Source organism: Ideonella lacteola (assembly GCF_038066555.1).
GTDB classification, from domain to species: Bacteria; Pseudomonadota; Gammaproteobacteria; order Burkholderiales; family Burkholderiaceae_C; genus Ideonella; species Ideonella lacteola.
Genome location: NZ_JBBUTG010000009.1, coordinates 113696 through 170692 on the forward strand (window position 1 = coordinate 113696; position 56997 = coordinate 170692).

Genomic DNA, 56997 nt, shown 5'->3' on the forward strand with positions numbered 1-56997 from the left:
CAGCGTTCACACGACGCCAGGCGATCGTGTGCCGCGGCGCGAAGACGCCGTAACCCAAGCTGCGAGCCATGGGAAGTACCCCTGCCTTTGGGCGGGGCTTCGGGTTCGTCCTGATCTGGCGAACCCTAGGTGTTTGCCACGACGGCGCAAGGCACATTGATTGCCGTGTGCGTGAGGTTTACGGCAGGCGCACCAGGCTGTTGAGGCCCCACCCGTCTCAGATTGCTGCAAATTGATTCAAAGCCGGCCTCAGACTGTGCGGTTTTTCGCAGAAATGTCATCTGCGTGCTGCTCAGACTTGGGGTTGTGCCGCTTGAGGGTGGGGCATCTAATTCCGGCGCCGGGCCTCATCTGGCAACGGAATCTCAGGGTCCAAGACAAGGGGAAATTCCCAATGATGATGAAGCGAGTCGTTTGGGCAGTTGCGGCAGCCACGTCGCTGCTGGTGGGTGTGTCAGCGCAAGCTGCCTTGGTGCAGTTCCGCATGAACGGGGTGGTCACCGAGAGTGGTGTCTTCGACGACGGCACCATGCTGGCCGAGGGCACCCCGGTCGCCATCAACTACAGCTACGAGACCACCCAGAACTCGTCGTTCATGCAGCGCAACGAGGATGGCTCGGGGATGGCCGCCTACGATTTCGTCCGGCCGTACCACTTCCGGCTGCGCGCCGAAGGCCATCGCGTCCGTGTGGACGGCTTCAAGGTCACGCTGAACAACGACCTGTACCAGCCCTTTGGCGATACCTACGACCTGGAATCGGTGGGCGGTGTGTACATTGACCGGGTGCATCAGCCGGAAGGCAAGTTCACGCTTTCGCTGCTGAGCCAGTGGGGCAACACCACCGCACTGCGTTCGCTGCGCTTGCCGCGCCACCTGAACGAATGGTCCTTCGACGCCTTCCGTGTCGCTCGCGTGGCCACAGCCGGTGATCGCACACTGCTGATGGTGCGTATCGACAACATTCGCTCCACCGTCTGCGAGCACACCATCCCGGGCACCGACGACTGCGCGCCTGAGTAAACAGGCGCCCGATCTCCTCGGGCCGAGAGAGGCACCCAGCAGTCCCCCCGGGCAATGCCCAGTCCGCCCCCAGGGGGGCATGAGAAGTCTGGCGGAGCCGGTTCCTCTCATGAGGCTGAGAAGCCAAAGCATCATGGACGCGCGTGTGCGCACTGCCTCATGGGGCAGTCGCCACGCGCGTTTCGCTTTGGAGCAGGTCGGCCCGGCGAACAGGGTCGGGGTCGGGGTCGGCACACACCTCGGGTTGGCCCCAGCTTTGTCATGCCGTAATTACAGCATTACGATGCCGCATGATCTGGCAGGAATCCCCTTCCAACTCGCATCCGGTGCGTGGCACCTCGCTGCACGATGAGGTGGCCGCCCGTCTGCGCTCCATGGTGTTCGAGCGCCAGTTGGCCCCCGGCGAGTGGATCGACGAAAAGGCCCTGGCTGCCGGCTGGCAGATCAGCCGCACGCCACTGCGTGAAGCCCTGAAGGTGCTGGCCGCCGAAGGCCTGATGGAACTGGTGCCGCAGCGGGGCTGCCGGGTGGTCGAGTTGAGCGACGACGACGCCGAGCAGCTGTTTCCGGTGATGGCGCTGCTCGAGGGGCGCTGCGCCTTCGAGGCCACCCGCAATGCCACGCCCGCCGACCGCGCCAGCCTGCGCCACTGGCACGACCAACTCGAACTCCACGCCGCCGCGCAGGACCGCGATGGCTACTACCGCGCCAACCACGAGTTCCACACGCTGGTGCAGCGCCTCGCACGCAACCGCTGGCTCGACCGCGCCACCGCCGACCTGCGCCAGTTCCTGCGGCTGATGCGCGGGCGGCAACTGAACCTGCCTGGCCGAATCGACGCCTCCATCAACGAGCATCGGGTGCTGATCGACGCGATGCTCAGCGGCGACGCTGCACGCGCCGAACGAACGATGCACGATCACCTGATGGCGCAATTGGCCGCATTGAAAGCGGTGAGGCAACAAGAACGTGCCATCGCCCCCCACAACGATCCGCACGTGAGCGCCCCGCTCACGAAGGGGAATGCCGATGCTGGTTGAAAACCTGCGCGCCGCCGCACGCCGAATGGGCGTCGACCACGGCCTTCGGGCCCTGGCCGCCGACTGCGAACGCCTGCTCTCGCAACGCGGCGAGGCCAGCAGCACCCAGATCGCACGGCAGATCGTCGAGCGTCTGCAAGAGCTGCTGGGCGAGCCCGGCCGCAAGGACAGCACCCGCGGCGCGGCGCTGGACCGCTTCTTCGAGCACCTGGCCCTGCACTACAGCCCAGAGCCCGACGCGGTCCTCCAATGTGCGCAGGCGTACGCCGCCCAACCCGACGCCGCCCACCTGATCGCGCTGATCGAGCGGGCCGAGCCGCCACGCCAGGAGCTCTTTCGTCGCATCAACAGAGCGCCCGGCGGCACCTCGGTGCTGATCGGGCTGCGCCGCGCCCTGCTGGAGCGCCTGCCGCGCAAACCCGAGTGGCGAGCCCTCGAAGCCGATCTGCTGCACCTGCTGTCGAGCTGGTTCAACCCGGGCTTTCTGGAGATGCGGCAGGTCAGCTGGCGATCCCCCGCCCAGTTGCTGGAACAAATCATCCGGCATGAGGCGGTGCATGAAATCGATGGTTGGGATGACCTGCGCCGGCGGCTGCTGCCGGACCGCCGCTGTTTCGCCTTCTTCCATCCGCAGTTGCCGGAAGAGCCGCTGATCTTCGTCGAGGTGGCGCTGCTGCCCGACATGGCGGCCGCCATTCCGCCGCTGATCGACAAGCGAGCCGAGGCCCTGCCGCCCGACTCGTTCAAGGTGGCGGTGTTTTACAGCATCAGCAATTGCCAGCCGGGCCTGCGCGGCGTGTCGCTCGGCAACTTCCTGATCAAGCGGGTGGCCGAGGAGCTCAAGGCCGAGTTGCCCCAGCTGAAGACGTTCTGCACGCTGTCTCCCATCCCCGGCTTCATGGGCTGGCTGGCATCAGCGGCCGACTTCGCCAGCCTGCCGGGGGTGAAACCGGCCCTCGCCAGCCGCATGACCCACGCCCGCGACAGCCTGCTCGCCGCTTGCGGGGGCGACTGGTCGGCCCTCACCCACCAAGCCCACCACGCGACCGCCAGCAAGGAATCGCAGCTGGCGTTGCTGCAACTGGCCGCGCTGTACCTGGTGCACCACTCGCCTCACCCCAGCGGTGACCCTGTCGCTCGCTTCCACCTCGACAACGGCGCACGGCTCGAACGATTGAACCTGCTGGCCAACCCTTCTGCCAAAGGGCTCAAGCAATCGGCGGGCGTGATGGTGAACTACCTTTACGACCTCGGCCGCATCGACGCTTTCCATCATCGCTTTGTGCACGGCGAAGTGGCCCATTCACGGGCCGTTGCCCGCCTGCTGTGACCGACCACACCCCACTACCGAATGACGGACTACCGAATGACGGAGACCACCCCATGACCGCCCGACCTTCTCACCCACGCCGCGCCGCGCTGCTCACCATCGCCGCGCTGCTCGCGGCCCCGGCCTCCTGGGCGCAGACGAGCCCCTGGCCTTCGAAGCCGGTCACCATCGTCGTGCCCTTCGCCGCGGGCGGTGGCACCGACGCGTTCGCCCGGCCCCTGAGCGCGGCCCTCACCAAACAGACCGGCAAGCAGTTCATCATCGACAACAAGGGTGGCGCGGGGGGCACCGTCGGTGCCACGATCGCCTCGAAGGCGGCCGGCGACGGCTACACCTTCTTCATGGGCGCGGTGCATCACGCCATTGCGCCATCGATGTACCCCAAGCTCGACTACCACCTCGACACCGACTTCATTCCGGTGGGGCTGATCTCGAATGTGCCGCAGGTCATTGTGGTGAACCCACAGCGCGTGCCGGTCAACGACCTGAAGGGCCTGCTCGACTTCCTCCGCGCGCACCCTGGCAAGCTGAACTATGGCTCGGCGGGCAACGGCACCTCGCACCATCTGGCGGGCGAGCTGTTCAAGCTGCAGACCAAGACCTTCATCACCCACATCCCCTATCGAGGTGCCGGGCCGGCGCTGCAAGACCTGATTGCCGGCCAGGTTGACCTGATGTTCGACGGCCTGGGCTCTTCGGCGCAGCACATCAAGGGTGGCCGCATCAAGGCCCTGGCGGTGGCCTCGGACAAGCGTGCGCCCGGTTTCCCCGATCTGCCGACGTCGGTCGAAGGGGGCGTTCCGAGCTACCAGGTCTCCACCTGGTATGGACTGTGGGCGCCCAAGGGCACACCCAAGGAAATCGTTGCGGCCATGCAGGCCGAAATGAAGAAGGCCTTCGCCGCCGACGACATCAAAGCCACCTGGACAGGCCTGGGCGCCGTGATGCCCAACCTCTGGGGCGACGACTTCGGCAAGTTCGTCGCCGCCGAGACCAAGCGCTGGGCCGAGGTGGTGAAATCATCCGGGGCCAAGCTCGATTGAGCCGCATGGCCGCCGCGCCGAGACGCGGCACGGCAAGATGACCGACATGACAGGACATGTACACCTGCACGCCCCGGACGCCCATAGCGTCTCGGTGCTGCAGTTTTCCAACCCCGGCAAACTCAACGCGCTCACGGTACAGATGTGGCGCGACCTGCGCACGCTGATGGAGGCGGTGAACCACTCTGACCCCTGCGCGGGGCCCCACGTCATCGTGGTGCAGGGCGATGGCGGCAGCTTTGTGGCCGGGGCCGACATCGAAGAGTTCCCGGACTTCCGCTTCGACGCGCAGACCCTCGGCCACTACCACGAAGAGGTGGTGGCCCCGGCGCTGAATGCGCTGCTCGATTGCGAACGCCCCTTGGTGGCGCAGATCGAAGGGGCTTGTGTCGGCGGCGGCCTGGAGATCGCCGCCTGCTGCGACATCCGCATCTGCGGCGAAAGCAGCCGTTTCGGTGTGCCGATCGCCAAGCTCGGCTTCCCGATGGCGCCACTGGAGATCGAGATCGTGGCGCGTGTGATCGGCGAGACCACGCTGCGGGAGCTGCTGCTGGAGGCGCGTGTCCTGGGCGCCGAGGAAGCCCGGCAGCGCGGCCTGGTGACGCGCATCGTGGCCGACGCCCAGGTGGGCCCCGAAGCGCGCCGCAGCGCCGAGCACATGGCGCGCCTGTCGCCTCAGGCCCTTCGGCTGAACAAACGCGCGTTGCGCCAGTTCGGCCGCGCCCATGGCAGCAGTCGCGACGAGCGCGAACCCCACTACGCCTACGCCCCGTCCCCCGAGCATCGAGAAGGCCTCGCGGCCTTCAATGAAAAGCGCCCCGCACGATTCGGCCACGCCCTGACGCCGCCCACCGACGAGCCCTCACGATGAACCTGTTCTCTGCGCTCCGCCAAGCCTTTCCCGCCGATCTGGATGCCTGTGCCATCGAGCCGGCAGACGGCGGCACCGACGGCCGCTTCTATTCCTGGCGTGACCTCGACCAGGCCAGCGCCCGCATCGCCAACCTGCTGGACTCGCTGGCGCTGCCGCCGGCCAGCCGGATCGCCGTGCAGGTGGAAAAGAGCGTCGAAGCCCTGCTGCTGTACCTGGGCGTGCTGCGCGCAGGCCACGTCTTCCTGCCGTTGAACACCGCCTACCAGGCCGCGGAGATCGAGTACTTCATCGGCAACGCCGAGCCGGCGGTGATGGTGTGCTCGGGCAAGAACTTCACCTGGATCAGCCGACTGGCGTTCAAGGCAGGCACCACGCATGTCTTCACGCTCAACGAAGATCGCACCGGCACGCTGCTCGATCGGGCGGCTTTCCATGCCGACGAGCATCAGCCCGCGGTCAAGAGCGGCGACGACCTGGCGGCCATCCTCTACACCAGCGGCACCACCGGCCGCAGCAAGGGCGCGATGCTGTCCCACGGCAACCTGCTGTCGAACGCGGAGGTGCTGAAAGACTATTGGGGCTGGCAGACTGGCGATGTACTCATCCACGCCCTGCCCATCTTCCATGTGCATGGCCTGTTTGTGGCCTCACACGGCGCGCTGCTCAACGGCAGCAAGATGCTGTGGTTCTCGCGCTTCGATCCGCGCGCGGTGATCGCCCGCCTGCCTGAAGCCACCGTCTTCATGGGTGTGCCCACGCTGTATGTGCGCCTGCTGGGCGAGGCTGGCTTCAACCGAGAAGCCTGCCGCCACATGCGCCTGTTCATCAGCGGCTCGGCGCCGCTGCTGATCGAAACCTTCAACGAATTCCGCGAGCGCTCGGGCCACACCATCCTCGAGCGCTACGGGATGAGCGAAACGGTGATGCTCACGTCGAACCCCTACCGACCGGAGGACGGCGAGCGGCGCGGTGGCACGGTGGGCTTCGCCCTGCCGGGCGTCTCGCTGCGGGTGCGCGACGACCAGGGCCACGAGCTGCCGGCCGGCGAAGTGGGCGGTATCGAGGTCCGGGGCCCGAACGTCTTCAGTGGTTACTGGCGCATGCCCGAGAAGACCCGCGAAGAGTTCACCCCGGATGGCTGGTTCAAGACCGGTGATGTCGGCAAGGTCAGCGCCGATGGCTATGTGACGATCGTCGGCCGCAGCAAAGACCTGATCATCACCGGTGGCTACAACGTCTACCCGGCCGAAGTGGAAGGCTTCTTGAACGAGCTGCCGGGCGTCGCCGAGAGTGCGGTGATCGGCGCACCTCATCCCGACTTCGGCGAAGGCGTGCTCGCAGTGGTGGTGCCCCGGCCGGGCGCCTCGGTCGATCCGGCCGGGCTGATCGCCGCGTTGAAAGGCCGGATCGCCGGCTTCAAGGTGCCCAAGCAGGTCTTCGTGGTGGCCGAGTTGCCCCGCAACACCATGGGCAAGGTGCAGAAGAACCTGCTGCGCGAGCGACACCAGGGCGCGTTCCACGCTTGACGAATGTTGACGAGCGGCGGGTGGCGAGCCACGGGGGCGCGCCACACAATCGCCCGCTCCAACACGGTGCATGCGCATGCGCCGTCTTCACAACGTCAAGGAGCCCCCGTGAAGCGATTTCCTCTCGCCGCCGCCTTGTCGGTCGCTTTCGCTGGCGCCGGCTTGGCCACCGGCATGCCGGCCCAGGCCCACACCCCGGCCGCCACCGCATCGGCGCACGACACCGTCGAAATGGATCAACTGCTCGGCCAGGAGCAACGCGTCGACAACTTCTACCGCGCCTACTTTCCGGATCTGGATACCGGCCACAAGGCTGCGATCACCTTCCACGAGCAGTTGCTCGAATCGAACTGGAAAGGTGGCTACCTGGTGCTGCAACTCGGCGATGACGATATCGCCAAGCTGAAGGCCTTCAAGTTCCGCGTCGAGAAGGACGAAGCCTTCATCGCCAAGCACCACGCGATGGTCCAGCGCCTGCGCGCTGCGGGCTCGCCCAACATCCTGGGCGGATCGGGCGCCCAACTGGCCGCACGCGCAGCCGAGAGCGGCGAATCGATCCCCAGCTACCCCTGCTACGAAACGGTCGAAGAAACCTTCGCCGCGGCCGAAGGCTTCACCACCACCTACCCCCAGCTCGCCAGCTGGAAGGCCGTGGGTCAAAGCTGGGAGAAGAGCCAGGGCACCGGCGGCTACGACATGTTCGTGTTGAAGCTGACCAACAAGGACACCACCGGTCCCAACGGTGAGGCCAAGCCCAAGCTGTTCATCAACGCAGGCATGCATGCCCGCGAGTACGCCACCGCCCCGCTGGTGCTGGCCTTCGCCAAGCAGCTGTTGACGGGCTATGGCACCGACGCGGATGCCACCTGGATCCTCGATCACCACGAGATCCACATGATGCTGCAGACCAACCCCGACGGCCGCAAAAAGGCCGAAGGCGGTCTCATGTGGCGCAAGAACACCAACCGCAACTACTGCGGCGCCAACAGCAACAGCCGCGGCGCAGACCTGAACCGCAACTTCAGCTTCACCTGGAACATCACCAAAGGCCAGGGCTCGAGCGGCAACGCCTGCTCGGAGACCTACCGTGGCCCCTCGGCCGCGTCGGAGCCCGAAACCCAGTCGGTCGAAGACTACGCGCGCAGCCTCTGGCCGGATCGTCGCGGCCCGAACCAGAACGACCCCGCGCCCGCCGACACCAGCGGCATGCACCTGGATGTGCACAGCTACAGCGAGCTCGTGCTGTGGCCCTGGGGTCATGTGAAGCAGGCGGCACCGAACGGCACCGCGATGCAGACGCTGGGCCGCAAGCTCGCCTACTTCAACGGCTACACGCCCGAACAGTCGATCGGCCTGTACCCCACCGATGGCACGTCGGATGACATCCCCTACGGTGAGCTGGGCGTGCCGGCGATGACCTTCGAGATCGGCACCTCGTTCTTCCAGAGCTGCAGCAGCTTCGAGAGCAACATCAAGCCGAAGAACCTGCCAGCCCTGATGTACGCCGCGAAGGTGCTGCGCACGCCCTATCTGACGCCGGCGGGCCCGGATGTCACCAAGCTCAAGCTGAGCGCCAGCGGCGTGACGGCGGGCACCCCGGTGACGTTGACGGCCACCGTCACCGACACCCGATTCAACAACTCGAAGGGCGCCGAGCCGACGCAGAACATTGCCGCGGTCGAGGCCTACATCGACGTGCCGCCTTGGATGCCGGGCTCGCAGGCCGTGGCCTTGAGCGCGAAGGACGGCGCCTTCGATGCGAAGACGGAAGTCGCCTCCACGTCGCTGTCGACGTCGGGCCTGAAGAAGGGCAAGCACCTGGTGTTCGTCCGCGGCAAGGACGCCGAGGGCAACCTGGGCGCCTTCAGCGCCGTGTTCCTGAAGATCAAGTGAACCTCGGGGCCGGCCGCCCGGTGGGCGACCGGCCTTGCGATCCGTCGCCCGCCGGTGACGAAAGTTGAAGAATTTGACCCCCTAGAACCGAAGGGGGCACCGGTGGCGGCTAGGGAGGGAGCCCCACACAATCGTTTGCCCGGCGAGCGCCATGCTGGTGTTCGCCGCCCACAAAGCCACAGGAGACCCCCGTGAAGCGATTCCCCCTTGCCGCCGCCTTGTCGGTGGCCTTCGCGACCGCCGGCCTGGCCACCAGCGCGCTGGCCCAGCAGGCTTCGAGCGCCCATGACGCCGTCGAGATGGACCAACTGCTGCAGCAGGAGCAGGTCCTCGACAATTTCTACCGCGCCTACTTCCCCGATGCCGCCACAGGCCGCAAGGCCGCGATCACCTTCCACGAGCAGTTGCTCGAGTCGAACTGGAAGGGTGGCTACCTTGTGCTGCAGCTGGACGCCGAAGACATCGCCAAGCTGGAGGCGTTCAAGTTCCGCGTCGTCAAGGACAAGGCCTTCGCAGACCGCCACGCCGAGATGATCAAGCGCCTGCGCGCAGCCGGCTCGCCGAACCTCTTCGGCGCCTCGGGCCAGCGTCTGTCCGCCGAGCGCCTGGAGAGTGGCGAGTCCATTCCCAACTACCCCTGCTACGAGACGGTCGAAGAAACCTACGCTGCCGCGCAGGGCTTCACCACCACCTACCCGAAGCTGGCCAGCTGGACGGACGTGGGTGACAGCTGGGAGAAGACCCAGGGCACCGGCGGCTACGACATGGGCGTGCTGAAGCTGACCAACAAGGACACCACCGGCCCGAACGGTGAAGCCAAGCCGAAGCTGTTCGTGAACTCGGCGATCCACGCGCGCGAGTACGTCACCGCGCCGCTGATGCTGGCCTTCGCCAACAAGCTGTTGACCGGCTACGGCAAAGACGCCGACGCTACCTGGATCCTCGACCACCACGAAGTCCACCTGCTGCTGCAAACCAATCCGGATGGCCGCAAGAAGGCCGAGGGTGGCCTGCTGTGGCGCAAGAACACCAACCGCAACTACTGCGGCGCCAACAGCAACAGCCGCGGCGCAGATCTGAACCGCAACTTCAGCTTCACCTGGAACGTGACCAACGGCCAGGGTTCCAGCGGCAGCGCCTGCGCCGAGACCTACCGCGGCCCGTCCGCTGGCTCGGAACCCGAGACCCAAACGGTGGAAGGCTATGTGCGCAGCCTCTGGGCTGACCGCCGCGGCCCGAACAACGACGACGCCGCACCGGCCGACACCAGCGGCATCCACCTGGACATCCACAGCTACAGCCAGCTCGTGCTGTGGCCGTACGGCTTCCGCACCAAGGCGGCACCGAACGGCACCGCGCTGCAGACGCTGGGCCGCAAGTTCGCCTATTTCAACGGCTACACGCCGGAACAGTCGATCGGCCTGTACCCGACCGACGGCACGTCGGATGCGGTCAGCTATGGCGAGCTCGGCGTGGCGGCGTTCACCTTCGAACTGGGGACGTCGTTCTTCCAGAGCTGCTCCACCTACGAAAGCACGATCAAGCCCGACAACCTGAACGCGCTGATGTACGCCGCGAAGGTCGTGCGCACGCCGTACCAGACCCCGGCCGGCCCGGACGCGCTGAAGGTCAAGCTGAGCGCGAACGGGATTCCGGCGGGCACGCCGGTGACCTTGACCGCCACGCTGGACGACACGCGCTTCAACAACAGCAATGGCGCTGAGCCGACGCAGAACATCGCCGGCGCCGAGGTCTTTGTCGACACGCCGCCGTGGATGCCCGGCGCCTCGCCGAAGAACATGAGCGCGGCCGACGGCGCGTTCGACGCCAAGACCGAGAAGGCGACCCTGTCGCTGTCGACCACCGGCCTGTCCAAAGGCAAGCACCTGGTCTACGTGCGTGGCGTCGACGCCTCAGGCAACAAGGGGCCGGTCAGCGCGGTTTTCCTGAAGATCAAGTAAACCGGCGCGGCTGCACCACAATGCAGGCATGAGGGCCTGCAAGCAGCCGAATGGCATGGTGAAGGCGGCGAGGCTCGTCTGCGGGCCCGCCGCCTTTTTCATGGGCGCCACGCTGGCGCCAGCGTCAGCGTGCGCCGTGGGGCTGGAGACGATCCAGCAATGCGGCTCGGACACGGCCTGCCTCGGCCGACTGGAGACAGCAGCCCTCCGGGAAAGCTCGGGGGCCGCCAAGCGCGAGGGCGCGCAGTTGACGCTGCAGTTCGGCCTTCACCCGGCCTCGCGCTTCGTCGATCAGCCGCCGCAAACCCATGTGTACCTCGGCCGGCTCGATGGTGTGTTGCTGCACATCGTCCGGGTCGCTGCGCCATCCCACCCGCCGGCGTATTGGCTGGTGGGGGAAAGCGGGCAGCCGCCGCTGCGGGTGGACGCGCTGCCCTCGGGCGGCCCAGGTGGCCGTCACTTCGTGGTGGCCAGCGGCCATGTGCTGGCGCTGTACCAGCGATCTGGGCCGCGCTTGTCGCTTCAGTACCGGTTTGAAGCGGCCACGGGGCTGAGCTGGGCCGTCAAGAGCTGGCGCGAAGACGGCGCGGCCGTGCGCCTGGAGTGGATCTGGCCGGAGGCGGCGGCGGCCTGCCCGGGGCAACCCTCGCAGGGCAGCCTGCAGCTGCGCGATGGCCCCTACGGGTGGGATTTCGTACCGCAGCCGCCGCGGCGCTGCACGCCCTGATCAGCCGCCGGGCCGTCAGTCTTCTTCGCTGTCTTCGTCTTCCTGATCCGGCGGCGCGTTGCGTTGCATCGGCTGGGCGGACGGCGCCGCCTGATGGGGAATGGGCACCTGCCCGGGCACGCCCTGCGGCATCATCGGCACCGGCCGCGACAGCTGGTGAACACCCGCGTGAGCGGGTGCCGAGATCGGGGTCGGCTCCGGCAGGCTCAGCTCGGTCGTGGCGGGCCCGCCGCGCGGCCCTAGCTGGACGGAACGTTGATTGACGGCGAGCAAGACCGTGTCACCATCGACCACGCTGCCCGTGCGCCAGGCCTTCGGCGGCTCGTCACCGACAGCGATCAAGGCGACGCCTTGCGGCGATTGCCCGGCACCACGCGGCGCCACGACTCCCAACAGGTGGAAGCGGTCGCTGGTCGAGGCGACATCGTCGTCGTCGTCCTCCACCTTTTCCGACGTGCCGAGCAGTTTGCGGAACTCACCGCCCTTGGCGAGCGTCGGAGCAGACAGTTGCGTGTCCGGGGGAAGCCCGGTTTGCGACGCGAAGACCCTCAGCGCCCAAAACATGGCGCTGGCCAGAACCAGTGCCCACACGGCCAGTGTTAACAATCGCGATGCCATGCGACGATTATGATTCATGCCACTTATTACACAGAAGGCCTTTGCCGCCGTCTCCCTATCATGAGCGTTCCGCACCGCATTGCCACCACCGCCCGCCGCGGCGCCCAAGCCGGCTTCACGCTGATCGAAATCATGGTCGTGGTCGTGATCATCGGCGTGCTGGGCGCGCTGATCGTGCCGGGCGTGCTTGAAAACGCCGAAAAGGCCAAAGTCACCGCGGCACGGGCCGACGTTGGCAACATCATGCAGGCCCTCAAGCTGTACAAGCTCGACAACAACCGCTTCCCGACGGCTGAGCAGGGCCTAATGGCGCTGGTGCAAAAGCCGACGGTTGGCACGATCCCGCCGAACTGGCGCGTGTACATCGAGAGGCTGCCTAACGACCCCTGGGGGAATGCCTACCAGTACGCCAACCCCGGCGTGAAGGGCGATGTGGACGTCTTCAGCTACGGTGCCGACAGCCAGCCGGGCGGTGAAGGCAACAACGCCGACGTCGGCTCCTGGCAGTAAGCCGGCCGCCTCGATGTGGCAAAGCCCGAAGCGCGCGCGCTCGCGCGGCTTCACCCTGCTCGAACTGCTGGTGGTCGTGATGATCATCGGCATCGCCGCGGGCATGACGACGCTGGCGTTGCGTGATGCCGATGCCAGCCGCCTGGAAGAAGAAGGCGCCCGCCTGGCAGCGCTGTTCGAGAGCGCCCGCGCGCGCTCGCGGGCCGAGGGCATCGAGGTGCTCTGGCAGCCCAAACGCGAACAAGGCAACGGCTTCACCTTCACCGGCCTGTCTCAGTCGGCCGGCTTGCCGAACCAGTGGCTGGACGAGCGCACCCGTGGCGAGGTCATCGGCGCACCGGTGATTCGCCTGGGACCTGAGCCCGTGATCGGTGCTCAACGCGTGGCGCTGCGCATCGAAGAGCGGCAGTTGGTGCTCGCCACCGATGGCCTGGGGCCTTTTGTCGTGGTGGCGCCGGAGCAGTCCCCATGACGAGCCACGCGCGCGGATTCACGCTGGTGGAAGTGCTGGTCGCTGTCGCCATCGTCGCGATTGCCCTGGCCGCGGGCAGCCGCGCCGCCGGTACGCTGCTGGACAACTCGCAGCGCCTGTCGGATGTGACCCTGGCGCAGTGGTGCGCCGAGAACCGGCTCACGGGCATGAAGCTGGCGAAGCAGTTCCCTGACGTGGGCACCAACAGCTTCGAGTGCGTCGAGTTGGGGCAGACCTACACGGTCACGCTGATCGTGCGGCCCTCGTTCAACCCGAATTTCCGCATGGTCGACACCAACGTGCAAGACAGCCGCGGCCAACCCTTGACGCACCTGTCGGTGCTGATGCCGAGGTACTGATGCCGCGTCACCCCCGCCCATCGCCGCGCGCCTCGGCGCCGCGACGCCACCGCGGCTTCACGCTGGTGGAAGTGATGGTCGCGCTGTTGATCATGGCGGTGTTGACGACCATGGCCTGGCAAGGCATTGACGGCCTGATGCGTGCACGTGAAGGCGCCGAGCGCAGCGGCGAGGTCGCCTTGCGGCTGGGCACGGTGATGGCGCAGTGGGAGCAAGACCTCACCCAGATCCAGCAGAGCAACGCCGCGCCCGGCTTGAAGTTCGATGGTGCCTCCCTGCGCATGACGCGGCGAGGCCCGGGCGGCATCCAGCTGGTGGTGTGGACACTGCAGGAAGGCACGTGGTACCGCTGGGCGGCGCCGCCGGTGACCCGCATTCAGGATCTGCAGGAGTGGTGGATCCGCAGCCAGCAGTGGGCCGCGATCCGCGGGGACGCGCTGAAAATGCTGGAGCAGGTGGAGACCCAGCAGGTCTACTTCTTCCGAGGCAACGCCTGGAGCAACGCCCAATCCACCGGCGACGTCGAGCAACCGCCATCGCCCCCGCCCGATGGCGGAGGTGGAACCCAAATCGGCGGCGAGAACGAAGCCTTGCCCACGGGCGTCCGCCTGGTGCTGAAGCTGCCCACGGGGCTGTTGACGCGCGACCTGCTCGTGAGGCCTTCGCAATGAGCCGGCTCATGATTCAACGCCCGGCGGTTCGCCGGGCCCAGCGGGGCGCGGCCATTCTGCTGGCGATGCTGATCGTCACGCTGGTGGCCACCTTGGCCACCGGCATGGTATGGCAGCAATGGAAGGGCATCGAGGTCGAGTCGGCCGAACGCGCCCGCTCGCAGGCGACCTGGTTGATCGAAGGGGCGACCGACTGGGCCCGCATCATCCTGCGCACCGATGCCCAAGACCGGGAGCGGGGCCAGGTCGACAGCCTGAACGAGCCCTGGAACACCCCGATCAAAGACGTGAAGCTGTCGGATTTCCTGGCCACCGACAAGAACAACACCGAAGACACCGGCCTCGAAGCCTTTCTCTCAGGCCAGATCACCGATGCGCAGTCACGCTACAACCTGAAGAACTTGATCGTCGATGATGATGCCGAGGCGGCCAAGGAGCTGGCCAAACTGAAGCGCCTGTGCGAGGTGCTCGGCCTGCCGCCAGAGACGGCCATTCGCATCGCCGATGGCATGAAGGGCGCCGACCTCGCTGAGGACCAACTCGACGACGAAGAGCAAGTGGCGCCGGGTGCGCCGCTGCCCCCTCAGCGCGTGCAGCAACTGACCTGGTTCGGGCTCGATGCCGATGCGGTGCGCCGACTGTCACCCTACGTGATCATCCTCCCCGGGGAAACCCCGGTGAACCTGCTGACGGCGCCGCCCGAGGTGCTGGTGGCGGTGCTCGACGGACTCGACCGTGGCAGCGCCGAGCGCTTCGCTCAGAAGCGCCTGTCGGTCGACGTGCGCGGGCTCGATGACATCAAGCCCTTGCTGCCCGACAAAGTGGCTACCCAGCTGTCGGACGCAGGGAACGTGGGCGTCAGCTCGAACAATTTTGAGATTCTGGGCGAGCTGCGCTACGAAAACTTCATGCTGCGTGAGCTGACGTTGGTCACCAGACGCAACCTTGAGGTGGTCGTCATCCGCCGAGAACGGCTCCCCCATGAATGACAATCGCCAGCCCAGGGAGGCCCCTGCGCACCACGCCACAATAGCGCCCCGTGCGCAGCGGCCCCTTCCGCTGCATCGAGTGAACCGGTTCTGCTGAACACGCATCCATGTCGACCTTGATCGTTGCCCTGCCCGTGCCGCCCCGGCTGTCGTCCCACGGGGCTGCGGGCGCTGCACTCGCGCCGGCCGAGTACGACTACGTGTACAGCGCCGACAGCGGCTCGCGTTTGCAGGCCGGGCGAGGCGCGCCGGCGCAGCTGCCCAAAGCCCAAGAGGTGGTCGCGGTGATCCCGCCGCACGGCGTGGCCTGGCACCGAGTGACGCTGCCCAAGGCGCCAGCTGCGAAGCTGCGTGCCGCCCTGGCGGGCGTGTTGGAAGACGTGCTGTTGGAAGATGACAGCGAGCTCCACCTGGCCCTGGCACCTCAGGCCAAGGCCGGCGACTCGGTGTGGGTCGCGGCCTTGAGCAGATCGTGGCTGAAGGCACAGCTGCAGTCGCTCGAAGCCGATGGCATGACGGTCGACCGCGTGGTGCCTGCCTGGGCACCCGATGACGCCCCCGCCGGCCACTTCTTCCGCAGCGAGGCCCTGCCCGATGGCAGCGACCCTGGCACCCAGATCGCCTGGCGCGACAGCCAGGGCCCGCTGTGCCTGCCCGCCGAGAGTGACGCGACCCGCATCTTTCTTTCGCGCCTGGGCGGCGACATCCCGGTGCGCTGGACCTCCGAGCCCGAGTGCGCAACCGATGCGGTGCGACTGGCCGGCGGCAACGTGGCCGCCCTGTCGAACACCGAGTTCCTGTTCAACGCCTCGCGTGGCGACTGGAACCTGCGCCAGTTCGATCTGGTGCCGCAACGCCGCGGCAGCCGGGCCGCCAAAGAGCTGCTGCAGCAACTGTGGACATCCCCCACCTGGCGGCCCGCCCGTTTCGGCGTGGCAGCGCTGCTGGTGCTGAACCTGGTGGGCGCCAATGTGTGGGCCTGGCAACAGCGCCAGGCACTCAGCCGGCAGAAGGCGGCCATGACGTCTTTGCTGCAGACGACCTTCCCGCAGGTGCGCGCCATCGTCGATCCGCCCGCACAGATGCAGAAAGAGATCGATCTGTTGCGGGCCTCCGCCGGCAAGCCGGGAGAAGCCGACCTGGAGCCGCTGATGTATGCCGCCGAAGCCGCCTGGCCGGCCTCACGCGCACCGGCAGACAGTGTGAAGTTCGAACCGGGTCAGCTCATCATCAGCAGCCCGGGTTGGAGCCCACAGGAAGTGGAGGCCTTCCGCGGCCGCCTGCGCCCGCTGGGCTACGACGCCGAATCGGTGCCGGGCCGCCTCACGCTGACGCGCGCCAAGATCACCGAGCCAGGCCCCGGGCCGATGCTGGCGCCTTCGCGCGGCGGGCCTGGTGTGCCGCCGAACGGCGCGGGTCCGGCGCCCGGCGGCGCCCCCGTCACCCCGCCACCGGCCCGGATGGCGCCGCCCGGGACCGGTGCACAAGCTGTGCCGCAGGGCATGCCGCCCGCGGGCGCGCTGGGGCCGCAGGGCAGCATGCCGCCGCGCCCCGGTGCCGCGCCCGTGCAGCCGCAACGCATGCCCGGCCGCTCGCCGACCGGCGTGGAAAACAGCGTCGAGAGGTAAGGCGCGATGAAACGACAACAAGAACTCCAACAGCGCTGGGCGCGCCTGCAGCCTCGCGAGCGCATGCTCGTCTCGGTGGGGGCATCGGCCATCGGCGTGCTGCTGCTCTGGTACGTGGGCCTGTATTCGGCTTGGAACACGTGGAAGACCGTTCCCTCTCAACAACGCGCACTGGAGATCGACCTGCTGCAGATGCGCCGACTGGCCGGCGAAGCGCGTGACCTGAAGGCCCAGCCTCCGGTCAATGCCGCGCAAGCCGCCGAAGCGTTGAAATCGGCCACGGACAGGCTGGGGACGACCGGCAAACTCAGCCAGGCCGGCGACCGGGCGACGCTCATCCTCACCGGCGCCTCGCCCGAAGCGTTGCGCACCTGGCTGTCGGATGTCCGCAGCGGCGCCCGGGCGCGCCCCGTGGACATGACCATCAACCGGGCCAATGGCGGGTTGACGGGCCAGGTCGTGGTCACGCTGGCCGCAACGCCCTGAGTTCGAGCGCCGCACCACGAACCGAGCCCATGGCCAAATCCCCCATTCGCACCGGCTGGAGCCTGTCGACGTTCGACGACAGCATCCTCGTGGGCATGCGCCGGGCACGCAGCGGACTGCAGACCGCCGCGAGCTCAGCCCGCCTGGGGCGCTGGGCGGTGGCGGGCTCAGTGCTGGGAGCCTTATACGCACTGGTGGCGTACGCCCCCGCGTCGTGGTTGGCCGATGGGGTCGCCAGTGCAACCCGCGGCCGCCTGGTGTTGGCCCAGGCCGAAGGCAGCATCTGGGGCGGCAGCGCGCTGCCGGTGCTCACCGGTGGCGCCGGCAGCAAAGACGCGGCCGTCCTGCCATCCCGGCTGGATTGGTCGGTTTCGCCCTTCTTCGGCGGGCTGCGCTTGAAGTTGTCGCAAGCCTGCTGCCTGGAGCCCGGCCTCGAACTCGAATGGCGCCCCGGCTGGAGCACCAGCTCGATCACCATCAAGCCGGGCGCCAACGGCGTGGGCCATTGGCCGGCCGCCTGGCTGGAAGGCCTGGGCGCGCCCTGGAACACCCTGCGTCCAGGCGGGCAACTGCGGTTGGCCACACAAGGGCTGACGCTGGAGTCTCGTGGCAACGCATGGAAGATCAAAGGGCAGGCCGATCTGGACTGGCTGCAAGCTTCGTCTCGACTGTCGACCCTGGATGCGCTGGGCAGCTACCGCATCGGCATCAGCGGGGGCGCCGACGGCGACCGCCCCGCGATCACCTTGCGCACGCTGGAAGGTGCGCTGCAGCTCAACGGCAACGGCCAGTTGAGTGATCGCGGCCTGAAATTCAACGGTGACGCGCGTGCGGCGCCCGGCTTCGAGCCTTCTTTGAACAACTTGCTGAACATCATCGGCCGCCGCAACGGCGCTTCGGCCGTCATTTCGATCGGGTGATCATGACTTTGCACCACCGCCCTCAATCCATGCAGAACCCGCTCGCTCGCCCTACCGCCGCATGGCGTGACCGCTGGGCCCCCGTGGCCCTGGCCGCGCTGATGGCTTTCACGCCAGTGGCGCAGGCGCAGTCGGACGAAGCACCGATCGAGCCGCCGATGCCCAAGACGCGGGCCAAGGCGCCCGTGACACTGAATTTCGTCAACGCTGAGATCGAGGCCGTGTCCAAGGCCATCGGCGCGATGCTCGATCGCCAGATCGTCGTGGACCCTCGCGTCAAGGGCCAGATCACGGTCACGAGCGAGAAGGCACAGCCCCCGCAAGAGGCCTGGCGCAGCTATCTCGCGGCGCTGCGTGGCATGGGTTTCACGGTGGTGGAGAACGCCGGCATCCTGAAAGTGCTGCCTGAGGCCGAAGCCAAGTTGCAGGCCGGCACCGTGATCGTTGGTGCCCCCACCGTGCGCGGCGACCAGGTGCTCACGCAGATCTTCCGGCTGAACCACGAGAACCCGAACAACCTCGTGGCGGTGCTGCGGCCGCTGATCAGTGCCAACAACACCATCAACGCCAACCCGGCCAACGGCACGCTGATCATCACCGACTACGCCGACAACCTCCAGCGTCTGGCCAAGATCATCGCGGCACTCGACCAGCCGGCAGCGTCGGAAGTCGAGGTCATCCCGGTGCAGCACGCCCTGGCGGCCGACCTGGCCCCGTTGCTGCAAAAGCTCACCGAAGGCGGCGGCGGCGCCAATGTGCCGGGCGGCGCCAACACCCAGGCCGCGGCCACCTCGATCGTGGTCGAGCCTCGCAGCAATTCGCTCATCGTTCGCACCGCCAATCCGGTGCGGATGAACGCCGTCAAGTCGCTGATCGAGAAGCTCGACAAGCCCATCGCGGGCGGCGGCCCGGCCGGCAACATCTGGGTCGTCTACCTCAAGAACGCCGACGCCGTGAAACTGGCCGAAGTGCTGCGTGCCGCCATCGCCAGCGGCACCGCGGCGGCCAGCACCTCCGGATCGAGCGGCAGCAGCTTCAGCTCAGGTGCCGGCGTGTCGCGCCCCACGCCGAACGTGCCGGCCAACAGCTCTGCCAGCGCGGGGGGCACCTCATCGGGCATGAGCGCCGCGGCCACGACGCCCGTCGCGGCATCGGCCAGCCCGTCGACCGGCGGCCAGATCCAGGCCGACCCGGCCACCAACTCACTGATCATCTCGGCGCCCGAGCCGGTCTACCGCCAGATGCGCCAGGTGATCGACCAACTCGACACCCGCCGCGCGCAGGTGTATGTCGAGACGCTGATCGTCAAGGTCGACGCCACCAAAGCGGCCGAATTCGGCTTCCAGTGGCAGAGCCTGCTCGGCAATTCGAGCACCGATTCCAACGTGGTCGGTGTGGCGGGCACCAACTTCGGCTCGACCGGCAACATCATCGACTTGTCCTTGTCGGGAGCGGCGGCCGTCAGCTCGGGCTCGACCAGCACCACCAGCCCCAGCGCGCTGCTGGGCAACGGCCTGAACGTCGGCGTGTTCCGCAAGATCGCGGGCATCTACACGCTGGGGGCGCTGGCCCGCTTCCTCGAAACGAACACCGGTGCCAACGTGCTGTCGACGCCCAATCTGGTCGCGCTCGATAACGAAGAGGCCAAGATCGTCATCGGCTCGAACGTGCCATTCACCACCGGCTCGTTCACCAACACCGGCACCGGCAACGGCGCGGTGAACCCGTTCCAGACGATCGAACGCAAGGACGTGGGTATCACGCTGCGCATCAAGAGCCAGATCGGCGAAGGCGGCACGGTGCGCATGACCATCTTCCAGGAGAACAGCTCCCTGCGCGATCGTGTCAGCCAGATCACCGACAAAAGCTCGATCGAAACCACGGTGGTTGTCGACGACGGCAGCATGATGGTCCTGGGCGGCCTGCTGAAGGACGAATACAGCGACAGCGACAATGCCGTGCCCTTGCTGGGCAGCATCCCCATCGTGGGCAACCTGTTCAAGAACGAGGGCCGCAGCCGCACGAAGAGCAACCTGATGCTGTTCCTGCGTCCGGTGGTGATCCGCTCCCCGCAACAGGCCGAGCAGATGATGGTCGACCGCTACGATGCGATCCGCGCCGTGCAGCAGGGCATCCAGCGCGATCCGACCATGCTCGTGCCGGTGGATGGAAACCTCGTGCTGCCGGAACGGCAGCCTGGCCGCCTGCCCAACCAGCAGGTGGTGGTGCCGCCGACCGCCACGCCAGGTGCCGGAACGACCGTACCGGCGCCGACGCCGGCACCGGGCCAGTAAGCCGCGCGAGAAAGAGGCAACCCCATGGGCCAACGCCATCCGCTGCCCTACGCCTTCGCGAAGGCCAATACCCTTCTGCTGGAAGACGACGGTCGCCAGCTCGTGCTGCGCGTGGCCGACTCCACACCCCGCAGCGCACTCACTGAGGTGCTGCGCCGTTACGCGATCGACCGCATGGAGGCCGAGGCCGCCGACACGCTCGACAAGCGCTTGGCCGAGGCCTATGCCGGCGGCGAGGCGAGCGCTGCGGCAGTGGTGGGCGAAGTGGAAAGCGCGGTCGACCTCTCGCGCATGATGCAGGAGCTGCCAGCGGTCGAAGACCTGCTGGAGGCGGCGAACGACGCGCCGATCATCCGCATGCTCAATGCGTTGCTCACCCAGGCCGCAAAAGACGGCGCCAGCGACATCCACATCGAGCCGTACGAACGCAGCTCGTCGGTGCGTTTCCGAGTGGATGGCACCTTGCGCCAGGTAGTGCAGCCCAACAAGGCGCTGCACGCCGCCTTGATCTCGCGCCTGAAGATCATGGCCGAGCTGGACATCGCCGAGAAGCGCCTCCCGCAGGACGGCCGCATCAGCCTGCGCATCGGCGGCCGCGCGATCGACGTGCGGGTGTCCACCCTGCCTTCAGCCCACGGCGAACGCGCGGTGCTGCGTCTACTCGACAAGACCGAGGCGAAGTTCAGCCTCGAAAGCCTGGGCATGAGCGGCGACGTGCTGACCGCCTTCAACCGGCAGGTGCAGCAGCCCCACGGCATCGTGCTCGTCACCGGCCCGACCGGCTCGGGCAAGACGACCACGCTGTACGCCGCCATGTCCCGCCTGGACACGGCCACCACCAATGTGCTGACGGTCGAGAACCCGGTCGAATACGAGCTGCCGGGCATTGGCCAGACCCAGGTCAATGCGGCCATCGACCTCACCTTCGCGACCGCGCTGCGCGCCATCCTGCGGCAGGATCCGGACGTGATCATGATCGGCGAAATCCGCGATTTCGAGACCGCGCAGATCGCCATCCAGGCCTCGCTGACCGGCCACTTGGTGCTGGCCACCCTGCACACCAACGATGCGCTGTCGGCCGTCACCCGCCTGACCGACATGGGCGTCGAGCCGTTCCTGCTCAGCTCCAGCCTGCTGGGCGTGCTCGCGCAGCGCCTGGTCCGAAAGCTGTGCCCGGTCTGCAAGAAGCAGGACGAGCGCGGGCGGTGGCATCCGGTGGGTTGCCCCGAATGCGCCCACACGGGCTACAAGGGCCGGACGGGCGTCTACGAGCTGATGGTGGTGGACGACAAGATCCGAGCGCTGATCCACAACCGCGCCTCCGAAAGTGCGCTGTACGTGGCCGCTGAGGCGGCCGGGTTCCGCACGATGCGCGACGACGGCCAACGGCTGATCGATGCAGGCATCACCTCGAATGAAGAGGTGCTGCGCGTGACCCGCGAGTAACCTGGCCCTGCCGCCGCGCACCATCGGCTCAGCCCCGCCCCCGACGAACCTAACGACATGCCCGCCTTCAAGTTCGAAGCCCTCGACGCCGCCGGCAAGACGACGACCGGCCTGGTCGAGGCCGACAACGCCAAGGCTGCGCGTGCGCAGGTGCGCGCCAAAGACCTCGTCCCGCTGTCGGTGACGGCGGTGGGCGGCGCAGCGCGCGCCGACGGCAGCGCCGCCGGCTTCGGGGCCAAGATGCAAATCGGCCGCCGCGCCTTCAGCGCCAGCGGCCTCACCGTCTGGACTCGCCAGCTGGCCGGATTGGTCGGTTCGGGCCTGCCACTTGAGCGGGCCTTGACCGCGCTGGCCGACGAGGCTGAAGACCCGAAGCAGCGCGAGTTGGTCGCCCACCTCAAGAGCGAGGTGAACGCCGGCAGCTCGTTCGCCCGCGCCCTCGCCTCCAGCCCGCGTGAATTCGACGACGTGTACCGGGCGGTGGTGGCGGCCGGCGAAGCCAGCGGCGCGCTCGGCGGTGTGCTCGAAAAGCTGGCCGACGATCTGGAAGACCGGCAGGCGTTGAAGGCCAAGGTGTTGGGCGCGATGCTGTACCCGGCCATCGTGTCGCTGATCGCGGTGGTCATCGTCACCTTCCTCGTCACCTACGTCGTGCCGCAGGTGGCGTCTGTCTTCACGAGCACCAAACGTGCACTGCCCACCCTCACGGTCATGATGCTGGCCATCAGCGCGTTTGTGCGCAGCTACGGCTGGGTGGTGGTGCTGGCACTGATCGGCGGCTTGGTGTCGCTCAGCTTCTCGTTGCGCAACGAAGCGTTCAGAGAGCGCTTCGACGCCGCCACCCTTCGCCTGCCACTGTTCGGCCGCTTGGCCAGAGGCTACAACGCGGCCCGGTTCGCGGGCACGCTGGCGATGCTGGCGGGTGCGGGCGTGCCCATCCTCAAGGCCTTGCAGGCCGCAGCAGAGACCTTGGGCAACCGCGCGATGCGAGCCGATGCGATGGATGCGCTGGTGCAGGTGCGGGAGGGCGCGCCGCTGGCCTCCGCGTTAGCCGCCAAGAAGCGCTTCCCGGGTTTGTTGGCCATGTTCGCCCGTCTGGGTGAACAGACCGGCAAACTCCCGGTGATGCTGGACCGCGCCGCACGCCAGCTGGGCAGCGAAGTGCAACGCCGCGCCCTGGCCGTGGCCACCATCCTCGAACCCCTGCTCATCGTGGCGATGGGTCTGGTGGTGATGCTGATCGTGCTGTCGGTGCTGATGCCCATCATCCAGCTCAATACCTGGGCGAAGTAGTTCGACGTCACGGTCCCGTTCGCCCGGCGCTCAGTTCCGAAGTCCTCCAACACATATGCCGGGGCGTGAACCCTGGCGTTTGTGGGGTGCTTGGATGGCCGGCGCGCTTCGCCTATGCTGAAAGGGCTGTCGGCCCGCATCTCCGCTGAGGGGGTGAATCAAGAAAGCTCTTCGACATGCGATGCGGAGAGTCTTTCCTCCTCGTGGCGGCCGCCGGCGAGTCGGCCTCTCAACCAAGCACAAGGAGATCTCCTCATGAGTTTCATGGCGTCGATTGCAAAGTGGTTGGCGATTACAAGCTTTGCCCTGCTCTACGGATGTGCGAGCGTCAACAAGGCGCCGGCGCAGGCCGACGCAGCGGCCAAGGCCTTTCAGCCGAAGGCGGATGTCGCTCAGGTGTATGTGTACCGAAACGAGACCCTTGGGGCCGCCCTGTCAATGCCGGTGAGCGTCAACGGCAAGTTGATGGGGAGCACGGGTCCGAACTCCTATTTCAAGTTCGACTTGCCACCGGGAAAGCATCGCATCACTTCGCAGGGCGATGGGTCCGTTCTTGACATCGACACAGAGGCGGGAAAGCTCTACTTCGTTTGGCAAGAGGTGAAGATGGGCATGATGTCTGGCGGCTCCAAGCTGCAGTTGGTGGATGCCGACAAGGGACGCAAGGGGGTCTCGGAGTGCTCGTTGATCCAGGCCAATCCATGAGCGCCACCACAAGGGAGCCGTGATCCGAACGGCGCACTGAGGCAGACCTGGCCGCAGCGGCGCCCCTTGATCGAGGAGACGCCCATCCGTCAATGTGGGGATGCGCTTCGACGTCGCCAGCGGGCTCAATCTGCATGTTGCTCCGCCATGCCGCCGGCCTGGGGGGCGCACTGCCAGGGAGCGCGTCATGCCAGATGTCATCCGCCCTGCGCCGGGCGCAAGCAGGCGCAAGTCTTCACGTCCCTCGGGACAGTTGCCGCCTTGGTGGCATCGGTTGCTCGAGTGGGTGACCGAGCACCCCAAGCAGGCCTCTGCGCTCGGTGGTCTCATCGTCGCGGCGCTGCCGGCCCCTCTGCAGTTGGCGGGCTCACTGCTGTTGGGCGTGCCCTACTCCGATGTGCTGCCCGCGTTGCGAGAGAACCGGCTTTGGAAGGAGAACCTGGCTTGCGCGAGCGCGCCGTTCGATGGGCTCGCGACCCCGCAGAACCTGCAGGTCGATGCCGTCGTGTGCCAGTCGGGGCATGTGCTGGTGCGGGTCAAGTCGCCCAGCGGGGTCACGGCCTACCGTTGGGTGCCGCTGGAATCGGTGATCGACCAAGTGTCCGGAGGCTTCGGGTTCATCGCCACGGCGCAGGCGGCGGCACCTTCACCGCCTCCTGCGTTGCTCGTGGCGTCCGTGGTGTCCGCGGCCCGCGTTGGGGGCGGCAACTTTGAGGTCGTCTGCCAACAATGGCTGGGCAATGGCCTGGTCAGGCGCCGACTGCTCGATCGCGACAGCGGCCGCTGCGTCGACGAGGTGGTGAACACCTACACCGGTAAGGTGGTCAGCACTGCACCCGCGCCCGATTGCCGTTGCTGAGCCTGGCCATGGCCTGGAACGGGTTGCCGCGATCCAGTCGGGGGCGGTGCATCGTGGGGGCCGCGACCTGGTGGTTCGCTGCGGTCACGTCGGGCTGGGCGGCCATGGCCGCCCCACAAGACGGAAGCCTGCCAGCCGCCGCCGCTGCTTCGGACGCGGCGCCATCACTCCCTCGCGGTGCCGCCTCGTCACCGACGCATCGAGCTGCCGCGCACGAAGCGCCCGCGTCGGGCGCGACGAGGGCGCCGTTCAGGCACGCGCATCACGAAGTGCCCGACCGCCCCACCCGGGGCGGCCGGTAGCCTCCAGGCCGGCGACCGCAAGGCAGACCCTGCGGCGGCGGCGTCATGTCATCACGACGGGAGGAAGTCCATCGGGTAGGTGACGACCATCTGGTCGACATCCTTGGCACCGAAGTCAAACTGCTGGATGCGAGCCAACAGCTTCTGCTCGAGTTCGGGCGCCTTCAGCTCGCTCGAGACGATCCGGCAGCTGACGACCTGGCCCGCCGGGGCGATCTTCAGCTCGACCACCACTTTGCCCTGCAGGCCAGGGTCTTCACGCAACGCACGGTTGTAGATCGCGTAGATCGCCCCTTTGTTGCGTTCGAAGACAAGACGGATCTCTTCGATGGAGCGCGAGGCCTTGCCGCTGCTGCCCTTTTGCAGCGTGCCGCCAGGTGAGCCGGCGCCCGTGCCCTTGCCGCCCATGGCAGAACCACCACCGCCGCCCGGACCGCCGCCACCGCCACCGCCGGCGGTGCCTTCGACCAGCGTCGTGGAGCGCCCTGCCAAGCCACCGCCACCGGTGTTGCGGCTGTAGCCGGCGGTGTTGATGCCGCCCGATCCGCCCGTGGCGTTCGAGGTGATCATCGAGCGCACGGGGATGCCTTGCTCGTTGCCCGCACCGACACCGGCGCCAACGCCGGTTCCGACACCGAGGCCCGGCTTGATGGCTTCCTTGTTCAGTTGCACGGCGGTGGGCGCGCTGTGCAGCTCTGTCAGTTGGTCCTTCATCGCGAGCAGGCCGACGCCGGTGGCCTTGCGGCGTGCCGCATCCAGCGCCTCACCCGGCGGCTTGCCCGGTATGGGGTTGCGCGCCTCGGCCACAGGCGGCTGTTTCCTGTCGCGCTCCGCCTTGAGGGTGGGCTCGTCGGGCTTCTTCTGCGGCTTGACGGGCTCAGCCTGGGCCTGGGCCGTCTCGATCGGCTTGGCAGGCGTGGGCGGCGGCAGCGGCTTCTTGTCGTCGAGCAACAGTTTGGCCAACGGGGGCGGCAAAGGTTGCACCGCGTCTTCACGCGTGCGCTCGGGCAGCGGGATCCACGGCAACAACAGGGCGAACAGCAGGCACAGGCCCATCACCCAGCTGGAAACGGCCCGGAAGCGCCGATCGTCTTCCTCTGGCACCGACCAGGCGAGGACCCGGTTCTGGAACGATACGGACAGCGCGCTCATGCCTGCACCTCGCATGCGAGGGGCATCGTGGACAGCGGCGCGGTGAGGGTCGACAAGCGATTCATCATGCGTCCGCCTTCTGCCGAAGTGCGAACGAGACGTCGCTGAAGTTGGCGCGGGCGCAGGTGACCATGACCTTGCGCAGCAACTGGTAGGGGATGTCCTTGTCGCCCATGATCGTGATGGCGCGTGCCTCGCCCTGCTTGTCCTGGCTCACGACCTGGCGGGTCGACAGCAATTGAAGCTCGGCCTGCAGCGGCGCGATCAGGTCTTCCGGGCTCGCCATCACGTCGGAGACCATCGCAATGCGGCGGCCTTCGACCACGATGTCGGTGCCGCTGACCAGCACGACCACCGTGGGCTTCGGGCTCTTCTCGGCGTTCGATTCCGGCAGCGTGACGGCCTTGGAGGCCGGCAGCACTTCGACCTCTGTCGAGTTCGACAGCAGGAAGAAGATCAGGATCGTGAACACGTCGACCAGCGCGGTCAGGTTCAAGTCCAGCTGCTGCGTGTTGCGCTGCTTGTGATAAGCGCGCTTTTGCAGCGGTGTGAGTTTCATCGTCAGTTCCCTTTGAGCCCTCAGTGCCCTTCAGGCCTCAAGGTTTGCGAACGACCGGCGCGTCGCCGATCGCGATGTCGGGGAAGAGTTCGTTGCGAACGATCTGGTGGCCTTCCTTGTGGTGCGTCGAACGCACCGCGTCCATCACCTTGACCAGCTTGTCGTACTGCGTGTCAGGCTCGGCCAGCACGCTGGCGTCACGCTGGTCCGGGAACTTCAGCTTGATTTGGGTGATGAGCGCATTCAGTGCAACCAGATCAGGCGCATTGCCGCTCGTATTGGCGATGCGCTGGATCAGCCCGCCGATGCGGTCTCCCACTTCGATGGCATCCGGGCGGATCACCACTTCGAGTTTCAGTTGGTCGACCTGCAGTTGCTCGGCGGCCCCCGTGCTCTGTGCCGGCAGGCTCATGTCCACGACCGCCAGGCGGGTGAACACGGCCGTCGACAGCAGGAACGGCACCAGAACCACGATCAGGTTCAGGAAAGCCGAGATCTCCAGCGCCGCTGGGTGTTTCTTGAGGCGTCGAACGCGCATGACGCGAGCCCTTTAGCGGAAGTGAGTTAGCGGTTCGGGTGCTCGGGCGCGATGCGTTGCATCAGGTTCAGGAAGCTGATCTTGGCGGCTTCCAGGCCGTCGACGATCTCGCTGGTGCGCGATTGCAGGAACGCGTGGATCAGCAGGAACGGGATGGCCACCATCAGTGCGAACGCGGTGTTGTTCATCGCGATCGAGATCGAGGCCGACAGCATCTCGGCCTTCTCGGCCGGGTTCACCTGGGCCACCGCCGTGAACGCCTTGATCAGGCCCATGATCGTGCCCAACAGGCCGACCAGCGTGATCACGTTGGCGAAGGTGGCGATGTAGTGGGTGCGGCGCTCCAGGCGAGGCACGATTTCCATCATGCCCTCTTCCATCGCGGCATCCAGGTCTTCGCGGCGGCGCGAGGTCTGCAAACGGGTGAGGCCATGGGTGACGATGTTGCCGATGGCCGAATCCGAACGCGACGCCGTGCCCAGCACTTCCTTCAGTTGGCCACCTTGCAGCATGGGCAGCATCTGGGCCCATTCACGTTTGTTCTGGGTGCGAGCACGGCGCAGGAACAACCAGCGTTCGATGGCGATCGACAGGCCCATCGCCAGGATGATCAGGCTGGGGTAGATGAACAAGCCGCAGTCCCTGAAGAACTTCACGACCATGTCAAAAGTAATCATCTCAATCTTCTCCGAGAGGCCACGTGGGCAAGGGCAGGAACAAGGGAACGAACAGACGGGTCAGTTCAACGACACCGTCAGGGTTTGGGGGTGGCAGCCGCGGCCGGCGCTGGATGCAACGCCGCGTCGTACTGCATCTGGCGGCGGAAGACTTCGCGATCCACCGGCGCCAGCGCTTCATCGAGCACGCTCACCGTCGGACGGCCAGCCAGCTCACCGGGCAAGGGCTTCTTCCACGGCACGATGTAGAGAACCTTCGGCAGCTCGCGGTTGCCGATGATCTGGGTCTTGTCGAGGTCTGCCCGGTCTTCGGCATGCACGCTCAGGGCGGCAGTGCCGGCGAGCGCAAGCAACAGTAAAGCTCGTCTCATGGCTTGTCCTTCGGCGAAGAGGCCGCGGCCGCCGCTGCAGGCGCTGCCGGGGCCGGTTTGGCGCGGGTCTTGACGTCAGCCACCCATTTCGTGACGGCGGGGTCACCCGCCGGCGTCAGCGCGAGGTAGCGGCTGTAGAGCGCCAGCGCCTCGTCCGGGTGGTTCAGGTACAGGTCATGCAGGACGCCCAGATTGAGGCTGGCCGGCGCGTAGTTGGCATCTGCAGCGATGGCGGCTTCATAGGCCTCACGCGCCTTGCCGAACTCGCCCTTCTGGCGCAACGCAATCGCCTGGTTGTTCAGCTGTGCGGCCTTGGACGGGCCGTTGTCCGCCCGCTCGGCCTTGCCCCAACGTCCGGGCCGCAGCTCGCGCAGTGCGGTGAAGCTCTTTTGCACCCACTCGTCGTAGATGCCATCTGCTGTCCGCTTGGCGTTCACCTCGTGCAGCTCGATGGCCTTTTCTTCGAACGGGAAGGCCTGCTCTTCCAGCAGCACGTTGTACTGCTCCAGCTCAAGCTTGCTCAGCTTTTTCGGGCGCTGCGAACCGAGCAGCGATTTGCCGAAGTCCTGGTACAGGGCGCCGATCTGGTAGGTGGAAGCGGTCACCACCTCCGCCACACCGTAATCCGCCGCCACCGAATAGGCCTTCAGTGTCTCTTCGAGCTTCGTCTTCTTCAGCTTGAGCTGCTTTTGCAGCGGCTCCACCAGTTGCACCTGCGCGTAGCTGGCGCGTACTGGCTCGGCCATCGCGAGCGCCGCCATGGCGCCCAGCGTCTTCGTGCGGCCGGTCCGGGCGCTGCCACCGGCCTGATCGGCCTGGAAGATCTCCTTCTGCAAGGCCAGCGCACGGGCTGCGTTGCCTTCGGCCTGCGCGAGCTTGACCAACCGGTAGCGCGCCTCGACAGCGGGCTCCAGCGGCGCCGGGTACTGGCGCAGGTAACGCTCGTACGCCGTGGCCGAAGCCTTGCGGGCCGAGGCGGTGCCGCCTTGCGCCGCCTTCTCGTACATCTCCGCTGCCTGCCACTGGGCCGATCGCGCGAGCTCAGGGTCTTTCTGCACCGAGGCCAGACGCTCGTATTCGGCCGCCGCCGGGGCCCACTGGCCCAGCTCGGTGTAGGCCAATGCGAGCTTGGCCGTCACGTCGTCGGCGAGCTGGTGCTTGGGGAAGCGCTGCCGGAAGTCTTCCAGCGTGCGCGCTGCACCAGCCCAGTCTTTCATGGCGATCTGCGAGGCGGCAGCGTCGTACTGCGCCGCAGTGCGCACCGCGGAATTCGGTGCCACCTGGGCCACCCGGGCGAAATGGCCGGCTGCGTCCTGGTTGGCCCCTGCACTGCGAGCGGCTTCACCTTGCTTGTAGATGGCGGCCGCCATGCGTTCGGTCAACTCGGTGCGCGAGGCGTCCTTCTCCGGCGTCAGCGCCAGCACTTCCGCGTAGGCCTTTTCGGCGCGGTCGAAGGCGTTCGCCTCGAAGGCCGTATGAGCCACCACCGTCCATGCCACCTTGCGCAGCGCCGGCGCTGCGGGCGGTTGGCTCGCCAGCACCTGCTGGGCCACCGCAGCGGCCTTGTCGCCTTCACCCAGCACGTAGAGCTTGTCGGCCGCATTGGTCAGCACCGGTGCGGCCCGGCTGTCGTTGGGGTTGGCCTGGGCGAAACGCAGCGAGCTGTCCACGGCGGTCCGCTGCAGCGCCGTCACGGCCGCAGTATTGCCTTCGGCACGCGCACGCTTGTCCTGCTCGGCGTAGGCCAGCAGTGCGGCGTAGCCCGCATCGGCACTTTGCGGGTGCGGCGGGTACTTGTAGGCCGAGGTCTCGTATTCGGCCGCCGCGGCGGCGAATTGTTTGTCCTCGAACAGCAGCTCGGCCAGCAGGAAATGGTTGCGCGGTGCGGCAGCGTCGTCGGGGAAGCCGTCCAGCAGGTCGCGATACCAGCGCACCGCCTCTTGCACATCGGCGGTCGCGTGCGTCTTCTGCGCGCTGGCGTGGTAGCGGGTGGCCAGCTCGGTGAGGTGGGTCTTGACCAGCGGCTGTGCGCGCTCCCAGCCCTCGGGGTTGGCCTTGCGGAACTCGCTGCCGACGCCGTAGCGTCCGACGTACTCCTTCTTGGATTCGAGCGCCAGCGAATCGAAGCCCGACTGCTGCTGGATCTCGATCACACGCGCTTGCATCAGAGGTGCTTGCGCATGCAGCGGCTGCCGACGTGCGAAGGCATTCAGCGCGTCAGCAGCGTCCTTTGGACGGTCTTGCTTCAGGTACAGCGCCGACAGCTGCTCATAGACACGGAACTCGTAAGTCTTGCGGACATCGCTGTCGATGTAGGCCGGGACCGACTCGGCACCCTTGAGGTTCTCCAGCGAGAGGCTGCTCACGCGGAAGGTGTCTTCGACCAGCTCACGGTCGGCGCGGGTCAGCGCTTCGATCTTCTCCAGCTCGTCGTCGCTCTGCAGAGAGCCCAGCTTCAGGTCGAGGACACCGAAGAACGACGCCAGCGCCTCTTCGAGACGGCCTTGCTTGAAGACCGACCAGCCATGCATGTAGAGCGCTCGGTCGCGGTAGACGCTGTCGGGCTTCTTCAGGACGATCGCATACGCCTGCTCGGCAGCGGCGTAGTTGCGTGCCGTGAAGAGCAACTCGCCGCGGCGGAACTGGGCCTCGTCGAGGTAGCGTGTGTCGGGGTACTGTTTGACCAGTTGGTCGAGCGTCTTCAGCGCGACCTCCAGCTCGCCCCCCTGCTCATGGGCGCGGGCCAGTTGGTAGTAGACGCGGTCGTTGTCAGGGTCCTTCGGGTAGGCCTTGAGGTAGTCCTGATAGCGCTGGATCGCCGCCTTGTAGTCGGGGTCCGGAGCCGCGCCTGCCTGGGCATTGGCCGCCTTGGCATCGGCCGAGTCCATGGCGAGATCGCCGAGGCGGCGCATGGCCTGGGGCCGTTGCGGCGCGTTCGGTGCCGCCGCCAGGAAACGGTTGTAGGCGTCGATCGCCTGGTCTTCATTGCCGGCGATACCGCCGTCCGGCGCGACCTTGTACTCGCGGCCAGCCAGGGTCTTCAGCGTCGGCGCGTCGTCGGCGTTGTCCTGGCGCTTGTGGGCGCAGGCGGACAGCCCCAGCGCCGCTGCCAGCAGCGTCAGGCGGAACAGCGGGGTTCGCATCTCAGGGCTTCGCATCGGAGCCCCCTTGTTGCGGCGCCTTGGCATCGGCCGGCGGCTGGTCTGCCAGCATGGCGTCGCCCGGTTTCTGAGTCGCGCGGTCGTACAGCTGGGCCACGGCGTAACGTGCTTGGTTGGTGTAGCCGACCAAGCGCTCCTGCTGCGCCTGGAGGGACACCACGGCGGTGTCCTGCAGGGCCTGCTGCTGCTCGGTGGTCAGGGCGGCCACTCGGGGTTGGAGCGCCTGGATGCGCGCGGAGAGCTCGTTCAGGCGTGCAGCAAACGCATCGAACTTGGCCGGCTCATCGCGTTGCGCGGCCTCGAGCTTGGCATCGTGCTCGCGCACCTCAGCCAGGCGACGATCGGTTTCACGCAGGGCCTTCTCGGTCGACCAACGGCGCTCAGGCAGAGCCTGGGCCAGTTGCCAGGTCAATGCACCGGACACGCGGCGCAGCCGCTCGGCAGTGGAATCCACATCCATCTCGGCCTTCACGGCGTCGCCGCCTTCGGCCATCAGCTTCTCGGCGCCCGCGATCTTGGCCTGCTGGGCCCGTTCGGTGGCGTTGGCGTAAGCCACGCCATCGGCGGCGGCATCGGCGGCCTGGAATTCAGCGAACAGCGCATCGCGCTGGCGTTGCAGGGTATCGACACGCAGTTCAGAGGCTTGCTGACGGACCTGCGGCAGCCGCTCGGTGAACGCCTTGCGGCGGTTGTCCAGCATGTCGCCGTAGATGCCGAGCTTGTCCTGCCACTCGGTCAGGTTGTGGCTGAGGAAGTTCAGGTCGCGGTAGTTTTTGAACGCTTCCTGGAACTCATGCCCCGCCAGCACCGGTGCCAGATGGCCTTGGTGCGGCATTTCGGGCAACTGGGTGATGGGAAGGAACCATCCCATGTCTTCGGCCGGGTTGCGCTCGGTGAGCCCACGCACCAGATCGCCCGCACGGATGGCGGCAATGGATTCGTCGAGCGCCTTGTGCTCCTGGTCGTAGGCGGAAATCGCCTCCTGGTAGCGCGCCAGCGCCTGTCCATAGGCACCCAGCTCGGCCAGGGCATACGGCACGGCAATGCGCGCTTCGAGCACCGCCGGGTCGCTCGGGTCGCGGCCGGCCAGCTCCATCCACGGCACCAGGGCTTGGGCGGGCTTCTTTTGCTCAGCAGCCGCCCAGCCGAAGCCCAGCAGCGCCTTGTTCGAGTGCGCACCTTCCAGCCTCACACGCTCCAGTGCCTTCGCCGCACCCTCGGCATCGCCCTGGGTCAGCGCCGTGAAGCCGAGTGCCACGTTGGCCTGGTCGCGCAGGGCGCGAAGCTCTTCGCTGAACATCGGCGAGCGACCGAGTTCATCCAGCAGCGCACGCCCGCCTTCCACGTCGCCGCTGCGAATCAGCGCGACGCCCAGGTTGAAGCGGGCGTAAGCCGGCGCGGTGCTGACCGGCGGCTGGTTGGTGTTGCCGAAGTTGAAGGTCACCGCATCCATCAGCCAACTGCCGATGCGGCTGAAGAAGCCAGGCTTGGGCGGCTCAGGCTCACCCTTGGCACGCGGCTTGGTTTCCGGAGCCGGTGGGCGAGCCAGCAGTGCGCGCAACGATTGGGCAGCGCCCGCGGCATCGCCCAACGCCAGTTGAATCTGACCCGCCAGGAGTGAGCGTTCGTCTTCCAACGCGCCCGGCAGCGCGTGCTCGATGTTGGCCAGCGCCTGCGCGGCCTCGTCGAGGCTGCCGCGCTGGTAGCGGATCTTGGCCAGGTAGTACCAGGCCCGGTCACGCACCGCCGGCTCGGCACCGCGCTCGATCAGCTTGGAGAAGATCTCGCCGGCTTCGCGATGCAGCCCATAGCCCAGCAACAGGCCACCGCGCAGCACCTCGGCCTCATCCTCATGCCTCGGCAGCCTTTCGAACTGCTGCGACACCATCAGCCCCGTCAACGCCGGGAACGGACGATCCTGGAAGAAGTAGAACAGCACATCGCCGTAATGCGGTGCCTTGATCGAATGGTCGGGCTTGGGCGGCTCGGCGGCCTGCGCCGCGGCAGCAGCCAAGCCCAACATCGCCACGACGCCGGCCTTCAACCAAGTGGCGTGCGCGGATCCGGCTTCGCCGGTCCGCTGCGCGAGCCCCCGTGGGGGGCAGCGACCGGAGGGAGCGTGGGGGTAAATCACTGCCAGACTTTGACGTCGAATTCGGGCTGGAGCTTGGCCAGCTTGTCCTTGATGCGCAGCTCGATGTACTTGGGCTCGGCGCCCTTGTCGAACTTCAGCGTGGTGGCGCGCTTGTAGTCGCGGGTGTGCGGGCCCTGGCCCGTGAAGAAGGCCGTGATCTCGTGCGGCCCGGTCTTCAGGTTGCCCACATAGACGCGCTGCACACCACCACGGTGCAGGGCCGCCACTTCAGCGGGCGTGTACAGGTACTCGGCGATCATCTTGTCGTCGAGCTTGATCTGCACCGATTCGAGCGAGAACAGCTTGCCCACATCCATCGACACGAACAGGGCCACCTGCGTGCTCGCGGGGAAGAGTAGCTCTTCCTCGAGCGCGAGCAGGTCACGATTGAGCTTGATCACGTCGGCCTTGACGTCCTGGACACGGCTGTCCAGGCCGACATCGGGCGCGCTGGCAGCAGCCGGCGGCACCGCTGCGGCCGGCGCTGACGCGGCGGCCACCGGCGCCGGCGCGGCTGGTGCATCGGCCGCCGAGGCGGGGGTGACGAAGGCCAGCCAGGCGAAGCTGGCGATGGCAGCGGCGGCGCGCAGAGGATTCAGCGAAAACATGCCGGGGTCTCGATCTTTAGAAATTGGCCGTCAGGTACAGCTGCAGCAGCGCACCGTTGAATGCATAAGCCTTGCCAGTGCGGAAATCGGTGAAGTCCTTGTAGTCGAACCGCACGTACTCCAGCGAACCGCTGAGCTTGATGTCGTACTGGCCGGGCACCTTGGCGTATTCGTAGGTCGCCCGTCCGCCCAGAGCCCAGCTGTTGAAGGTGCCCAGCTGCCGGTTGCGGGTGATGTACTTCGTTTCCTCCTGGGCGTTGTCGCTGTAAAACAGCGCCGCGCTCTGGTGGTTGAAGCGCAGCCAGGTGTCCGCCAACCACTTGTCGCCGAAGTAGCGGCTGTATCCGCCTTCTACCGTGTGGGCCTTGATGGCCCAGTTGTCCCAGTAGTAGCGGTAGTCAACATGCATCGAGTGCCGCTGGCCCGCACCCCAGCTGCCGTCCTTGAACCAGTCGCTGATGTCACCCAGCACGCGGAACTTCAAGGCGCGTGCCGAGCGCGTGCGCGGAACCTCTTCGGGCACGAAAGCCCCGAAGACGCGTGCCGGCCGGTAGGCACTGCCCAGGAAACCCTTGTCGGCCAGGATCTCGTAGTTGGCGCTCGCCAGCCAGCGTGAGGTCACGATCTGCGTGGCACCCACCCGGTACTGCCAGTGCTTGGCGTGGTCGAAGAAGCCTTCTTCGCCCTTTCGACCCACGGCATCGTGGCCCTCGGTGAAGCCGAGGTTCACGGTGGTCATGCCACTGAGCAGTTCCTGCGACACATCGACGCCGAAGGTCTGCGCGATGTAGTCGGGTTCTTTGCCACTGCTGGCAGTGACGCGGATGAGCGAGTCGCGCACGGCGTAGTCGATGCCGAGGTCCAACTGCTGCCGCGTTTCGCTGTATTTGCTGGCGGTGGTCACCACGTCGATCGAGGCGTTGCTGACCGCATCGACGTAGTAGGTGGCCGACAGGGACAAGGTGTCGTACAGACTCTTGCGGATCAGCACCGCCGGCCCGGCGGCCAGCACGCCACCGCCGTCGTACACGTGCAGCATGGCCTCAGCGTGGTCGGGCGGCAGGTCGACCGCCTGCGCGGTACCCGCCACACCACCGAACAGACCGAAAACACGGGCCAGGGCTCTGCCCACCGCCCGAACCCAGTGGTGTGCGCCGATCCGGCCTGGCCGGTCCGCTGCGCGGGTGGCCTCGGCGGGCACGTGGGGGCACTTAGTTGCAGCCACAACCGCCTCCCTGGACGCCGGTGGCACCACGCGCGCCTTCGCGAACGGTGAACACGTGGTCGCGATGGCGCTCGGCCAAGGTGTCGCGGGCCATTTGCATGATGGGGTCGGCCAGACGCTCGCGCTCGTAGGCCTGAACCCACGGCTGCACCGGCGAGCAGCCCTGCAGCAACGCACCGAAGGCGGCCACTGCGCACAGGCCCGCGGCACGCGACACACGTTGGCGATTGAAAGACAAAGTCGACAGATTCACGACGCTCATTCCTTCAGCAAGGCGCGGATCTGCTGGTCGTACTCGAGCTCGGTGCCGCTCTTGTAGCCACGGTTCACGTAGCGCACGCGGCCATCGCGGTCGATCATCACGGTCGAAGGCATCGTCGACAGCTGGTAGAGCTTGCTGATGCGCTTGTCGGTGTCCAGCAGCACCGGGAACTTGACGCCCAGTTGGGTCGCCACGTTGGCGGCGTTGCGCGGGTCTTCGTCGATGTTCACACCCAGCAACGTGAAACCGAGAGGACGGTACTTCTCGAACAGCTTGTTCAGCTGTGGCATTTCTTCGCGGCAGGGGCCGCACCACGTGGCCCAGAAGTTCAGCAACACCACCTTGCCGCGTTGCTCCTGCAAGCGCAGGTTCGGGCCTTCCAAGGTCTTGAGCGTGAAGTCCGGGGCGGGCGACGACGGTGCGATGGCCGCTTGCGCGACGGTCGGCAGGCCCAGCGCGGCAGAGGCCACCCCGGCGGCACCGAGGCCGAGCACATCGCGGCGGGAGAGTTCAGAAAGGCGGGGGCGCATATCGAGGCTCTGGATATTCAGAACAGGAACGACAAGCCGGCGTTCAGCTCGATGTTGTGGGTGGAGTCACGCTTGCCGAGCAGGTCGAGCGTGTAGATGTTGTCGCGCATGTCCACACGCACGGCCAGCCAGTCGGCCATGTACACCTTGATGCCGACGCCGACGTCGATCGTCTTCATGCGCTGGCCGTTGAAACGGGTGGTGCCGCCGCCGGCCAGGATGAAGACCTGGGACGGCATCGCACGGTCGCGCCAGAAGAACACTTCACCCGGCAACACGTTCATGCCGACGTTGAAGTTCGAGTAAATGAGCTTTTCTTCGTTGTCGGTGAAGATGCCACCGGGCAGGATGCGGCGGAACGCCTCGTCGCTGACCGTCGTCTGACCCACCGCACCTTCGACGAAGAAGTCTTCGGTGATGTGATAGGTCGCACGCAGGCCGCCCGCCACGCTGGAGCCGAAGTTCTGTGTCGAATACAGGCCACCGTACAAGCCGACCTCGAAGTCGTTGGACGGGAACTTGGGCAGCTGGATCTCGCGCCGGTCGACCTGCGGCACCACCACCTGCTCGGTGTTGGTCTGCGTCTGGGCCTGGGCGGCAGCCAGCGACGGCAGAGCGAGGGCAGCCACCAAGGCCGCAGTCAAGGTCACGAAGCTTTTGCGCATGGGGAGGACTGGCGTCAGCGGGTAAACGTCAGAAAAGGTCAGAAGTGGAGCGACAAGCCGATGGTTCCGGCCTGGAAGTTCCGGTAGTTCTTGTCGGAAGTGAAGGCGGCATAGCGCGAATAGTCGATGCGCAAGGCCACGCGGCTGGCCAGGTAGTAGCGCCCGCCCAGCGTGAAGATGCCCATGTTGCCGTCGGCCTCTTTGCGATTGACCACGTTCTTGTTGGGTACGTAGTTGTAGTGGCCGACGCCCACGCCCATGAAGGGCGAGAAGCGCTTGTCCGACCAGGGCTCGGACAAGAGGCTGGCCGACCAGAGGGCGATCGTGTAGCTCTGCCCTTGCACATCGGCGCCATTGAGATCGAGGCTCATCGTGTCCGAGAAGCGCCAGCCGGCCCACACCCGCGTGAACGAGGTCTTGGCGGTCGCGCCGTAGCCCACGCCGAGATCGAAGCGCCGGTCAAGAAAGGCCTGCAAGGTCGGGTCCGCCAACTCGAACGGCACGCCATCTTCGGTGACGGTCTGGCGCATCTGCTCGCGCGACACCCAACCCGCCTGGCCGCGCGAGGTGCGCACCTTGAACCAATCGGTATGGCGCAGCTCGATGACCACCCACTCTTCCCGCTCGGCCGCGTAGAAGATCGGGTAGCCGCGGCCGGGGCCGGAACGCATGTCCAGGTAGGGGCCGATCACCCGCACACGCGCCAGCAATTTGCCGGACGGCTCGCTCGGCGCCATGTTCGCCACCGGCGGCGAGGCAGGCGCAGGCGCGGCCTGCACGTCAGGCAGCCCTGCGGACGAGGCGGGTGACTGGTTGGGGGCCTGCTCTTGGGCCCGGAGTGAAAGCGGCAGCAAGACGGACAGTCCGGCCAGCCCGGCGGCGAGTCGGTGGCTCAGATGCATTATTGGGTTCTGCAGGCGCCGGTGTTGGGATCGGGCGGGGTGAACATGCCGTAGGTGGCGGTGCTGAACTCGTCCTGGTCACGGGGTGCCGGGTGCTCGATCCAGAACTGGATCAGCTTGGCATTGGGATCTTCCGCGCTGTCAAAGATCTGGCCACCCCCATGCAGCATGTTCAGAAGCAAGGGCTTTGCCAGCAATCGGCTTTGCGAAGCTTCCCCGGGGATGGTCACCCCCTGGGCCGAGTAGTAGTTTTTGTACATGGCGCTGGCGCGAATCACATCCGGCGTGTTGGCCGGATCGGTGACGTCCAGCGGCGCGGCATCGCGGATCACGCGCAAGGCGCCCCCGGTGCCGTTCGAATCGTCATGGCAGCCACTGCCAGCGCAAGTCGCCGTGCCTGAGCCGCCATGAACCGGCAATTGGGCCAGCAGAATCGGAAAAATGCACCGCTGGAAATACGCATAGGCGAGCTTGCGGCCGGTACCCCCGGGGGGATTCTGCACATCGTCCGGGTTGTCCAGCGGGTTATTGCCGCCACCGCAGGCCACCAGCAGGCCAGCGGCCACCAGACCGGCCGCACCGGCCTTGAACACATTTCTTCGTCGCGCAGGCGAAATCATTTGTTGGGGCAGCCGGTGGCAATCCAGTTGGCGATGGTCGTGTAGTCCGGGCTGCCCACTGGCAACACCGCCTGCGTCTGGCCCGTGGCAGCGGCCGGGTGCGGGATGGTCGACGGGCGTTGCAGCAGGTAGTTCGAAGCCGGCGCGCAGGTGTTCGAGATCATCGTCAGCGTCACGCCGTAGTCACCCTCGGGATCGCCCGTCAGCACGAAGCGATTGTTGCGGAATGTTAGCCCACCATCGCTGCCTGCGGGCTGGTGGCACGCGACACATTTCGCGCGCAGGATCGGCATGACGCGCGCTTCGAAGGTCTCCTCGCTGAGCGTGGTGATCGTGCGCACATTCGGGCCATCGAACGGGTTGTTGTAGTACTGCCCGCCCAGGTCGATCCATTCCGCCACCAAGCGCTTCTCGGCCGCATTGAGCATCGTGGCATGGTTCGGCGCGGTGTTGGGCGGATTCGGGTGCGCGGCACGCGAATCGGCACCTGACAGCAGCGTCTGGCCCGAGAGGATTTCGATCAGGCGGCTCTGCCGCGCCAAGCCCACGGCCCCCCCTTCGCTGGCCATGTTGAACACCAGGGCCGGCAAGCGGTCGATGACCGGCACGCCGTCTTCCAGGTGCGTCACGGGCTTGCCGTTGGCGTCCAGCTTGGGCTCACCGATCAGCAGGCGGTCGTACGACACCAGGCGGCCCGTGCCCGAGTAGGTGGCCGACAGGTCCAGCTTGGTGTCGCCGGCGTTGTGGCAGTTCGTGCAGGTGTTCGCCCCGCGGTCACGCGTCCAGAGCGGCTGGATCTGGTCGGGGTAGTTGATGATGCCGTTGACGGGCGCCGGTGTGGCCAGGCTGCTGTAGCTGATCGCGATCGAGTTGCGCGCCGCCACGCCCTTGCTGGTGTCGGCCCACTCGTCGTTGTAAAGCATGTCGGCGGCCAGCTTCAATGCGGCCGGATCAATGCGGGTGCGGGTCGACGCCATCGTCTCGCCCGACTGGTGCTGGCCCGCCAGCGCCGAGCGCAGGGTGGCCGGCATCGTGTCGGCGATGGTGCCGGAGTTCAGCGCACCGCCACGGCGAGGGCTGTGGCAACCGTCGCAGGTGCGGCGCTCACCCGGGCGAACCTGGATCCAGTTGGTGTGCGTCTGGAAGGCGCGGCCTTGTTCGTCGACCACCGCCAGCAGCACCGGCGTGTCAGCCGGCACATGCAGCTTGAACGAACCGTCCGGCTCGATCGGGGCGTAGCCCAGGATCTGCTGGGGCTCGAAATCCGTTTCGCCGATGGCCTCGCGCAGGCCCATCATCGACGACGGCGGCGCCACCGCGCGCACCGCGCGGACGAAGCGCGCCGGGCCGCAGCGGTACGACGGGTCGGACGGGTCCTTCAACTTCAGGATGTCGGCCACCTGGGCGCGGGTGTCCTGGCTGTCGGTCGGGGTCGTCTTGGGGATGGGGGTGGCGCAACCGTTCTCGCGCTCCACATCAGACAGCACGCCATCGCTCATGCGGCCCAGGCCGTCGGTGTCATAGACGCTGCGCACTTCGAGCAGGCCCAGCCCCTGTTTGGCCAGATCGGCGTCCACCGACGTCGGGTCCACCACATTGGGACCCGGGCGCGTCATGATGGGCACCGGGTCGGTGTACATGTAGCCCTCGGGCGGCGCGGCGACGTTGAGCCAAGTCTGCTTCGCCGGGTCGAACATGTAGATGGCGTAGGGCGGTGGCACGTCGTCCTTCAGCTCGTCGGTTTCCACTTCCGCTTGGCTGCGGTTGTCATCCGACAGGCGCGCCATCTCTTCTTCGGTCAAGGTGGCGCAGGCCACGATCTGCTTGCCGCGGTGCACCTCGCAAGGCCGGTAAGCCAGCAGCACCCGATCGGTGCCGTCCCACAGTGGGAAGGGCGTCGTGACGCGGCCATAGCGCGACAGGCCACGTTCCACGTTCAGCGGCTGCTCGGTGGCATGCGCTTGCCCGCCCTCCTGCGGCACGCTCGGGTTGGCCGGCGTGTTTTGCTCGGAGTAATTGGCCACGTCGACAAAGACAAGGCCGCCCCCTTCGTTGGTGCGCGACAGCGGCATCAACGACGAACTGACAAAGCCCGCGTACTTGCCCTTCGGATCCATGTCGCGCGGGTGCAGGAAGCTGTTGCCCTCGCTGTGGGCACCGTACAGCACGAACATGTCGGTGCCATCGGGCTTCACGCGGAAGATCTTGAAGTGGTTGCGGCCACCCACGTGGTCCCAACGCGAGAACATGATGTCGCCGTTCGGCCGCACCACGGGGTTGCGGTCGTGGCTCTGGTTGAACGAGATCTGCTGGATGTTCGTGCCCTGCGCACTCATGGTGTGCAGGTTGAACACACGCTCGCGCTCGTACTCATCCAGCGCGTAGTAGCTGTGGCCCAACGCCTGGTTGTTCTTGCTCTTGGTCTGGCGGTTCGACGAGAAGACGTAGCCACGGCCGTCAGGCAGATAGGCCGGATCGACATCGTCATCTTCGGTCGAGCTCGTCAGCCGACGGAATTTGCCGGTGGTGAGCGTCGCACCGGTCATGTCGTATTCCCAGATGTTCCAGCGCCCGGTACAGGCCTTGACGCCGTTCACCTGCGAGGTGTTGGAGGTCGGGCACTTGAGCGAGAAGATGATCTTCTTGCCGTTGTACGAGACTTCCGGATCGGACGCATCGCCCTTGCCCTGGGTGATCGAGGCCGTCAGGTTGTGCTCGGCCGCGCCAGGGGCGGAGAGCTCCTTGACCATCAGATCGCCGCCCTCGGCGCTTGGAGCGCCGTTGGTCGGGTTCATGCCGATCGTATTGACACGCTTCACATAAGCGATCGGCACGGCGTTCTCAAGGCTCAGGCTGTCGTCGTCTTCCGACTTGTTGCCGGAACCAGAGCAACCAGGCAGCGCGAACACGGCGGTCAGGCCCAGAACCGCGGCAGCGGCCCAGGCGACGCGGCGCAGAGCCGTCATGGGGGCGTGGGACATCAGGGTCTCCTCGGACAAGGATGCAGAGGTGTCAGGCATGGCGCAGCAAACCTGACGAGTAGTGCAAGGCACCGGAGGCGTCGACGATCACGGCATCGACGCCCGACAGCGAGTTGATCAGCGCCATCCCGCGCTGCGGGCCCAGCACGAACACCGTCTTCGACAATGCCTCGCTGGTCAGGCCGTCTTGGGCCAGGATGGTGACGCTGCGAACGGCAGACGGCGAGCGGCCAGTCCGCGGGTCGATCAGGTGATGGTGGCGAACGCCGGCCTTCTCGAAGAAGCGCTCGTAGTCGCCCGAAGTCGAGACGGCGGTGTCCTGCAGGGGCAGCAGCGCCACGACTTCACTGGCTCGGCGCGGATCGCGCACGGCGATCATCCAGGGGCGCCCCCGGCGATCTCCCAGAACATGGCTGTCGCCGCCGGCACTCACCATCGCATGCTCAATGCCGCGGGCCTTCAGGATGGCGATGCAACGATCGACCGCGTGGCCCTTGGCAAAACCGCCCAGGTCGATCCGCATGCCGGGTTTGCCGAATTGCAGTGTGCGCTGGCGGTCGTCCAGCAGCAACTGCTGCCAGCCGATGGCCTCGCAGGCCGGAGCGAGCGCCGCATCGTCCGGCGCGACCCCCGCTCGGTAGTCGTACAGCTGGCCCGCACTCGCATAGGTGATGTCAAACGCACCGTCGGACCAGCGTGAGAATTCGATCGCCCGCCCGATCAGCGCGCACATCTCGTCGGACAACCGCACCGGCATGCGGCCAGCGTCGCGGTTGATGTGCGACAGCTCAGAGTCCGGCTTATGCGGGCTCATCGTGCGGTCGATGCGGCGCATTTCCTCGATAACGGCCGCCATTGCGGCCTCGCCTGCGCGGCGGTCATCCGCCCACAGCTCCACGGCCACCGCCGTGCCCATGATGGCCTCTTCGCGCTGGAGCCAGCCGGCCGACACCTCTGCCACCGGCGCAGGGCTGGCGAAGGTCGCGACGAAGCGCGAACGCAGGGCAGAGAGGCTGGAGAACATTGGCAAAGCAGTGCCCGGCGAAGAGAGATACGGAGAGGGAGCGCCCCAACAAACGTGGGATGGACAGAGAACTTTCGGGTGTCCTAACGAACAACCACGACACGGTCGGGGAAATGTAACTGCGCGGCCGGCCGGATGGGCCCGCCGGTTCGGCGAGGCGATGCTTCATGTGTATGCATTCGCAACATCCCACCTCGGCGCCATGGCCAAGACGATGCCAACAATGTCACACTGCCTCGGCGACGCGACCGGGGCCCCGCGTGGTTCGACGGCGGCGGGCGATGCGCGTGGGGCCTCAGCGGCCCGCGAAGCAGGCCCTTCGCGACCCCGCCTGAGCTCCCGTCACGGCGCTGACATGCCGGGAGCACCGCGTTGGCCACTGTTCGTTACCTCGTGCACGATGTCGACACCTGCCTGCCCTTCTACGAGGCACTCGGGTTTTCCCTGAAAGAACGGTGGGGCCCGCCGTTTGCGATGCTGAGCCTCGGTGACCTCACGCTCTGGCTCGCCGGGCCTGGCACCTCCGCTCAGCGTCCGCTGGCCGATGGTCGTCAGCCGGAACCGGGCGGCTGGAACCGGTTGGTGATCGAGGTGAGCGATCTGGACGCGCGGTTGTCGGCCGTGCTGGCGCTCGGTGCTCGCTTGCGCAGCCCGCCCATCGCCGGCCCCGGAGGCCGGCAGGCGCTGCTGGATGACCCGGCGGGCAATCCGATCGAGCTGTTCGAAGCGGCTGGATGAGGCGGCTCGGTCGACGGAACTTGTCGCCCCGTGGTTGCGTCGGATTTCACGCCCCCACCAACTGCACCGAAAACGCGCGCCTGTTTGGGGTTTGGGCCAGGCGCTACTTTTGCTTCAATGGGTCTGCCGGGGATGGTTTTTCGATCCCGAAGGGCCGCAGCCGGTGACCGATGTCGATGGAGATCTGCATGTCCTCATCCGCCCAGCACCTGCCCGCCGTGACCGGCGTCCTGCCGATCGCCCGCATGCGCAGCCTGTTTCGCGTCGACGAGGTCGAAAAGCGGCTGCAGAAGCTGCCACCGCGAGAACACGAGAGCTTGCGCAGCACCTACGAGCGCATGCTGGAGCGGGGACCCGAGCGCTTCCAGGTGAAACCCTCGGGCCTGCCGGTGATGGACAAGCTCTATGACGAGCTGCCCAACTTCCACGATGTGCTGGATGACCTGAAGCGGCAATTGGCCTTGTGCCAGGACAGCAAGGACGCCCTCGAACTGACGCCCATGCTGCTGCTGGGCCCCCCGGGGGTGGGCAAGACGCACTTTGCGCGTGCGGTGGCTCACCTTTTGGGCACCGGCATGGGGTTCGTCTCGATGAGCTCACTGACCGCCGGCTGGGTGCTGTCCGGCGCGTCCAGCCAGTGGAAGGGTGCTCGCCCCGGCAAGGTTTTCGAAACGCTGATCGACGGCCCGTATGCCAACCCGGTGATGGTGGTCGACGAGATCGACAAGGCGCGGGGCGAGCATGCCTATGACCCGCTCGGCTCCTTGTACAGCCTGCTGGAACACGACACCGCCGGCAGCTTCACCGACGAATTCGCCGAGGTCCCGATCGACGCGAGCCAGGTGATCTGGGTGGCCACCGCCAACGACGAACGCTCGATCCCCGACCCGATCCTGAACCGGGTCAATGTGTTCGAGATCCAGATGCCCGACGCCGACGCCGCCCGCGCGATTGCGCTGCGCCTGTACCGAGGTATCCGCGACGACCACGACTGGGGCCAGCGCTTCGACCCAGCCCCCCGCGAAGACACCTTGGCCTGCCTGGCTGAGATGCCGCCGCGCGAGATGCGCCGCGCCTGGATGACGGGCTTCGGCAACGCCCGCCTGGATGGCCGCGATGCGGTAGAGCCGCGCGATCTGCCCACCGCCGCCGGCAAGCGCGGCTCCATCGGCTTCGTGCACTGAGCGTCGCGCGGGCCCCGTCGGGCCCGCCTTCAGTGGATGAATCGGCCGTCCCGCCCGATCAGCGTGAGGTCGACGAAGCGTGACGCCCCCTTGCCGGGCGCGTCGAAGCCGACCTCGAAGCCGCCGACATCGAACGAGCGCAGGCTCCAGGCCGTCTGCAGAAAGCTGGCTCGCGTCACGGTCGCGGGGCAACGCCGGAGCACTTCGGCCAGCACCAGCGCATCGATGTAGCCCTCGAGGGCGAGATGAGAAGGTGCCAGCGTCGACCCCGCCGCCTGCCACGCCTGCATGAATTCACGGCAGACCTTGATGTTCGCGCTCGTCGGCAAGGGCACCACCTGGGCCACCGCGATGCCGGCCGCATCGTCGCCCAAGGCGCTGAGCGTGGCTGCCGAGCCCAGCACCGACAGGGCATACAAGGGCGTGCCGCGGCGCACCGCACGAAACGCCTTCACGAAACCCACCGTCGGCTTGCCCGCCAAGCCCAGCAGCACCGCCTCTGGCGAGGCCTCGATGATCTGGCCGGCAGCCTGCGCCGCATTGCTCGCGTCGCTCTTCACGCCTGCGCGCGCGGCCACGCCGAGCCCGTGGCGCGAAAGCGCGGCGTCGGCCGCTTGCGCCACCTCCTGACCGAAGGCGTTCTCCTGGGTCACCAGGGCGATGCGCCGCAAGCCCAGGGTGGCCAAATGCTGCACCAGCCGCTCCACCTCCTCCGGATAGCTGGCGCGCACGGGCAGCACGTTGCGCACATCCTTCGGCCGCGTGGACAAGGCCCCGGTGAGCGGCGCAAAGCAGGCCACATCCGACCCCTTGAGCTGCGGCAACATCGCCTCGATCATCGGCGTGCCCATGCATCCGAACAGACCCAGGCATCCCTCTTCACCCAGCAGTTGGCGCACATTGGCTTGTGACTTCGCGGTGTCGTAGGCATCGTCCAGGGTGACCAAAGTCAGGGGCCTCCCGTGGACGCCGCCGCGGGCGTTCACCGTCGCCACGCCCACCTTGGCTCCCGCATGCATCGCCTGGCCCAACTCCGCCAACGGGCCGGTGAGTGCCACCGTCTGCCCGAAGCGGATCGGCTCGCCGCTCGCCGGTGCGGCCCTGACACGCAACGGGGCCAGCCACCCCGCGGCCATCAACCCACCCGCGCCGACCACTTGCCGCCGACCTTGATCGGCGCTCGCCTGGGCTTCGTTGGACAGGGCTGAACGATGCTCCTGGCCGGACGGGGTCTCGCCGGCACCTAACTTCCACACTGACCGCATTCTTGTCTCCGTGGTTGGGCTGTCTGTCCTCGTGGGACGGCGCGCATGCTAGGCGAAGCGCGCCTCGGTATGCGGCCTGTGCGACAGCAGCACAACACTCGCCGAACTCGGGGCTTACCCCGGTACCCAGAGCAGTCGGCTCATGACCCGCCCGTATGATGCGGCGCATGCCTGCATCCCTCGAAGGCCGCCTGGTGGTGGCCCTGTCTTCGCGCGCGCTGTTCGATTTCGAAGAAGAAAACCAGGTCTTCGAGGCGAACGACGATCGCGCCTACATGCAGCTGCAGCTGCAGCGCCTGGATCAACCCGCACGGCCGGGTGTGGCGTTCTCGCTTGCACGCAAGCTGCTCGCCTTCAACGAGAACGCCAGTGCCCCTGCGGTGGATGTGGTGATCCTGTCGCGCAACGACCCGGTCTCGGGCATGCGCGTGTTCCGCTCGGCACAGCACTACGGCTTGCCCATCGAGCGAGGCGCGTTCACCCGCGGCCAAAGCCCGTGGCGCTACCTGCGTCCGCTCGGTGCCCAGCTGTTTCTTTCGACCAACCTGGCCGACGTGCGACAAGCCCTTGATGCCGGCGTGCCCGCGGCGCAGGTCTACCCCGATTCCGCCCGCGCCTCCGAAGCGCATCCCAACGAGCTGCGCATTGCGTTCGACGGCGACGCGGTGCTGTTCTCCGACGAGGCCGAGGTCGTGTTCCAGCGCGAAGGGCTCGATGCCTTTCAGCGGCACGAGATCAGCCGCGCCACCACGCCGCTGCCGCCCGGCCCCTTCAAGCCCCTGCTGGAAGCGCTGCACCGGCTGCAGCGCAGCAGCGATGTCGGCGGGCTTCGCATCCGCACGGCGCTGGTCACCGCACGCAGCGCCCCGGCGCACGAGCGCGCCATCCGCACCTTGATGAACTGGCAGATCGACATCGACGAGGCGATCTTTCTGGGCGGCTTGCCGAAGGGCCCCTTCTTGCGCGAATTCGAACCCGACTTCTTCTTCGACGACCAGACTGGCCATGTGGCCAACGCTGCACCACATGTGCCCTCGGGCCATGTCGCGGCGGGTGTACGCAACCCGGCCTCGTGATGAACCCGACTGCACCACACTCCCCGGGCACCGCCCGGCGCCAGCCCGTTGCCGCCATCTCCGTCATCTTCATGACGGAGATGTGGGAGCGCTTCAGCTACTACGGCATGCGTGCCCTGCTGGTGCTCTACCTCGTCAACGCGCTGGGCTATGACCGCGCGGACGCGCTGCATCTGTACGGCATCTACACCGGTCTCGTCTATGTGACCCCGCTCATCGGCGGCGCGCTGGCCGATCGATGGCTGGGCGCACGGCTGGCGGCGGTGTCGGGCGCCGCCATCATGATGCTGGGCCACTTCGCGATGGCCTTCCCGTCGATGCTGCACCTCGCGTTGGGGCTGCTGGTCATCGGCAACGGCTTTTTCAAGCCCAACACCACCGCGATGGTGGGCATGCTCTACGACGGCGACAACGACCCGCGCCGCGCCGCGGGCTACACCTACTTCTATATGGGGGTGAACCTCGGCGCCTTCCTGGCCCCCTTCGGTGCCGGCACGCTGGGGCAGTTGGTGGGCTGGCACTGGGGCTTCGCCAGCGCCGGTGTCGGCATGGCGCTGGGCATGGTGGTGCTGTGCATGGGCCAGCGTTGGCTGGGGCGCGCCGGCTTGCGAGACGACCAAGCGGCGGTGGGTTGGCGCCACGCGCCGCTGATACTGGGCCTGTGCCTTGCGAGCGTGGTGCTGGTGCAGGGCGTGCTCGCCGCCGCTCCCACCTTCGTGGCAATCTGGTCGCCACTGCCCGGCGCGGCGAAGCTGCTGGCCGGTGTGGCGGCCGCGGCCGCGGGCGTGTGGGCGGTGCTGCGGCCCAGCTCAACCGATGCGCCGGCCCTCACCTCCGCCGAGATCGGACGCGTGGCGGCCATCGGCATCGTCGCGTTCTTCGTGATCTTCTTCTGGATGGGCTTCGAGCAGGCGGGCGGTTCGCTCACGCTGTTTGCCGACCAGCAGACCGACCGCCATGCGTGGGGTTGGGAAATCCCCGCCTCGTGGTTCCAGGCCATCAACCCGCTGGGCATCCTGCTGATGGCCCCGGCCTTCGCCTGGCTGTGGCAGACACTGGACCGCTCGCGCTTCGCCCTGCCCGATCCCGCCAAGCAAGGCCTGGGGATGATCGTGCTCGGCCTGGGGTTCGTGATCATGACCGTGGCCCAGCGGCGCGCCGAGGCCACGGGGCCGGTGGGCCCGCACTGGCTGGCGCTGGTGTACCTGTTCAACACCATCGGTGAGCTGATGCTGTCGCCCGTCGGGTTGTCACTGGTGTCCAACGCCGCGCCACAGAGGCTGGTCGGCTTGTTGATGGGTGTGTGGCTGATGGCCATCGGCATTGCGAACTACCTCGCGGGGGCGCTCGAAGGCTTGCTCGCCGGCAGCGGCATCCCGCTGTACGTGTTCCTGCTGGGCTCGTCGATCGGCGCAGGGTTGCTGCTGTTGGCGATCACGCCGTGGCTGCAACGCCTGATACGGCGGCGCGATTGATGTCCTCCAGAAAGGAACGGTCCCCATGAATCTGGCCCACTGGTTGGGTATCCGCCACCCGGTGCTGCAAGCGCCCATGGCAGGCGTGCAGGGCCATGCGATGGCCGCGGCGGTCTGCCACGCCGGTGGCCTGGGCTCGGTGCCGGCCGCGATGCTGTCGCCCACCGCGTTGGCCGACGAACTGACCGCACTCGCACGCGCCACCTCGGCGCCCTACAACGTCAATTTCTTCTGCCACACGCCCCCCGAAGCCGACGAATCGCGCGAAGCCGCCTGGCGCGCGGCATTGGCACCGGCCTATGAGGAAGCTGGTGTCGACCCCGGCACCATCACCGGTGGCCCGGGCCGCGCGCCGTTCAGCCATGAAATCGCCGACATCGTCGAGCCCTTCCGGCCCGCGGTCGTCAGCTTTCATTTCGGGCTGCCCGCGGCGGACTTGCTCGCCCGGGTGAAAGCCTGGGGCTCGAAGGTGCTGGCCTCCGCCACGACGGTGGAGGAAGCCCGCTGGCTCGAAGCGAACGGTGCCGACGCCATCATCGCCCAGGGCCTGGAAGCCGGCGGCCACCGCGGCCACTTCCTCAACGAGGACCTGACGGTGCAGTTGGGCAGCATCGCGCTGTGGCCTGCCGTGGTGCAGGCGGTGAAGCTGCCGGTGATCGCGGCCGGGGGGATTGCCGATTCAGCCGGCGTGCGCGCCGCGAAAGCCTTGGGCGTGGACGGCGTTCAAGTGGGCACCTCCTACATGCTGTGCCACGAGGCGCTCACCAGCCCCTGGCATCGCGCGGCGCTGCAGTCGAATGCCCCCACGGCCCTGACCCGTCTTTTCACCGGCCGCCCGGCACGAGGCATCGTCAATCGCCTGATGCGCGACTTGGGGCCTCTCAACCCGGTGGCGCCGGCCTTCCCGCTGGCCACCGGGGCACTGGCCCCGCTGCGCGCGTGGGCCGAGCGCCAAGGCCGGGGCGACTTCACGCCGCTCTGGTCGGGCCAGAACCGAAGCGGATGTCGTGAGACCTCTGCAGCCGAGGTGACGCAGATGCTGGCGGACGGCTGGGCCAGCGGGCCGGGCTGAGCGGGCGCCGCCCTCTCACTTGCCCCCGGGCTCGTAGCTGCGCAGCCGCTGCAGATCGAGCACCCGCACGCCGCCGTACTCCACCTCGATCAGCGCGCGCGCCTGCAAGGTGCGCAAGGCTTCATTGACCCGTTGGCGCGACAGGCCGACCAGGTAGCCAAGCTCCTGCTGCGTGATGCGCAGCAGCTGACCGACGCCGGGGTAGAGCACGGGATGGAAGAGCGCAGCCAGGTTACGCGCGACGCGGGCATCCGGGTCGTTCATGCGGTCGGTCTCGCGCGCCGCGATGAACTGACCGAGCCGTTCATTGAGCTGGTTGAGCACAAAGCGATTGAAGGGAATGCTGCGCTCGAGCAGGTCGTGGAAGGCATCCACCGGCAAGCCGGCCACGGTGCTCTTGCGCAAGGTCTCGATGTTGTAGCGATAAGGCTCGCGCTTGAGCAAGGTGCCTTCGCCGAACCAGGCGCCCGGCGGCACCCCGGTGAAGGTGACGGGTGCCCCGGCCCCGGGCTCGTTGCTCATCTTCAGCAACCCTTCAAGCACACCAAACCAGTAGGTGGCGGGCCGGCCGATGCGGCAGATCTGCTCGCCCGGCTCGGCATGGGCGAGCATGATGCTCTCGCGCGCCATGCGCTGATCTTGCGGCTCGAGAACCGACAGCCACGGGATGCTCGCCAGCTCGGCATCGCTGGGTGCCCGCGCGCGTTCACGCAAGGGTCGAGCTTCGTGGGGCATGTGGGGTCAACACCCGTGCGTAGACAGCCCTCTGATTGTCAGCACCTTCAATGCATGGCGTCAATTCACATCAAGCCCGATGCGCCCCTGCCGCCGTCTCCATCACCTGATGTGGGTCGTCGGCACCGATCCAGGTCGGAGGCACCCGTCCGCGCATGGCAGATCGGCCGGCGCGACACAGCGCCGAGGTAAGCACCAGATCGACTTCATCCGGGTTCTCGATCATCGGCGCGCGTGCCGCCCGGGGCACCGGGGTCCAGTTGACCTGGCCGGCATCGATGTTGTCCCGCAGCATCGAGGCCCAGCGGGCCACGGAAAGCGATTCGTCATGCTCGCCCACCACCAGCGATAAACGGCCCATGAGTCGCTGCAATTGGCTGTGCACAGGGTGGCGCCGCATGGCCGACACATACCGGACCCACTGTCGATGGTGCGATGAAGTCAGGCATTGCTGGATGCGCTCGACTCGTTCTGCCGTGACGGCAGCCTGGTTGAAGAGCTGCCGCCGCAGCACACGCTCGACCTGGTGGGCATCGGGTAACGGCTGCCCCCGAAAGCCGCCCTCCAGCGGGCTGTCAGCGTCGGCCATGTCGCTCACGACAACGTGGAACTTCCGCCGCCCGAGCGCCCCGTACTCGATGGCCATCAATGCGCCAACCGAACTGCCGCAGAGTACCGCCGCATGGATGCCGTGCCGGTACGCCAGCCATTCCAGGCAATCGCGAAAGCAGGCCATCGGCTGCCGGCCCAGATCCAGCGTCACGAAGGGATCGCAGATGACCAAGGCGCCATATCCCAATCGCAAGGCCTGCCGTTGCTGCGCCTGCCAGAGCCCCCCCCCCGTGAAGAGCCCAGGCAGAAATACCGCGGTCGCCCGGTGGTCTTCCAGTGGCGGCGTGTACTCGTAGTCGATCCTCGTGCCGCAATGCACGAGCGACGAAGTGAATCGGTTGCCGTTCAATTGCGACATGGCAGAGGTGGTCTGATGAACAAGGCCACACGGGATCGGCCTGGCCCTTTCAGGGCTGAGCAGGCTGCAGCGGGCGCAAGAGGATCACGGCGGAAAACTCGGCCCCTTTTCGCCGGCCCTTCGCCAGGATCCAGCCATGGTTGTTGATGTCGCTCACCCCTTCAATCTTCCAGTCCGCGTCAGCCTCCGCCAGCAACTCGTTGATCTTGTAGAAGTTGGCACCGTCGTAGAGGAAGCCGCCCGATTCACCGCTGCCCATTCGATAGCGGCCCACGGCCCATCCGCGCCGATTGATGGCTTCGCCGTAGGTCTGGGCATCCGCCGGTGCGGGAATGGCCGTCAGTTTCGAGCCCTGATGGATGAAGGCCTTCGTCATGCCGGTGGTGTCTTCGGCGCTGCCCAGCACCTGGCCCGCGTCGTTGATGTCGGTGGCGTAAGAGGTCTTGCCACCCAGCGTACCGATGTCGATGAGCAAGCCCGAGCGGCACTTGAAGGCATGCTGGCTGCCATCGGAGGTTTCTGCCCAACCGACGGCAACCCCTTTGCTGTTGACCGCCTTCGCCTCACTCCGCTCGCCGCCGAAGGTGCCGATCTCCAGCATCGAGTCGTCCGGGTTCCGAATGAAACCCCGATACCGGACCTGGATTTCACCGGACGCGGCGCCCACCACATAGCCGTTGTCGCTCAAGCCATAGGCCCATGCATCGGCGAAGAATCCGTCGGTCACGTCGCCCGGATCGTCGAAGCCATGGATCTCGGCGTCGAAGCCCTTGCCTTTCACAACGCTGCTGGTCACGCGCTCCGGCTGGAGATCGCAATACCTAGCCACGTCACCGAAATTGTTGATGCCCACCGCAGCACCGTAGTAGTCCAGGCATGTCATGTCTTTCTGACGCTCGCCGTTCTTGCTGTAGACCGCATACCGTGTAACGTATTGCGCGCCACTCGTAGATTCGACAACCAGCACCTTGCCGGCGTCGTTCATCGACAGCCCATAGAAGCTGTACTTGAAGTAGGCGCCGCCGCCGATGTCGACCCGGCTGTCTTCCTTCACGACGGATACCGCGTACTGTGGAGCCGCGGCATGCACCCCCGCTGCGGCCAAATACAGCACTGAGGCGGCCGTGCGCAACGCGCGCAGCGCAGAGGGGGATCGGGGTGCAGGATTCATGTTCATGGGTTCAACCTCCTTGGATACTTGGGCAGCGTCAGGCGTGGCTGCGCTGTACTGAACGCGACCTTCGGCGCCTGGGCAAACGGCCCGGTGGGCGCAACAGGCATGGCGGCATGCCGCGCATGCATGACGTGTCGCACAACCCCTAACTCGATAAAGGTGCCGACACTCATCGAGTGCCTCACCGTCAGGTGTCTTGGGTAAAGTGATCGTATTCGCCGACTGCGGTGCTCGACAACAGCACCAAAGGGCAGGTCGGGGTGATGCGCCCCGCCGACGCGACCGATGTGAACGCTATTGCTGTGTCTGGAGCCAGGCGGAGCTCAATAAGACCGACGGGTTTGGTCGTCTGGCGAGGCGGCCAAAGGCGCGGTTTGATGTTCCGCACAGCGTCGAACACCGCACCAGCGATGTGAATCGGTCATCCCACCGATCGGCTCAGACACACGACGAAGATGCCCGCACCTCCTGCCATGAACGTGTTGCTCGTCGACGACCACCCGCTGTTCAGCGTGGGCTTTGTCCACGCACTGCAAGCCACGGCAGAACACCTGCACGTCCGGGCTGTCGACTCTGTTGACGCAGGCTTGACAGAAGCTGGTCGGTGGCCCGAGCTGAACCTGGTGATCGTCGACTATCGCTTGCCCGACGAGGACGGGCTGGTCGGCATCGGTCGATTTGCGCGGGCGTTTCCACACCTGGCGCGTCTGTTGATCTCGGGGATCGACGAAGAGTGCCTGACCATCCGCGCCCGCCTGGCTGGCGCTCAAGGCTTGGTCACCAAATCATCGAACCTGACGGAGGTGATCGACGCGATGCAGGCCGTCGTCTCGGGGCAAGAGTGGTTCCACGCGCTCGACAGGCACGCCTGCAGCCACCCTGATCCCACTACACGCCAGTTGGAAGTGCTGGACCTGGTGGCCCAAGGCTTGCCCAACAAGTCAATCGCCTCTCGCTTGAGCATCGCGGAACGCACTGTCAAATTGCATGTCACGGCCCTGCTGGAAACGATGAACGCCCGCAACCGGACCCACCTGCTGGTCATTGCCCGCGAGCGTGGGCTGATCGGATGAATCGCCTCCTGGCACACGGACCGCTGTGGCTCGACCGTGCTGCACCGGGACGACAGGATTCCACATCGAGCATGGCGCTGGTCGCCTCGGTGACGGGCTTGCTCGGCGCCAGCCTGGTCGCGTGGCAGTTCGCCCCCAGCCACGGGTCGCCCGGCTTCATCGATTGCATGGTGCTGCTCATCGGGTTTTGCGGTCTGCGCGCGGTGATGGCGGCACTGGACCTGAAGCGCTCACCATCCAGACCGATCGTTCGCGGCCGGGTCGGCTTGCCGGGCGTGCTGCTTCACGCGCTGCTGTGGGGTCTCACCGCCGTGGTCCTGCGTGCACCAGGTCCATGGGGCGCCGAACTCGCCCTCCACATGACCACTTGCGTCCTTGCCATGAGCGCGGCCGTTTCACTGGCTTGGTTCTACCCTTTGCTGGTGGCCTATGTGGCATTGCTCCTCGGGCCCCTGGCGCTGCGTGATGCATGGATCGGCGGCCAACCGTATTCTTGGCTGGCGTGGTGCGGCGCAGTGGCGGCCGTGTACATCTCACTCACGGGTTACCTGCACGCCAGGACTCTCGCTGCAGTCAGGGCCCAGCGTCAACAAAATGCCGACCTGGTGGATGCGCTGCACCGCGAAGTCGAGCGAGCCGATGCCGCGCACCGCGCCTTGTGCGACGCGCAGGCCAGCAAAGTGCGATTCTTTGCCGCCGCCAACCATGATCTGCGCCAGCCACTGCAAGCCATCGTGCTGCTGGCGCAAAGCGCATGTCTGCGGCCCTCGCCGACACAAGATGCCATGCAGCACATCCTGACCTGTGCCGAGACCATGTCGAAGGTGGTCGACGATCTGCTCGACCTGACTCGACTGGACCTGGAAGACGCGCCGTTGCACATGGAGCCGATCGAGCTGACCGAACTTTTCGAGGAACTGCGTCGCACACACGACCCAACGGCGCTTGCACAGGGCCTCTTGCTCCGCTTCGACGCCAACGCGCAGGTCGTGTTCAGCGCGCGGCTGCCGCTGATGCGCATCGTGTCGAACCTGGTGGCCAATGCGCTTCAGTTCACCCGCGCCGGGTCCGTCCTGGTGGAGGCCCGGACCATCGGAGAGCACATCACGATCGAGGTATCCGATACCGGCCGAGGCATCAGCCCCGAGCACCTGGAAAGGATCTTCGACGAGTTCTTTCAGGTGGATCGCCGCCCACATGACGGCCGCGTCGGCCTCGGGTTGGGCTTGTCCATCGTGAAGCAACTTTCCCGGTCGGTGGGCATCGGTATCGCCGTCACGTCTTCGCCGGGCCAGGGCAGCACGTTCACCTTGAAGGTGCCAGCCTCGGCCGCGGGGCTGGCGCCGCCGGCCCGCCGAGACTTGGTGCCGCCGGTTGCTCGGCCCGTTGTTCTGCCTGCTGCCGCCAAGGTCGAGGCAAGGCGGCCGTTGGCCGCCCCTCCCCACCGGCCTGGGGAAACTCCGTAGCGGAATGAGCCTTCAATTGTCGTCCAACCGACAACACGGCGTCAAACTTCGGCCTACGATGCGATCCCACAAAGCAGCTCGCCCCATCGGGGTGCCCGCTGCAGGCCGAATGGAGACAACGCGCCGTGCAAACCACGTTTGTTCGTCTGATGCTGGACCATGCTGCCAAGCGGCCAGCGGCGCCTGCCTTGCGCGAGAAGGAATACGGCATCTGGCAGACCACCACCTGGGGCCAGTTGGCCGAGCGGGTGCGCGATCTTGCTTGCGGCCTCGCGGCGGCCGGCCTGCAGCGCGGCCAGCACGTCGTGGTGATCGGTGACAACCGCCCTCGCCTCACGGCCGCGGTGCTGGCCGCCCAGGCGCTCGGGGCCGTGCCGGTGCCCCTGTACCAGGACGCGGTGGCGGCCGAGTTCGTGTTCCCCATCCACAACGCCGAGGTGGCCTTCGCGGTGGTGGAAGACCAGGAGCAGGTCGACAAGCTGCTGGAGATCCGCCCGCAGTGCCCGCAGCTGGCACGCATCTGGTACGACGACCCGCGCGGCCTGCGGAACTACGACGAACCCGGCCTGGCTTCGCTGGACAGCCTGCTCGAAGCGGGCCGGCGCCATGCCCAGACGCACCCGCGCTTGTTCGACGAGGAAGTGGCCCGCGGCCAGGCCGGCGATGTGGCCGCGATGTTTTTCACCTCGGGCACCACCGGCAACCCCAAGGGCGTGGTGCACACGCATTTCTCGCTGCTCGATCGCGCCACCGCGGGCAAGACATTCGATCGGCTGACCGAGAACGAAGAGGTGCTGGCCTACCTGCCGCCGGCGTGGATCGGGCAGAACATCTTCAGCTTCGCCCAATGGCTGGCCTGCGGCTACATCGTCAACTGTCCCGAGTCGGCGGCGACGGTGTCGATCGACCTGAAGGAAATCGGCCCCACCTACTACTTCGCCCCGCCCCGCATCTTCGAAGGCATGCTGACCTCGGTGATGATCCGCATGGAAGACGCGGCGGCGCCGAAGCGAGCCCTGTTCCACCACTTCATGGGCCTGGCGCGCCGGGTGGGCACCGCGCTGATGGACGGCCAGCCCGTCGGCCCGTGGGACCGCCTGCGCTACCAGCTCGGCAACCTGCTGATCTACGGGCCGCTGCGCAACACGCTGGGGCTCTCGCGCGTGCGCGTGGCCTACACCGCGGGCGAGGCCATCGGCCCCGATCTGTTCAGCTTCTATCGCTCGATCGGCGTGAACCTGAAGCAGCTCTATGGTTCAACCGAAACCGCAGTGTTCGTGTGCCTGCAGCCCGACCACGAGGCCAAGGCCGACACGGTGGGCGTGCCGGTCGAAGGCGTGCAGATCAAGCTGTCTGAATCGGGCGAGCTGCTGGTGAAGTCGCCCGGCCTGCTGAAGGAGTACTACAAGAACCCGGCCGCCACCGCCGAGGCGCTGACCAGTGACGGCTGGTTCCACACCGGCGATGCGGGCTTCCTGGATGCGGGCGGCCACCTGAAGATCATCGACCGGGCCAAGGACGTGGGCCGCCTGATGGGCGGCGCGTGCGACGGCGCGATGTTCGCGCCCAAGTACGTCGAGAACAAGCTGAAGTTCTTCCCGCACATCAAGGAGGCGGTGGCCTTCGGCGACAAGCGCGACAAGGTCTGCGCCTTCATCAACATCGACTTCGAGGCGGTGGGCAACTGGGCCGAGCGCCGCAACCTGCCCTACGCCGGCTACACCGATCTGGCCGGCAAGCCCGAGGTGTACGCGCTCATCGCCGACTGCGTCGAGCAGGTCAATGCCGACTTGGCGCGCGACGAGCTGCTGGCCGGCAGCCAGATCCACCGCTTCCTGATCCTGCACAAGGAGCTGGACGCCGACGACGGCGAGATGACGCGCACACGCAAGGTCAAGCGCGGCTACATCCACGACAAGTACCAGGTGCTGGTCGATGCGCTCTACGAAGGCCGTGCCGAGCAGTTCATCGAGACCGCCGTCAAGTTCGAGGATGGTCGCTCCGGCAGCATCAGCGCCACGTTGAAGATCCAGGACGTGAAGACCTTTCCCGCCACCGTCGCCGCCCGGAGGGCCGCATGACCCACGCTCTGACCGCCCGCCTGGCACCTGCCGAAGCTGTCGCAGCGGGCCGCGACGCGGGCTCGCCCTCGCCCACCGGCACCGCGGAAACGTCGAACACGAACAGCAAAGGGCGCCGCATCGGCGAGGTGATCCTCGACGTGCAGAACATCAGCCTGCGCTTTGGGGGCGTGAAGGCGCTCACCGACATCAGCTTCAACGTCCGCGAGCACGAGGTGCGCGCCATCATCGGGCCGAACGGCGCCGGCAAGAGCTCGATGCTCAACTGCATCAACGGTGTCTACACGCCGCAGGAAGGGCAGATCACCTTCC

General features: G+C 66.8%; 52 protein-coding genes (1 of these 52 running past the window's edge). 31 read left to right on the plus strand and 21 right to left on the minus strand.

Annotated features, from left to right (window positions below; genetic code table 11):
- Positions 1-400: 400 nt before the first annotated feature.
- From AACH06_RS15140 to AACH06_RS15180, 9 genes are all read left to right on the plus strand, one after another.
- Entirely contained in the window at positions 401-1021 is a 621-nt protein-coding gene (locus AACH06_RS15140) for a hypothetical protein (RefSeq protein ID WP_341426575.1), read from the plus strand.
- Positions 1022-1311: 290 nt separating this feature from the next.
- The gene (locus AACH06_RS15145) at positions 1312-2061 is read left to right on the plus strand and encodes a GntR family transcriptional regulator (RefSeq protein WP_341426576.1); all 750 of its coding nucleotides are present in this window, start codon (positions 1312-1314) and stop codon (positions 2059-2061) included.
- Complete coding sequence (locus tag AACH06_RS15150; protein ID WP_341426577.1) at positions 2051-3391, plus strand: malonyl-CoA decarboxylase domain-containing protein; 1341 nt, start codon at positions 2051-2053, stop codon at positions 3389-3391. The genes AACH06_RS15145 and AACH06_RS15150 overlap by 11 nt, the downstream gene beginning before the upstream one ends.
- Positions 3392-3444: 53 nt before the next feature.
- Positions 3445-4434: a Bug family tripartite tricarboxylate transporter substrate binding protein gene (locus AACH06_RS15155; protein ID WP_341426578.1), complete on the plus strand. Its 990-nt coding sequence runs from the start codon at positions 3445-3447 to the stop codon at positions 4432-4434.
- Positions 4435-4480: 46 nt separating this feature from the next.
- Positions 4481-5305: an enoyl-CoA hydratase/isomerase family protein gene (locus tag AACH06_RS15160; protein ID WP_341426579.1), complete on the plus strand. Its 825-nt coding sequence runs from the start codon at positions 4481-4483 to the stop codon at positions 5303-5305.
- Positions 5302-6834, plus strand: a complete 1533-nt coding sequence (locus tag AACH06_RS15165; RefSeq protein WP_341426580.1) for a malonate--CoA ligase — start codon at positions 5302-5304, stop codon at positions 6832-6834. The genes AACH06_RS15160 and AACH06_RS15165 overlap by 4 nt, the downstream gene beginning before the upstream one ends.
- Positions 6835-6942: 108 nt before the next feature.
- Positions 6943-8727 carry a M14 family metallopeptidase gene (locus AACH06_RS15170; RefSeq protein ID WP_341426581.1) on the plus strand — a complete coding sequence of 595 codons (1785 nt, stop codon included), beginning with the start codon at positions 6943-6945 and terminating at the stop codon, positions 8725-8727.
- Positions 8728-8918: 191 nt separating this feature from the next.
- Positions 8919-10688, plus strand: coding sequence for a M14 family metallopeptidase (locus AACH06_RS15175; RefSeq protein WP_341426582.1), 1770 nt, complete (start codon positions 8919-8921; stop codon positions 10686-10688).
- A 28-nt stretch (positions 10689-10716) separates the two neighbouring features.
- The gene (locus AACH06_RS15180; protein WP_341426583.1) at positions 10717-11415 is read left to right on the plus strand and encodes a hypothetical protein; all 699 of its coding nucleotides are present in this window, start codon (positions 10717-10719) and stop codon (positions 11413-11415) included.
- Positions 11416-11430: 15 nt separating this feature from the next.
- Here the strand turns inward: AACH06_RS15180 and AACH06_RS15185 are convergent, their stop codons facing one another.
- Complete coding sequence (locus AACH06_RS15185) at positions 11431-12033, minus strand: hypothetical protein (protein WP_341426584.1); 603 nt, start codon at positions 12031-12033, stop codon at positions 11431-11433.
- Between the two features lie 60 nt (positions 12034-12093).
- Here AACH06_RS15185 and gspG point away from each other — a divergent pair, with 60 nt between their 5' ends.
- The 13 genes from gspG to AACH06_RS15250 all read left to right on the plus strand — a co-directional run bounded on the left by gspG (position 12094) and on the right by AACH06_RS15250 (position 24665).
- Positions 12094-12543, plus strand: a complete 450-nt coding sequence (gene gspG / locus AACH06_RS15190) for a type II secretion system major pseudopilin GspG (RefSeq protein ID WP_341426712.1) — start codon at positions 12094-12096, stop codon at positions 12541-12543.
- 13 nt (positions 12544-12556) lie between these two features.
- Entirely contained in the window at positions 12557-13015 is a 459-nt protein-coding gene (locus AACH06_RS15195) for a type II secretion system protein (protein WP_341426585.1), read from the plus strand.
- The gene (gene gspI, locus AACH06_RS15200; protein ID WP_341426586.1) at positions 13012-13374 is read left to right on the plus strand and encodes a type II secretion system minor pseudopilin GspI; all 363 of its coding nucleotides are present in this window, start codon (positions 13012-13014) and stop codon (positions 13372-13374) included. Before AACH06_RS15195 ends, gspI begins: the two co-directional genes overlap by 4 nt.
- Positions 13374-14045: a prepilin-type N-terminal cleavage/methylation domain-containing protein gene (locus AACH06_RS15205; protein ID WP_341426587.1), complete on the plus strand. Its 672-nt coding sequence runs from the start codon at positions 13374-13376 to the stop codon at positions 14043-14045. The genes gspI and AACH06_RS15205 overlap by 1 nt, the downstream gene beginning before the upstream one ends.
- Before the next feature lie 8 nt (positions 14046-14053).
- Entirely contained in the window at positions 14054-15034 is a 981-nt protein-coding gene (gene gspK, locus AACH06_RS15210; protein ID WP_341426588.1) for a type II secretion system minor pseudopilin GspK, read from the plus strand.
- Positions 15035-15141: 107 nt separating this feature from the next.
- Entirely contained in the window at positions 15142-16662 is a 1521-nt protein-coding gene (gene gspL, locus AACH06_RS15215) for a type II secretion system protein GspL (RefSeq protein ID WP_341426589.1), read from the plus strand.
- 6 nt (positions 16663-16668) lie between these two features.
- Entirely contained in the window at positions 16669-17148 is a 480-nt protein-coding gene (gene gspM / locus AACH06_RS15220) for a type II secretion system protein GspM (protein WP_341426590.1), read from the plus strand.
- A gap of 29 nt (positions 17149-17177) precedes the next feature.
- A complete protein-coding gene (gspN, locus tag AACH06_RS15225; RefSeq protein WP_341426591.1) occupies positions 17178-18068 on the plus strand; it encodes a type II secretion system protein N in 891 nt (296 codons plus the stop codon).
- A gap of 29 nt (positions 18069-18097) precedes the next feature.
- Positions 18098-20362: a type II secretion system secretin GspD gene (gene gspD / locus AACH06_RS15230; RefSeq protein ID WP_341426592.1), complete on the plus strand. Its 2265-nt coding sequence runs from the start codon at positions 18098-18100 to the stop codon at positions 20360-20362.
- A 24-nt stretch (positions 20363-20386) separates the two neighbouring features.
- Positions 20387-21808: a type II secretion system ATPase GspE gene (gene gspE / locus AACH06_RS15235; protein WP_341426593.1), complete on the plus strand. Its 1422-nt coding sequence runs from the start codon at positions 20387-20389 to the stop codon at positions 21806-21808.
- A 57-nt stretch (positions 21809-21865) separates the two neighbouring features.
- Positions 21866-23101, plus strand: coding sequence for a type II secretion system inner membrane protein GspF (gene gspF, locus AACH06_RS15240; RefSeq protein ID WP_341426594.1), 1236 nt, complete (start codon positions 21866-21868; stop codon positions 23099-23101).
- A 255-nt stretch (positions 23102-23356) separates the two neighbouring features.
- Positions 23357-23806: a DUF2846 domain-containing protein gene (locus AACH06_RS15245; protein WP_341426595.1), complete on the plus strand. Its 450-nt coding sequence runs from the start codon at positions 23357-23359 to the stop codon at positions 23804-23806.
- Positions 23807-24080: 274 nt separating this feature from the next.
- Entirely contained in the window at positions 24081-24665 is a 585-nt protein-coding gene (locus AACH06_RS15250) for a hypothetical protein (protein ID WP_341426596.1), read from the plus strand.
- Positions 24666-25018: 353 nt separating this feature from the next.
- Here AACH06_RS15250 and AACH06_RS15255 read toward each other — a convergent pair whose 3' ends face one another.
- The 16 genes from AACH06_RS15255 to AACH06_RS15330 all read right to left on the minus strand — a co-directional run bounded on the left by AACH06_RS15255 (position 25019) and on the right by AACH06_RS15330 (position 42376).
- Positions 25019-26119, minus strand: coding sequence for an AgmX/PglI C-terminal domain-containing protein (locus AACH06_RS15255; RefSeq protein WP_341426597.1), 1101 nt, complete (start codon positions 26117-26119; stop codon positions 25019-25021).
- 64 nt (positions 26120-26183) lie between these two features.
- Positions 26184-26678 (minus strand): ExbD/TolR family protein, encoded by a 495-nt coding sequence (locus tag AACH06_RS15260; protein WP_341426598.1) that lies wholly within the window; start codon positions 26676-26678, stop codon positions 26184-26186.
- 37 nt (positions 26679-26715) lie between these two features.
- On the minus strand, positions 26716-27216 hold the full coding sequence (locus AACH06_RS15265) for a biopolymer transporter ExbD (protein WP_341426599.1): 501 nt from the start codon (positions 27214-27216) through the stop codon (positions 26716-26718).
- A 26-nt stretch (positions 27217-27242) separates the two neighbouring features.
- A complete protein-coding gene (locus AACH06_RS15270; RefSeq protein ID WP_341426600.1) occupies positions 27243-27893 on the minus strand; it encodes a MotA/TolQ/ExbB proton channel family protein in 651 nt (216 codons plus the stop codon).
- Between the two features lie 77 nt (positions 27894-27970).
- Entirely contained in the window at positions 27971-28264 is a 294-nt protein-coding gene (locus AACH06_RS15275; protein ID WP_341426601.1) for a hypothetical protein, read from the minus strand.
- On the minus strand, positions 28261-31407 hold the full coding sequence (locus AACH06_RS15280) for a tetratricopeptide repeat protein (RefSeq protein ID WP_341426602.1): 3147 nt from the start codon (positions 31405-31407) through the stop codon (positions 28261-28263). Before AACH06_RS15280 ends, AACH06_RS15275 begins: the two co-directional genes overlap by 4 nt.
- Before the next feature lies 1 nt (position 31408).
- On the minus strand, positions 31409-33448 hold the full coding sequence (locus AACH06_RS15285) for a tetratricopeptide repeat protein (RefSeq protein WP_341426713.1): 2040 nt from the start codon (positions 33446-33448) through the stop codon (positions 31409-31411).
- Positions 33449-33555: 107 nt separating this feature from the next.
- Entirely contained in the window at positions 33556-34167 is a 612-nt protein-coding gene (locus AACH06_RS15290) for an AraC family transcriptional regulator (RefSeq protein WP_341426603.1), read from the minus strand.
- Positions 34168-34183: 16 nt separating this feature from the next.
- On the minus strand, positions 34184-35299 hold the full coding sequence (locus tag AACH06_RS15295; RefSeq protein ID WP_341426604.1) for a DUF3570 domain-containing protein: 1116 nt from the start codon (positions 35297-35299) through the stop codon (positions 34184-34186).
- A 79-nt stretch (positions 35300-35378) separates the two neighbouring features.
- Positions 35379-35645: a DUF4266 domain-containing protein gene (locus AACH06_RS15300; protein ID WP_341426606.1), complete on the minus strand. Its 267-nt coding sequence runs from the start codon at positions 35643-35645 to the stop codon at positions 35379-35381.
- 5 nt (positions 35646-35650) lie between these two features.
- Positions 35651-36184: a redoxin family protein gene (locus AACH06_RS15305; protein WP_341426607.1), complete on the minus strand. Its 534-nt coding sequence runs from the start codon at positions 36182-36184 to the stop codon at positions 35651-35653.
- A 17-nt stretch (positions 36185-36201) separates the two neighbouring features.
- Positions 36202-36849, minus strand: a complete 648-nt coding sequence (locus AACH06_RS15310) for an outer membrane beta-barrel domain-containing protein (RefSeq protein WP_341426608.1) — start codon at positions 36847-36849, stop codon at positions 36202-36204.
- Positions 36850-36887: 38 nt separating this feature from the next.
- The gene (locus AACH06_RS15315) at positions 36888-37751 is read right to left on the minus strand and encodes an SH3 domain-containing protein (RefSeq protein WP_341426609.1); all 864 of its coding nucleotides are present in this window, start codon (positions 37749-37751) and stop codon (positions 36888-36890) included.
- Positions 37751-38371, minus strand: coding sequence for a hypothetical protein (locus tag AACH06_RS15320; protein WP_341426610.1), 621 nt, complete (start codon positions 38369-38371; stop codon positions 37751-37753). The genes AACH06_RS15315 and AACH06_RS15320 overlap by 1 nt, the downstream gene beginning before the upstream one ends.
- Entirely contained in the window at positions 38368-41352 is a 2985-nt protein-coding gene (locus AACH06_RS15325) for an HzsA-related protein (protein WP_341426611.1), read from the minus strand. The genes AACH06_RS15320 and AACH06_RS15325 overlap by 4 nt, the downstream gene beginning before the upstream one ends.
- Positions 41353-41383: 31 nt before the next feature.
- Entirely contained in the window at positions 41384-42376 is a 993-nt protein-coding gene (locus AACH06_RS15330) for an FAD:protein FMN transferase (RefSeq protein ID WP_341426612.1), read from the minus strand.
- Positions 42377-42748: 372 nt separating this feature from the next.
- Between AACH06_RS15330 and AACH06_RS15335 the strand changes: the two genes are divergently transcribed.
- Entirely contained in the window at positions 42749-43114 is a 366-nt protein-coding gene (locus tag AACH06_RS15335; RefSeq protein WP_341426613.1) for a VOC family protein, read from the plus strand.
- 188 nt (positions 43115-43302) lie between these two features.
- On the plus strand, positions 43303-44298 hold the full coding sequence (locus tag AACH06_RS15340) for an AAA family ATPase (RefSeq protein WP_341426614.1): 996 nt from the start codon (positions 43303-43305) through the stop codon (positions 44296-44298).
- Between the two features lie 29 nt (positions 44299-44327).
- Here the strand turns inward: AACH06_RS15340 and AACH06_RS15345 are convergent, their stop codons facing one another.
- On the minus strand, positions 44328-45563 hold the full coding sequence (locus AACH06_RS15345) for an ABC transporter substrate-binding protein (RefSeq protein WP_341426615.1): 1236 nt from the start codon (positions 45561-45563) through the stop codon (positions 44328-44330).
- A 167-nt stretch (positions 45564-45730) separates the two neighbouring features.
- Between AACH06_RS15345 and AACH06_RS15350 the strand changes: the two genes are divergently transcribed.
- From AACH06_RS15350 to AACH06_RS15360, 3 genes are read left to right on the plus strand one after another with little or no spacing between them, the layout of a single operon-like run.
- Positions 45731-46639: a 5'-nucleotidase gene (locus AACH06_RS15350; RefSeq protein ID WP_341426616.1), complete on the plus strand. Its 909-nt coding sequence runs from the start codon at positions 45731-45733 to the stop codon at positions 46637-46639.
- Positions 46639-48114, plus strand: a complete 1476-nt coding sequence (locus AACH06_RS15355) for a peptide MFS transporter (protein ID WP_341426617.1) — start codon at positions 46639-46641, stop codon at positions 48112-48114. The genes AACH06_RS15350 and AACH06_RS15355 overlap by 1 nt, the downstream gene beginning before the upstream one ends.
- A gap of 25 nt (positions 48115-48139) precedes the next feature.
- On the plus strand, positions 48140-49186 hold the full coding sequence (locus AACH06_RS15360; RefSeq protein ID WP_341426618.1) for an NAD(P)H-dependent flavin oxidoreductase: 1047 nt from the start codon (positions 48140-48142) through the stop codon (positions 49184-49186).
- A 15-nt stretch (positions 49187-49201) separates the two neighbouring features.
- On the opposite strand, the gene AACH06_RS15365 is transcribed toward AACH06_RS15360, so the two are convergent.
- The 3 genes from AACH06_RS15365 to AACH06_RS15375 all read right to left on the minus strand — a co-directional run bounded on the left by AACH06_RS15365 (position 49202) and on the right by AACH06_RS15375 (position 52068).
- Positions 49202-49921, minus strand: coding sequence for a Crp/Fnr family transcriptional regulator (locus AACH06_RS15365; protein WP_341426619.1), 720 nt, complete (start codon positions 49919-49921; stop codon positions 49202-49204).
- 70 nt (positions 49922-49991) lie between these two features.
- On the minus strand, positions 49992-50891 hold the full coding sequence (locus tag AACH06_RS15370; RefSeq protein ID WP_341426620.1) for an alpha/beta fold hydrolase: 900 nt from the start codon (positions 50889-50891) through the stop codon (positions 49992-49994).
- A 49-nt stretch (positions 50892-50940) separates the two neighbouring features.
- On the minus strand, positions 50941-52068 hold the full coding sequence (locus tag AACH06_RS15375) for a hypothetical protein (RefSeq protein ID WP_341426621.1): 1128 nt from the start codon (positions 52066-52068) through the stop codon (positions 50941-50943).
- A 470-nt stretch (positions 52069-52538) separates the two neighbouring features.
- Here AACH06_RS15375 and AACH06_RS15380 point away from each other — a divergent pair, with 470 nt between their 5' ends.
- The 4 genes from AACH06_RS15380 to AACH06_RS15395 all read left to right on the plus strand — a co-directional run.
- On the plus strand, positions 52539-53138 hold the full coding sequence (locus tag AACH06_RS15380) for a response regulator transcription factor (RefSeq protein WP_341426622.1): 600 nt from the start codon (positions 52539-52541) through the stop codon (positions 53136-53138).
- A complete protein-coding gene (locus tag AACH06_RS15385) occupies positions 53135-54604 on the plus strand; it encodes a sensor histidine kinase (protein WP_341426623.1) in 1470 nt (489 codons plus the stop codon). The genes AACH06_RS15380 and AACH06_RS15385 overlap by 4 nt, the downstream gene beginning before the upstream one ends.
- A 125-nt stretch (positions 54605-54729) precedes the next feature.
- Positions 54730-56685 carry an AMP-dependent synthetase/ligase gene (locus tag AACH06_RS15390; RefSeq protein WP_341426624.1) on the plus strand — a complete coding sequence of 652 codons (1956 nt, stop codon included), beginning with the start codon at positions 54730-54732 and terminating at the stop codon, positions 56683-56685.
- A protein-coding gene (locus AACH06_RS15395; protein ID WP_341426625.1) for an ABC transporter ATP-binding protein crosses the window boundary here: on the plus strand, positions 56682-56997 show its 5' end (the start). 578 nt of this gene lie beyond the right edge of the window; only the first 316 of its 894 coding nucleotides appear in the window; it begins with the start codon at positions 56682-56684; its stop codon lies off the right edge, out of view. The genes AACH06_RS15390 and AACH06_RS15395 overlap by 4 nt, the downstream gene beginning before the upstream one ends.

Excerpts from the sequence above, each read along its gene's own strand:
- gspE (WP_341426593.1), top strand. The coding sequence starts at position 20,387 with ATGGGCCAACGCCATCCGCTGCCCTACGCCTTCGCGAAGGCCAATACC.
- AACH06_RS15370 (WP_341426620.1), bottom strand. The coding sequence starts at position 50,891 with ATGTCGCAATTGAACGGCAACCGATTCACTTCGTCGCTCGTGCATTGC.
- AACH06_RS15180 (WP_341426583.1), top strand. The coding sequence starts at position 10,717 with ATGAGGGCCTGCAAGCAGCCGAATGGCATGGTGAAGGCGGCGAGGCTC.
- AACH06_RS15245 (WP_341426595.1), top strand. The coding sequence starts at position 23,357 with ATGAGTTTCATGGCGTCGATTGCAAAGTGGTTGGCGATTACAAGCTTT.
- AACH06_RS15330 (WP_341426612.1), bottom strand. The coding sequence starts at position 42,376 with ATGTTCTCCAGCCTCTCTGCCCTGCGTTCGCGCTTCGTCGCGACCTTC.
- gspK (WP_341426588.1), top strand. The coding sequence starts at position 14,054 with ATGATTCAACGCCCGGCGGTTCGCCGGGCCCAGCGGGGCGCGGCCATT.
- AACH06_RS15350 (WP_341426616.1), top strand. The coding sequence starts at position 45,731 with ATGCCTGCATCCCTCGAAGGCCGCCTGGTGGTGGCCCTGTCTTCGCGC.
- gspM (WP_341426590.1), top strand. The coding sequence starts at position 16,669 with ATGAAACGACAACAAGAACTCCAACAGCGCTGGGCGCGCCTGCAGCCT.
- AACH06_RS15155 (WP_341426578.1), top strand. The coding sequence starts at position 3,445 with ATGACCGCCCGACCTTCTCACCCACGCCGCGCCGCGCTGCTCACCATC.
- AACH06_RS15145 (WP_341426576.1), top strand. The coding sequence starts at position 1,312 with ATGATCTGGCAGGAATCCCCTTCCAACTCGCATCCGGTGCGTGGCACC.
- AACH06_RS15275 (WP_341426601.1), bottom strand. The coding sequence starts at position 28,264 with ATGAGACGAGCTTTACTGTTGCTTGCGCTCGCCGGCACTGCCGCCCTG.
- AACH06_RS15140 (WP_341426575.1), top strand. The coding sequence starts at position 401 with ATGAAGCGAGTCGTTTGGGCAGTTGCGGCAGCCACGTCGCTGCTGGTG.
- AACH06_RS15385 (WP_341426623.1), top strand. The coding sequence starts at position 53,135 with ATGAATCGCCTCCTGGCACACGGACCGCTGTGGCTCGACCGTGCTGCA.
- AACH06_RS15380 (WP_341426622.1), top strand. The coding sequence starts at position 52,539 with ATGAACGTGTTGCTCGTCGACGACCACCCGCTGTTCAGCGTGGGCTTT.
- gspN (WP_341426591.1), top strand. The coding sequence starts at position 17,178 with ATGGCCAAATCCCCCATTCGCACCGGCTGGAGCCTGTCGACGTTCGAC.
- gspF (WP_341426594.1), top strand. The coding sequence starts at position 21,866 with ATGCCCGCCTTCAAGTTCGAAGCCCTCGACGCCGCCGGCAAGACGACG.
- gspD (WP_341426592.1), top strand. The coding sequence starts at position 18,098 with ATGCAGAACCCGCTCGCTCGCCCTACCGCCGCATGGCGTGACCGCTGG.
- AACH06_RS15320 (WP_341426610.1), bottom strand. The coding sequence starts at position 38,371 with ATGATTTCGCCTGCGCGACGAAGAAATGTGTTCAAGGCCGGTGCGGCC.
- gspG (WP_341426712.1), top strand. The coding sequence starts at position 12,094 with ATGAGCGTTCCGCACCGCATTGCCACCACCGCCCGCCGCGGCGCCCAA.
- AACH06_RS15195 (WP_341426585.1), top strand. The coding sequence starts at position 12,557 with ATGTGGCAAAGCCCGAAGCGCGCGCGCTCGCGCGGCTTCACCCTGCTC.
- gspI (WP_341426586.1), top strand. The coding sequence starts at position 13,012 with ATGACGAGCCACGCGCGCGGATTCACGCTGGTGGAAGTGCTGGTCGCT.
- AACH06_RS15355 (WP_341426617.1), top strand. The coding sequence starts at position 46,639 with ATGAACCCGACTGCACCACACTCCCCGGGCACCGCCCGGCGCCAGCCC.
- AACH06_RS15310 (WP_341426608.1), bottom strand. The coding sequence starts at position 36,849 with ATGCGCAAAAGCTTCGTGACCTTGACTGCGGCCTTGGTGGCTGCCCTC.
- AACH06_RS15205 (WP_341426587.1), top strand. The coding sequence starts at position 13,374 with ATGCCGCGTCACCCCCGCCCATCGCCGCGCGCCTCGGCGCCGCGACGC.
- AACH06_RS15280 (WP_341426602.1), bottom strand. The coding sequence starts at position 31,407 with ATGCGAACCCCGCTGTTCCGCCTGACGCTGCTGGCAGCGGCGCTGGGG.
- AACH06_RS15270 (WP_341426600.1), bottom strand. The coding sequence starts at position 27,893 with ATGATTACTTTTGACATGGTCGTGAAGTTCTTCAGGGACTGCGGCTTG.
- AACH06_RS15315 (WP_341426609.1), bottom strand. The coding sequence starts at position 37,751 with ATGCATCTGAGCCACCGACTCGCCGCCGGGCTGGCCGGACTGTCCGTC.
- AACH06_RS15305 (WP_341426607.1), bottom strand. The coding sequence starts at position 36,184 with ATGCGCCCCCGCCTTTCTGAACTCTCCCGCCGCGATGTGCTCGGCCTC.
- AACH06_RS15375 (WP_341426621.1), bottom strand. The coding sequence starts at position 52,068 with ATGAACATGAATCCTGCACCCCGATCCCCCTCTGCGCTGCGCGCGTTG.
- AACH06_RS15365 (WP_341426619.1), bottom strand. The coding sequence starts at position 49,921 with ATGCCCCACGAAGCTCGACCCTTGCGTGAACGCGCGCGGGCACCCAGC.
- AACH06_RS15290 (WP_341426603.1), bottom strand. The coding sequence starts at position 34,167 with ATGTTTTCGCTGAATCCTCTGCGCGCCGCCGCTGCCATCGCCAGCTTC.
- AACH06_RS15255 (WP_341426597.1), bottom strand. The coding sequence starts at position 26,119 with ATGAGCGCGCTGTCCGTATCGTTCCAGAACCGGGTCCTCGCCTGGTCG.
- AACH06_RS15325 (WP_341426611.1), bottom strand. The coding sequence starts at position 41,352 with ATGTCCCACGCCCCCATGACGGCTCTGCGCCGCGTCGCCTGGGCCGCT.
- AACH06_RS15265 (WP_341426599.1), bottom strand. The coding sequence starts at position 27,216 with ATGCGCGTTCGACGCCTCAAGAAACACCCAGCGGCGCTGGAGATCTCG.
- AACH06_RS15165 (WP_341426580.1), top strand. The coding sequence starts at position 5,302 with ATGAACCTGTTCTCTGCGCTCCGCCAAGCCTTTCCCGCCGATCTGGAT.
- gspL (WP_341426589.1), top strand. The coding sequence starts at position 15,142 with ATGTCGACCTTGATCGTTGCCCTGCCCGTGCCGCCCCGGCTGTCGTCC.
- AACH06_RS15285 (WP_341426713.1), bottom strand. The coding sequence starts at position 33,448 with ATGTTGGGCTTGGCTGCTGCCGCGGCGCAGGCCGCCGAGCCGCCCAAG.
- AACH06_RS15160 (WP_341426579.1), top strand. The coding sequence starts at position 4,481 with ATGACAGGACATGTACACCTGCACGCCCCGGACGCCCATAGCGTCTCG.
- AACH06_RS15150 (WP_341426577.1), top strand. The coding sequence starts at position 2,051 with ATGCTGGTTGAAAACCTGCGCGCCGCCGCACGCCGAATGGGCGTCGAC.
- AACH06_RS15185 (WP_341426584.1), bottom strand. The coding sequence starts at position 12,033 with ATGGCATCGCGATTGTTAACACTGGCCGTGTGGGCACTGGTTCTGGCC.
- AACH06_RS15345 (WP_341426615.1), bottom strand. The coding sequence starts at position 45,563 with ATGCGGTCAGTGTGGAAGTTAGGTGCCGGCGAGACCCCGTCCGGCCAG.
- AACH06_RS15340 (WP_341426614.1), top strand. The coding sequence starts at position 43,303 with ATGTCCTCATCCGCCCAGCACCTGCCCGCCGTGACCGGCGTCCTGCCG.
- AACH06_RS15260 (WP_341426598.1), bottom strand. The coding sequence starts at position 26,678 with ATGAAACTCACACCGCTGCAAAAGCGCGCTTATCACAAGCAGCGCAAC.
- AACH06_RS15360 (WP_341426618.1), top strand. The coding sequence starts at position 48,140 with ATGAATCTGGCCCACTGGTTGGGTATCCGCCACCCGGTGCTGCAAGCG.